This window comes from Collimonas sp. OK307, assembly GCF_900113705.1.
Lineage (GTDB): Bacteria > Pseudomonadota > Gammaproteobacteria > Burkholderiales > Burkholderiaceae_D > Collimonas.
In genome coordinates this window covers 1-57,234 of sequence record NZ_FOQI01000003.1, presented here as the reverse complement: position 1 = coordinate 57,234, position 57,234 = coordinate 1, and the positions used below count along the sequence as shown (strand labels likewise).

The 57,234-nt window shown below is 56.2% G+C and carries 56 protein-coding genes and 1 other RNA gene; 40 read left to right on the top strand and 17 right to left on the bottom strand.

Features of this window, described 5'->3' with window-relative positions; all coding sequences use genetic code 11:
* The first annotated feature begins 369 nt into the window (after positions 1–369).
* The 14 genes from BM205_RS05900 to BM205_RS05835 all read left to right on the top strand — a co-directional run bounded on the left by BM205_RS05900 (position 370) and on the right by BM205_RS05835 (position 14,361).
* The gene (locus tag BM205_RS05900; RefSeq protein ID WP_092413474.1) at positions 370–975 is read left to right on the top strand and encodes a MotA/TolQ/ExbB proton channel family protein; all 606 of its coding nucleotides are present in this window, start codon (positions 370–372) and stop codon (positions 973–975) included.
* The gene (locus BM205_RS05895) at positions 975–1,427 is read left to right on the top strand and encodes an ExbD/TolR family protein (RefSeq protein ID WP_092413472.1); all 453 of its coding nucleotides are present in this window, start codon (positions 975–977) and stop codon (positions 1,425–1,427) included. Before BM205_RS05900 ends, BM205_RS05895 begins: the two co-directional genes overlap by 1 nt.
* Positions 1,414–2,466, top strand: coding sequence for a tetraacyldisaccharide 4'-kinase (lpxK, locus tag BM205_RS05890; RefSeq protein WP_254783762.1), 1,053 nt, complete (start codon positions 1,414–1,416; stop codon positions 2,464–2,466). Before BM205_RS05895 ends, lpxK begins: the two co-directional genes overlap by 14 nt.
* Positions 2,447–2,641: a Trm112 family protein gene (locus tag BM205_RS05885; RefSeq protein ID WP_092413468.1), complete on the top strand. Its 195-nt coding sequence runs from the start codon at positions 2,447–2,449 to the stop codon at positions 2,639–2,641. The genes lpxK and BM205_RS05885 overlap by 20 nt, the downstream gene beginning before the upstream one ends.
* Before the next feature lie 30 nt (positions 2,642–2,671).
* Positions 2,672–3,439, top strand: coding sequence for a 3-deoxy-manno-octulosonate cytidylyltransferase (kdsB, locus tag BM205_RS05880; protein WP_092413788.1), 768 nt, complete (start codon positions 2,672–2,674; stop codon positions 3,437–3,439).
* A gap of 232 nt (positions 3,440–3,671) precedes the next feature.
* Complete coding sequence (gene adk / locus BM205_RS05875) at positions 3,672–4,328, top strand: adenylate kinase (RefSeq protein ID WP_092413466.1); 657 nt, start codon at positions 3,672–3,674, stop codon at positions 4,326–4,328.
* 260 nt (positions 4,329–4,588) lie between these two features.
* Positions 4,589–7,066, top strand: coding sequence for a sodium-translocating pyrophosphatase (locus BM205_RS05870; protein WP_092413464.1), 2,478 nt, complete (start codon positions 4,589–4,591; stop codon positions 7,064–7,066).
* 129 nt (positions 7,067–7,195) lie between these two features.
* A complete protein-coding gene (locus BM205_RS05865; protein WP_092413462.1) occupies positions 7,196–8,404 on the top strand; it encodes a patatin-like phospholipase family protein in 1,209 nt (402 codons plus the stop codon).
* A 112-nt stretch (positions 8,405–8,516) separates the two neighbouring features.
* Positions 8,517–8,951: a guanyl-specific ribonuclease gene (locus tag BM205_RS05860; RefSeq protein WP_175511178.1), complete on the top strand. Its 435-nt coding sequence runs from the start codon at positions 8,517–8,519 to the stop codon at positions 8,949–8,951.
* Between the two features lie 73 nt (positions 8,952–9,024).
* Positions 9,025–9,423 carry a barstar family protein gene (locus tag BM205_RS05855; RefSeq protein WP_092413460.1) on the top strand — a complete coding sequence of 133 codons (399 nt, stop codon included), beginning with the start codon at positions 9,025–9,027 and terminating at the stop codon, positions 9,421–9,423.
* A 182-nt stretch (positions 9,424–9,605) separates the two neighbouring features.
* A complete protein-coding gene (gene purN / locus BM205_RS05850) occupies positions 9,606–10,220 on the top strand; it encodes a phosphoribosylglycinamide formyltransferase (RefSeq protein WP_092413459.1) in 615 nt (204 codons plus the stop codon).
* Between the two features lie 93 nt (positions 10,221–10,313).
* On the top strand, positions 10,314–11,567 hold the full coding sequence (locus BM205_RS05845) for an RsmB/NOP family class I SAM-dependent RNA methyltransferase (protein WP_092413457.1): 1,254 nt from the start codon (positions 10,314–10,316) through the stop codon (positions 11,565–11,567).
* A gap of 65 nt (positions 11,568–11,632) precedes the next feature.
* Positions 11,633–13,033, top strand: coding sequence for a mechanosensitive ion channel family protein (locus BM205_RS05840; protein ID WP_092413456.1), 1,401 nt, complete (start codon positions 11,633–11,635; stop codon positions 13,031–13,033).
* 134 nt (positions 13,034–13,167) lie between these two features.
* Complete coding sequence (locus BM205_RS05835; protein WP_371326461.1) at positions 13,168–14,361, top strand: DesA family fatty acid desaturase; 1,194 nt, start codon at positions 13,168–13,170, stop codon at positions 14,359–14,361.
* A gap of 123 nt (positions 14,362–14,484) precedes the next feature.
* Here BM205_RS05835 and BM205_RS05830 read toward each other — a convergent pair whose 3' ends face one another.
* Positions 14,485–15,342, bottom strand: a complete 858-nt coding sequence (locus BM205_RS05830) for a LysR family transcriptional regulator (protein ID WP_092413452.1) — start codon at positions 15,340–15,342, stop codon at positions 14,485–14,487.
* Between the two features lie 91 nt (positions 15,343–15,433).
* Between BM205_RS05830 and BM205_RS05825 the strand changes: the two genes are divergently transcribed.
* Complete coding sequence (locus BM205_RS05825; RefSeq protein WP_254783761.1) at positions 15,434–16,420, top strand: quinone oxidoreductase family protein; 987 nt, start codon at positions 15,434–15,436, stop codon at positions 16,418–16,420.
* A 91-nt stretch (positions 16,421–16,511) separates the two neighbouring features.
* On the opposite strand, the gene rpmG is transcribed toward BM205_RS05825, so the two are convergent.
* The 3 genes from rpmG to radC all read right to left on the bottom strand — a co-directional run bounded on the left by rpmG (position 16,512) and on the right by radC (position 17,791).
* Positions 16,512–16,679: a 50S ribosomal protein L33 gene (rpmG, locus tag BM205_RS05820; RefSeq protein WP_009667251.1), complete on the bottom strand. Its 168-nt coding sequence runs from the start codon at positions 16,677–16,679 to the stop codon at positions 16,512–16,514.
* A 22-nt stretch (positions 16,680–16,701) separates the two neighbouring features.
* Positions 16,702–16,938, bottom strand: coding sequence for a 50S ribosomal protein L28 (rpmB, locus tag BM205_RS05815; protein ID WP_014005219.1), 237 nt, complete (start codon positions 16,936–16,938; stop codon positions 16,702–16,704).
* 178 nt (positions 16,939–17,116) lie between these two features.
* A complete protein-coding gene (radC, locus tag BM205_RS05810; protein WP_092413450.1) occupies positions 17,117–17,791 on the bottom strand; it encodes a RadC family protein in 675 nt (224 codons plus the stop codon).
* Between the two features lie 142 nt (positions 17,792–17,933).
* Between radC and BM205_RS05805 the strand changes: the two genes are divergently transcribed.
* From BM205_RS05805 to BM205_RS05780, 6 genes are all read left to right on the top strand, one after another.
* Positions 17,934–18,389 carry an FKBP-type peptidyl-prolyl cis-trans isomerase gene (locus BM205_RS05805; RefSeq protein WP_092413448.1) on the top strand — a complete coding sequence of 152 codons (456 nt, stop codon included), beginning with the start codon at positions 17,934–17,936 and terminating at the stop codon, positions 18,387–18,389.
* A 44-nt stretch (positions 18,390–18,433) separates the two neighbouring features.
* The gene (gene ispH / locus BM205_RS05800; RefSeq protein ID WP_092413446.1) at positions 18,434–19,366 is read left to right on the top strand and encodes a 4-hydroxy-3-methylbut-2-enyl diphosphate reductase; all 933 of its coding nucleotides are present in this window, start codon (positions 18,434–18,436) and stop codon (positions 19,364–19,366) included.
* 668 nt (positions 19,367–20,034) lie between these two features.
* On the top strand, positions 20,035–20,964 hold the full coding sequence (locus tag BM205_RS05795; RefSeq protein WP_092413444.1) for a branched-chain amino acid ABC transporter permease: 930 nt from the start codon (positions 20,035–20,037) through the stop codon (positions 20,962–20,964).
* Between the two features lie 14 nt (positions 20,965–20,978).
* The gene (locus tag BM205_RS05790) at positions 20,979–22,193 is read left to right on the top strand and encodes an ABC transporter permease subunit (protein ID WP_092413442.1); all 1,215 of its coding nucleotides are present in this window, start codon (positions 20,979–20,981) and stop codon (positions 22,191–22,193) included.
* 9 nt (positions 22,194–22,202) lie between these two features.
* Positions 22,203–22,973, top strand: a complete 771-nt coding sequence (locus BM205_RS05785) for an ABC transporter ATP-binding protein (RefSeq protein WP_092413440.1) — start codon at positions 22,203–22,205, stop codon at positions 22,971–22,973.
* Positions 22,973–23,695, top strand: a complete 723-nt coding sequence (locus BM205_RS05780) for an ABC transporter ATP-binding protein (RefSeq protein ID WP_092413439.1) — start codon at positions 22,973–22,975, stop codon at positions 23,693–23,695. Before BM205_RS05785 ends, BM205_RS05780 begins: the two co-directional genes overlap by 1 nt.
* Before the next feature lie 107 nt (positions 23,696–23,802).
* Here the strand turns inward: BM205_RS05780 and BM205_RS05775 are convergent, their stop codons facing one another.
* Positions 23,803–24,849 (bottom strand): transglycosylase SLT domain-containing protein, encoded by a 1,047-nt coding sequence (locus BM205_RS05775; RefSeq protein ID WP_371326460.1) that lies wholly within the window; start codon positions 24,847–24,849, stop codon positions 23,803–23,805.
* A 492-nt stretch (positions 24,850–25,341) separates the two neighbouring features.
* On the opposite strand from BM205_RS05775, the gene ubiD reads away from it, so the two are divergent.
* Positions 25,342–26,826 (top strand): 4-hydroxy-3-polyprenylbenzoate decarboxylase, encoded by a 1,485-nt coding sequence (gene ubiD, locus BM205_RS05770; protein ID WP_092413437.1) that lies wholly within the window; start codon positions 25,342–25,344, stop codon positions 26,824–26,826.
* Between the two features lie 114 nt (positions 26,827–26,940).
* Positions 26,941–27,039: signal recognition particle sRNA small type (gene ffs, locus BM205_RS05765), an RNA gene on the top strand.
* 99 nt (positions 27,040–27,138) lie between these two features.
* Here ffs and BM205_RS05760 read toward each other — a convergent pair.
* The 6 genes from BM205_RS05760 to BM205_RS05735 all read right to left on the bottom strand — a co-directional run bounded on the left by BM205_RS05760 (position 27,139) and on the right by BM205_RS05735 (position 36,867).
* Positions 27,139–28,536, bottom strand: a complete 1,398-nt coding sequence (locus BM205_RS05760) for a heavy metal sensor histidine kinase (protein WP_092413435.1) — start codon at positions 28,534–28,536, stop codon at positions 27,139–27,141.
* Positions 28,533–29,246, bottom strand: a complete 714-nt coding sequence (locus tag BM205_RS05755) for a heavy metal response regulator transcription factor (RefSeq protein WP_092413433.1) — start codon at positions 29,244–29,246, stop codon at positions 28,533–28,535. The genes BM205_RS05760 and BM205_RS05755 overlap by 4 nt, the downstream gene beginning before the upstream one ends.
* A 114-nt stretch (positions 29,247–29,360) precedes the next feature.
* Complete coding sequence (locus BM205_RS05750; protein WP_092413431.1) at positions 29,361–32,546, bottom strand: efflux RND transporter permease subunit; 3,186 nt, start codon at positions 32,544–32,546, stop codon at positions 29,361–29,363.
* Complete coding sequence (locus tag BM205_RS05745; RefSeq protein WP_092413429.1) at positions 32,543–33,751, bottom strand: efflux RND transporter periplasmic adaptor subunit; 1,209 nt, start codon at positions 33,749–33,751, stop codon at positions 32,543–32,545. The genes BM205_RS05750 and BM205_RS05745 overlap by 4 nt, the downstream gene beginning before the upstream one ends.
* Positions 33,752–33,768: 17 nt before the next feature.
* A complete protein-coding gene (locus tag BM205_RS05740; RefSeq protein WP_092413427.1) occupies positions 33,769–35,286 on the bottom strand; it encodes an efflux transporter outer membrane subunit in 1,518 nt (505 codons plus the stop codon).
* Positions 35,287–35,454: 168 nt separating this feature from the next.
* Complete coding sequence (locus BM205_RS05735) at positions 35,455–36,867, bottom strand: MFS transporter (RefSeq protein ID WP_092413425.1); 1,413 nt, start codon at positions 36,865–36,867, stop codon at positions 35,455–35,457.
* A gap of 142 nt (positions 36,868–37,009) precedes the next feature.
* On the opposite strand from BM205_RS05735, the gene BM205_RS05730 reads away from it, so the two are divergent.
* From BM205_RS05730 to ftsB, 5 genes are all read left to right on the top strand, one after another.
* Positions 37,010–37,189 carry a hypothetical protein gene (locus tag BM205_RS05730; RefSeq protein WP_139227218.1) on the top strand — a complete coding sequence of 60 codons (180 nt, stop codon included), beginning with the start codon at positions 37,010–37,012 and terminating at the stop codon, positions 37,187–37,189.
* Positions 37,182–38,837, top strand: coding sequence for a CTP synthase (locus BM205_RS05725; RefSeq protein WP_092413421.1), 1,656 nt, complete (start codon positions 37,182–37,184; stop codon positions 38,835–38,837). Before BM205_RS05730 ends, BM205_RS05725 begins: the two co-directional genes overlap by 8 nt.
* Positions 38,838–38,846: 9 nt before the next feature.
* Positions 38,847–39,701: a 3-deoxy-8-phosphooctulonate synthase gene (gene kdsA, locus BM205_RS05720; RefSeq protein ID WP_092413419.1), complete on the top strand. Its 855-nt coding sequence runs from the start codon at positions 38,847–38,849 to the stop codon at positions 39,699–39,701.
* Positions 39,702–39,832: 131 nt separating this feature from the next.
* Positions 39,833–41,116, top strand: a complete 1,284-nt coding sequence (gene eno, locus BM205_RS05715) for a phosphopyruvate hydratase (RefSeq protein ID WP_092413417.1) — start codon at positions 39,833–39,835, stop codon at positions 41,114–41,116.
* Positions 41,117–41,213: 97 nt separating this feature from the next.
* On the top strand, positions 41,214–41,594 hold the full coding sequence (gene ftsB, locus BM205_RS05710) for a cell division protein FtsB (RefSeq protein WP_092413415.1): 381 nt from the start codon (positions 41,214–41,216) through the stop codon (positions 41,592–41,594).
* 45 nt (positions 41,595–41,639) lie between these two features.
* Here the strand turns inward: ftsB and hslO are convergent, their stop codons facing one another.
* Positions 41,640–42,608: an Hsp33 family molecular chaperone HslO gene (gene hslO, locus BM205_RS05705; protein WP_092413413.1), complete on the bottom strand. Its 969-nt coding sequence runs from the start codon at positions 42,606–42,608 to the stop codon at positions 41,640–41,642.
* Positions 42,609–42,672: 64 nt separating this feature from the next.
* Positions 42,673–43,197 (bottom strand): gamma carbonic anhydrase family protein, encoded by a 525-nt coding sequence (locus BM205_RS05700; protein ID WP_092413411.1) that lies wholly within the window; start codon positions 43,195–43,197, stop codon positions 42,673–42,675.
* A gap of 124 nt (positions 43,198–43,321) precedes the next feature.
* Between BM205_RS05700 and BM205_RS05695 the strand changes: the two genes are divergently transcribed.
* The gene (locus tag BM205_RS05695; RefSeq protein WP_092413409.1) at positions 43,322–44,173 is read left to right on the top strand and encodes a ferritin-like domain-containing protein; all 852 of its coding nucleotides are present in this window, start codon (positions 43,322–43,324) and stop codon (positions 44,171–44,173) included.
* 33 nt (positions 44,174–44,206) lie between these two features.
* On the opposite strand, the gene BM205_RS05690 is transcribed toward BM205_RS05695, so the two are convergent.
* The 4 genes from BM205_RS05690 to BM205_RS05675 are packed head-to-tail and all read right to left on the bottom strand — an operon-like array spanning position 44,207 to position 46,459.
* Entirely contained in the window at positions 44,207–44,755 is a 549-nt protein-coding gene (locus BM205_RS05690; RefSeq protein WP_092413407.1) for an RDD family protein, read from the bottom strand.
* 5 nt (positions 44,756–44,760) lie between these two features.
* On the bottom strand, positions 44,761–45,489 hold the full coding sequence (locus BM205_RS05685; protein WP_092413405.1) for a DUF3106 domain-containing protein: 729 nt from the start codon (positions 45,487–45,489) through the stop codon (positions 44,761–44,763).
* Entirely contained in the window at positions 45,486–45,893 is a 408-nt protein-coding gene (locus BM205_RS05680; protein ID WP_092413404.1) for a DUF3619 family protein, read from the bottom strand. Before BM205_RS05680 ends, BM205_RS05685 begins: the two co-directional genes overlap by 4 nt.
* On the bottom strand, positions 45,890–46,459 hold the full coding sequence (locus BM205_RS05675; protein WP_092413402.1) for an RNA polymerase sigma factor: 570 nt from the start codon (positions 46,457–46,459) through the stop codon (positions 45,890–45,892). The genes BM205_RS05680 and BM205_RS05675 overlap by 4 nt, the downstream gene beginning before the upstream one ends.
* A 606-nt stretch (positions 46,460–47,065) precedes the next feature.
* On the opposite strand from BM205_RS05675, the gene BM205_RS05670 reads away from it, so the two are divergent.
* The 11 genes from BM205_RS05670 to BM205_RS05620 form a co-directional block, all read left to right on the top strand.
* Positions 47,066–48,793, top strand: coding sequence for an acetolactate synthase 3 catalytic subunit (locus BM205_RS05670; RefSeq protein ID WP_092413400.1), 1,728 nt, complete (start codon positions 47,066–47,068; stop codon positions 48,791–48,793).
* A 2-nt stretch (positions 48,794–48,795) separates the two neighbouring features.
* Positions 48,796–49,287 (top strand): acetolactate synthase small subunit, encoded by a 492-nt coding sequence (gene ilvN / locus BM205_RS05665; RefSeq protein ID WP_014005248.1) that lies wholly within the window; start codon positions 48,796–48,798, stop codon positions 49,285–49,287.
* Between the two features lie 75 nt (positions 49,288–49,362).
* Positions 49,363–50,379, top strand: coding sequence for a ketol-acid reductoisomerase (ilvC, locus tag BM205_RS05660; protein ID WP_038491226.1), 1,017 nt, complete (start codon positions 49,363–49,365; stop codon positions 50,377–50,379).
* Between the two features lie 150 nt (positions 50,380–50,529).
* Positions 50,530–51,489 (top strand): ion transporter, encoded by a 960-nt coding sequence (locus BM205_RS05655; protein WP_092413398.1) that lies wholly within the window; start codon positions 50,530–50,532, stop codon positions 51,487–51,489.
* 167 nt (positions 51,490–51,656) lie between these two features.
* Positions 51,657–52,415, top strand: a complete 759-nt coding sequence (locus BM205_RS05650; protein ID WP_092413396.1) for an SIMPL domain-containing protein — start codon at positions 51,657–51,659, stop codon at positions 52,413–52,415.
* Complete coding sequence (locus tag BM205_RS05645; RefSeq protein ID WP_092413394.1) at positions 52,412–52,609, top strand: hypothetical protein; 198 nt, start codon at positions 52,412–52,414, stop codon at positions 52,607–52,609. Before BM205_RS05650 ends, BM205_RS05645 begins: the two co-directional genes overlap by 4 nt.
* 374 nt (positions 52,610–52,983) lie before the next feature.
* Entirely contained in the window at positions 52,984–53,628 is a 645-nt protein-coding gene (locus tag BM205_RS05640) for a phosphatidylserine decarboxylase (protein ID WP_092413392.1), read from the top strand.
* 49 nt (positions 53,629–53,677) lie between these two features.
* On the top strand, positions 53,678–54,550 hold the full coding sequence (pssA, locus tag BM205_RS05635; protein WP_092413390.1) for a CDP-diacylglycerol--serine O-phosphatidyltransferase: 873 nt from the start codon (positions 53,678–53,680) through the stop codon (positions 54,548–54,550).
* A gap of 113 nt (positions 54,551–54,663) precedes the next feature.
* Entirely contained in the window at positions 54,664–55,143 is a 480-nt protein-coding gene (gene lysM, locus BM205_RS05630) for a peptidoglycan-binding protein LysM (RefSeq protein WP_092413388.1), read from the top strand.
* 134 nt (positions 55,144–55,277) lie between these two features.
* Entirely contained in the window at positions 55,278–56,828 is a 1,551-nt protein-coding gene (locus BM205_RS05625; RefSeq protein WP_092413784.1) for a 2-isopropylmalate synthase, read from the top strand.
* Between the two features lie 116 nt (positions 56,829–56,944).
* Positions 56,945–57,234, top strand: a 290-nt coding sequence (locus BM205_RS05620; RefSeq protein WP_139227217.1) for a transposase, incomplete at its 3' end; no start/stop codon positions are given.

Here is a 57,234-nt window from a genome sequence, read left to right as displayed (position 1 = left end):
GGTGTTTCCAATCAAGGACTTCGTGTGATTCAAGTGTGCTTGTACACAAAGTTATCCCCAAAATCTGTGGAGAACTTTGGCCTCCTGTCGCCGGCATAGCCTGCACGTTTTTGATGCAGTACGAAAAAATCCTTTGAAATCATGGGCTTCACAACTGAGTTAAGTAGTTGTCCACAATCTTGTTCACATAATATGTGTGGAACTCCGCATCGCATTTGCTTGCAGTGAAATCAACGGTAAAAAATTTCCATCGCGCAACGCTGCTCGCGCTTGCTCACAAGCCTTCAACAAGTTACATTCTGCATCCATGCTGATGAACCCTCATCCGTATTTGTCGATATTGAATGCGATTTCACCAAGGAGTTTCTTTTGTTTGCCATTATTCAAGCTGCGGGCTGGCCGATCTGGTTTTTGTTAATTGCCTCCGTCATTGCCACCGCATTGATTATCGAACGTCTGGTTTACCTACGCCGGCCGCGCATTTTGCCGCCGCAGTTATTGCAAGAAGTGATACGGGTTTATCACAACGGCAAGATCAATAATGAAGTTCTTACCAATCTGGAAACCAATTCGCCGCTGGGACGGGTGCTGGCTGCCGGCCTGCGTAACGTCGACGCACCGCGCGACCTGATGAAAGAGTCGATTGAAGAAGCAGGCCAGGCCACTGCACATGAATTGGAGCGTTTCCTGACCACGCTCGGTACCATTGCGTCGCTGGCGCCGTTGATGGGTTTGTTCGGCACTGTGGTCGGCATGATCGAAATTTTTGGCGCAACCAATGGCGCCGGTGCCGATCCAGCACAACTGGGGCACGGCATTTCCGTTTCCTTGTACAACACCGGTTTCGGCCTGGCGATTGCCATGCCTGCATTGATTTTCTATCGCCATTTCCGGGCGCTGGTGGATAGCTTCGTCGTCGATATGGAGCAGCAGGCTGTAAAATTTGTCGATACTGTTCACGGCGCGCGCAAATAATGAATTTTCGTAAAGGCAAGGGTCGCGAAGATCCCGAAATCAATCTGATTCCGTTTATCGATGTGCTGCTGGTGATCGTGATTTTCCTGATGGTCACCACCAGTTACAGCAAATTCACAGCGTTGCAAATTACCTTGCCGACTGCCGATGCCGACAAGGCCATGGTGCAGCCGCTGGAAATCAACGTGGCGGTCAATCCGCAGGGCCAGTACGCAGTCAACAATGTGCGGGTGTCATCGAAAGATGCAGCGTCATTGGCGCTGGATCTGAAGAATGCCGCACAGGCCGGTGGTGAGTCCGGCCAGGGAAAAGGCAACCCGGGCGACCCGGTGGTAATCATCAATGCTGACGCCATGGCGACCCACCAGACCGTGATCAATGTACTGGAAGCTGCGCGTCTGGCCGGTTTCGACAAGATCACGTTTGCTGCGCAGACTAGTGGCCACAAATAAATCTTCGCTTGAATCGACGCTGAGCGCGGCCTGGCAACGGCGCGGCCTGCTGGCATGTCTGTTGTGGCCGTTGTCACTCTTGTTCGGCCTGGTGGCGACACTGCGGCGCCGTTTGTATGCAGCCGGCTGGCAAGCCAGTACCCGCTTGCCGGTACCGGTGATAGTGGTCGGCAATATTTTTGTCGGCGGCACCGGCAAGACACCGCTGACGATCTGGCTGGTGCGAGCGTTGCGGGAAGCGGGCTATGTGCCTGGCGTGATTTCGCGCGGTTATGCGGCGCAGTCCGGCGCCGGACAATCCGCTGTACGCCATGTGAGCGGAACATCGCTGGCGGCCGAAGTGGGCGACGAGCCTTTGTTGATTGCCGGCCGCGCGCAGTGTCCGGTGGTGGTGGGCCGCGATCGGGTGGCAGCCGCCGAGGCCTTGTTGCAGGCGCACCCCGAGGTCAATCTGATTCTGTCGGACGATGGATTGCAACATTATCGACTGCAACGAGATATCGAAATCGTTCTGTTCGATGCGCGCGGTGTCGGCAACGGCTGGCTGCTGCCGGCCGGGCCGTTGCGTGAGCCGCCTTCCCGCCGGCGTGATTTTACCGTGGTGAATGCGGCCACCATTCCAGCATCGATGCCGGCTTCGACCGTCCGCATGCAGTTGGTTGGCGAGCAAGCGGTGCAGCTCGGCGATGCGAACCAGGTGAGGGCGCTGGCCAGCTTGCGGGACCCTGCATTGCGGATTACCGCCGCTGCCGGCATCGGCAATCCGCAACGGTTTTTTTCGATGCTGACTGAGGCCGGATTAGCATTTGAGACACTGGCCTTGCCCGATCATCATGATTTTTCCGACAACCCATTTGCGGCGCTGCAGGCAGAGCTCATCCTGATTACGGAAAAGGATGCAGTAAAATGTCGGCAAATAGAGACGATCAGGAACGATCCGAGGATCTGGGTCGTTCCAGTGACGGCGCAGATTGACGCCGCGCTGTCTCATCAAATACATCAAATTCTGGAGAAACTCCGTGGACACCCAACTGCTTGACATCCTGGTTTGCCCTATCTGCAAAGGGCCGCTGCATTACGACAAGAAAGCTCAGGAACTGATTTGCAACGCCGACAAGCTGGCCTATCCGATTCGCGATGGCATCCCTATCATGTGGGCCGATCAGGCACGTGACCTGACCAGTCCGGCTGCGGATGCGGCGCCGGCAGCATAGGCGGCGCATATTGTGGATATTGTAGATATTGTGAATCCGACCAGACCTTTCACCGTCATCATTCCGGCGCGGCTGGCGTCAACTCGGCTGCCGAATAAACCGCTGGCCGATATCGGCGGCAAACCGATGATCGTGCGCACCGCCGAGCGTGCTGCGCAATCGGGAGCTGCACAGGTGATCGTGGCTACCGATCATGCGGAAATCCTGGCGGTGTGCGCCCGGCACGGCATCGCCGCGCGGCTGACACGCGCCGATCATCCGTCAGGCACCGACCGCATCGCCGAAGTGGCGGCAGCGTTGGGACTGGCCGCCGATGCGGTGGTGGTCAACGTCCAAGGCGACGAACCCATGATCGATCCGGCGCTGATCGCAGCTACCGCGGCGCAGATCACCGGCGAAGTGCCGATGGCGACCGCGGCGCATGCGATAGACTCTGCGGCCGACGCCTTTAATCCGAATGTGGTCAAGGTGGTCTTGAACCAGGCCGGGCGCGCCCTGTATTTTTCACGGGCGACAATTCCCTGGCATAGGGACGGTTTTGCCCAGTCAAGAGAAGACTTGCCGGCTGCCTACTTGCCGTTGCGGCATATCGGCCTGTATGCATACAGCAATGGTTTTTTGCAAACCTATCCGACCCTGGCGGTGTCGCCGCTGGAACAGATAGAAGCGCTGGAGCAATTGCGCGTGCTTTGGCATGGCTACCCGATTGCGGTGCATATCGCGCCGGCGGCGCCCGCGGTAGGCGTCGATACGCCAGAGGATCTGGAGCGGGTGAGGCGTTTTTTTAGTACAGAATAAAATGCAAAGAAAATGCAAAAGCGTCACGCAAATGTTGGAAAATTAGCGTTGAACCAACAGAAATAGTGTCGCAGGCTGGCTGTTTGGTAAAATTGTATGGTAAGTTTCATGCAAAGATAGCGTGATATAAATAAAATCACATGCAAAATTAATTGCAAAAGCATATCGGGAGACGGTGCTGCACACTGCGCGCCATCGCCACAATCAATTCAAACTCACCTTAGGAATTAACATGCGCCTCATCCTTTTAGGAGCGCCTGGTGCCGGTAAAGGCACGCAAGCGACTTTCATTAAAGAGAAATTCAACATCCCGCAGATTTCCACCGGCGACATGTTGCGCGCAGCAGTCAAGGCTGGCACTCCGCTCGGCATCGAGGCTAAGAAGGTAATGGATGCAGGCGGCCTGGTATCGGACGACATCATCATCGGCCTGGTCAAAGACCGGTTGACGCAGGCGGATTGCGCCAATGGTTATTTGTTTGACGGCTTTCCACGTACCATTCCGCAGGCAGACGCCATGAAGGAAGCCGGCGTGATGATCGATTACGTGCTGGAAATTGACGTTCCTGACAGCGCCATTGTCGAACGCATGAGCGGTCGCCGCGTGCATTTGTCGTCAGGCCGTACTTATCATGCCAAGTACAATCCGCCAAAAGTGGAAGGCAAGGACGACATCACCGGTGAAGACCTGATCCAGCGCGACGATGACAAGGAAGAAACCGTCAAGAAGCGTCTGTCGGTATATCACGAGCAGACTGAAGTGCTGGTCAATTACTACGGCGACTGGGCCAAAGCCGGCTTGCCAGGCGCGCCCAAGTATCGCAAGATCGCCGGCGTCGGTCCGGTCGAGCAAATACGCGATAGCGCGTTTGCGGCGCTGGAAGCATAAAAAAAAGCGGACCTCGGTCCGCTTTTTCTTTTTGTTAATGAAAATTTAGCCAGCAAACTAATTTAGAATTCATCAGAAGAAACAACTAAGCAGCAAACCAGCCCGGATACTTCTCCAAGAATAAAAAAGGGCAGCGAAAAGAAATGCATTACGCAGTATTGGCCGGTACTCCACCCATTTGGGAACCATGGATGCAGGTGAAATGGTGTAGTTGTCTTACTTTGTCGTGCAGCCGTACCAAAAAAACTGGAGGAGTAAACATGGCATCAAGTCTATGGTTTGCCGTCGCTTGCGGCATCATTGCCGTCATCTATGGGCTAGTCTCGCGCAGCTGGATATTGAAGCAGGACCCCGGGAACGCACGCATGCAGGAAATTGCTGCCGCGATCCAGCAGGGGGCTGCTGCCTATCTGGCGCGCCAGTACCGCACCATTGCCATCGTCGGCGTGGTGCTGTTCATTATTATTGCGATACTGCCTGGACTTGGTTTGATCACCGCCGCCGGCTTCCTGATCGGTGCCGTGCTGTCAGGGGCTTGCGGCTTCATCGGCATGAATGTCTCGGTGCGCGCTAATGTACGCACCGCACAGGCTGCGACCAAAGGCATGGGGCCGGCGCTTGATGTCGCGTTCCGTGGCGGAGCGATCACCGGCATGCTGGTGGTTGGCCTGGGCCTGCTGGGCGTGACCTTGTTCTTTTTGTGGCTGCTGGCGTTCGCCGGGCCTTCTGGGCTATCGCTGCACGATATCATCCGGCCTCTGATCGGACTGGCCTTCGGCGCTTCCCTGATTTCCATTTTTGCGCGTCTCGGCGGCGGTATCTTTACCAAGGGCGCCGACGTCGGCGCCGATCTGGTGGGTAAAGTGGAAGCCGGCATCCCCGAAGACGATCCGCGCAATCCTGCAGTGATCGCCGATAACGTCGGCGACAACGTCGGCGATTGCGCCGGTATGGCGGCTGACTTGTTTGAAACCTACGTGGTGACCCTGATCGCCACCATGTTATTGGGTTCTTTGTTGATCCATGGCGCCGAATTGCAGGCGGTGTTGTATCCGCTGGCCTTGGGCGGGGTATCGATCCTGGCCTCTATCGTCGGCTGTTCCATGGTCAAGGCCAAGCCTGGCAAGAAAATCATGTCGGCGCTGTATACAGGGCTATGGTGGGCAGCGATCCTGAGCCTGATCGGGTTTGTCGTGGTCACCTGGCTGATCTTGCCGGCGCCGATGCGGGTGCCGATGATGGGTTCGGCCCTGATCGGTATCATCCTGACCGGCTTGATGGTGTATATCACCGAGTACTACACCGGCACCGATTTCAAACCGGTGCGCCACATCGCGCAAGCCTCGACCACCGGCCACGGCACCAATATCATCGCCGGCCTGGGCGTCTCCATGAAATCGACCGCGTATCCGGTGCTGGCGGTATGTGTCGCCATCCTGGCTTCCTACTGGCTGGGTGGCCTGTACGGCATTGCGATTGCCGCTACTGCCATGCTGTCGATGGCTGGCATCATTGTCGCGCTGGATGCCTACGGTCCGATTACCGATAATGCCGGCGGCATTGCCGAGATGTCGGGTTTGCCAGATTCGGTGCGGGCGATTACCGATCCGCTGGACGCAGTCGGCAACACCACCAAGGCAGTCACCAAGGGTTACGCCATCGGCTCGGCCGGTTTGGCGGCGCTGGTCTTGTTTGCCGATTACACTCACGCGCTGGATTCGGTAGGGAAGAGCACCGTATTCGATTTGTCCAATCCACTGGTGATTGTCGGCTTGTTCATCGGCGGCTTGATCCCCTACCTGTTCGGCGCCATGGCGATGGAGGCGGTCGGCCGGGCGGCGGGTGCGGTGGTGGTTGAAGTGCGCCGTCAGTTCCGCGACATCAAAGGCATCATGGACGGTACCGGCAAGCCCGAGTATGACAAGGCGGTCGACATGCTGACTTCTTCGGCCATCAAGGAAATGATCATCCCGTCGCTCTTGCCGGTAGTAGTGCCGATTCTGGTCGGCCTGATATTGGGACCGGCAGCCCTCGGCGGTTTATTGATGGGAACCATCGTGACCGGTTTGTTCGTCGCTATCTCGATGACCACCGGCGGCGGCGCCTGGGACAATGCCAAGAAATATATCGAGGATGGCAACCACGGTGGCAAGGGTTCGGAAGCGCATAAGGCTGCAGTAACCGGCGATACTGTCGGCGATCCTTATAAAGATACCGCCGGCCCTGCGGTCAATCCGCTGATCAAGATCATCAATATCGTGGCCCTGTTGCTGGTGCCGTTGCTGCCGGCTTCAGGCATGCAGCAAGGCGCGCTGACAGGACAGGAAGTCGTGTTGGTGCCGGTGCCGGTAGTTGCACCGGCAATTGTGGTGGCGCCCGCAGCGGTCACGGCCGACGCCAGTGCTGCTACAGCGGCTGCGGCCGCGTCGCCCGCAGCTGTAGTCTATTTTGAATCAGGAAAGGTAGAAGCTCCGGCCGGTACCGCTGAAAAACTGGCGGCCGTCGTCGATGCGGCCAAAGCCAAGGCCGATGCCAAAGTGGTGGTCAGCGGCTTCCACGACACCACCGGCGATACGTCTAAGAACGAGGAGATTTCGAAGGAACGCGCCAAAAGCGTAAAAGCGATCCTGCTGATCGCTGGTGTAGCCGAAGACGCCATCGTGCTGGAGAAACCGCAGGTAACAACCGGCAGCGGCGATAACGCGCAGGCGCGGCGGGTTGAAGTCAGCGTTCACTAGCACTGAGCTTGGACAACTGATGTCGCGAAGTAGCAGGTGCACGACGTATGCACTTGCTACTTCGTTTTACGCAAGTATTAATAAGCGAACCTCCACACAAATTTCCTCTCCCTGTTAATCTTCATAGCCATGGAGACAAAACAGAAAACGGGCCTCATCTTGACCGGCGGCGGTGCGCGCGCGGCGTACCAGGTTGGCGTGATGGATGCAGTAGCGTCCATCTTGCGCGAGCAGGGCTGGGCGCCGGAGCAAAATCCTTTCGATATCATTTGCGGCACTTCCGCAGGCGCCATCAATGCGACGGCGCTGGCTTGCCGGGTCGAGAATTTCGGCCTTGGCGTGCAAAAACTGATGGATGTCTGGGAACACTTCACGGTGGAGCAGGTGTATCGCGCCGATTCCCTGGGTGTGCTGCGGTCCGGTGCGCGCTGGTTGTCCTTGCTGTCTTTTGGCTGGCTGCTGCGTAAATGGCATGCGCACCCGCCCAACTCCTTGCTCGACAATACTCCGCTGATCACCTTGCTGCACCGGCTGCTGGACCTGGAGAAACTGGATGCGGCGCTGGCCAACGGCAGCTTGCAGGCGCTGGCGATCACCGCTTCCTCTTATAGCGGCGGCCAGCACATCACCTTTTACCAGAGCGCGATCGAAATCCAGGGTTGGACCCGCAGCCAGCGGCGGGCGGTCCGGGATCAGATCGGCGTTGGTCATTTGCTGGCGTCGTCAGCGATTCCATTCATCTTCCCGGCAATTCCGATTTACTGCGATGGCCGTCGCGAATATTTCGGCGACGGTTCGATGCGCCAGCTGGCGCCGATTTCTCCGGCGATCCACCTTGGCGCCAGCAAAGTGATGGTGGTTGGCGCGGGGCGTCGCAAGGAGGCGCCGGCCGATGCACCCATGCTTGCACGTTATCCCAGCCTGGCGCAAATTGCCAGCCACGCCTTGTCCAGCATCTTCCTGGATGGGCTGGCGGTGGATATCGAGCGCCTGGAACGTATCAATCACACACTTTCTTTCCTGACGGAGGAGCAACGCCAGCGCACACCGCTGAAACCGGTGGAGATGCTGATTATTTCGCCTTCGGAACAAATTGATGATATTGCATCAAAGCATTTTTCAAGTTTACCCTTGCCAATCCGCACCTTGCTCGGCGGTCTGGGGGCGACCGATGTGCGTGGCGGCGGCCTTGCGTCTTATCTGTTGTTTGAATCCGGCTATACGCGTGAGCTGATCCGCATGGGCCAGAAAGATACGCTGGCGCGGCGCGATGAGGTGGCTGATTTTTTCGGTCCGGCCCCAGCTTCCGCTCTAGAGGCGGCCGGACAGAACTTGTGACTGGTCAATATTGTCAAATATTGCAACACTTGAAGCCGGGGCAAGGATACGAGTTGATTCGTTTTCATCAACACGTTACCCTACGGTATCAGAACCATAAAATATTGAATTTATGAAAAGCCAGGCAACCCGGCACCATTTCCTTGGTCTAAGTTCCGATTTCGTCGCCGCCATGCTGCGTAACGGGATGTTGTTGCTGCTTGGTTTGCTGTTGTCATTTCAGGTTTTTGCCCGGGAATCGTTCCGGGAGACCTCGCCGCAGGACGTGATTTCGGTAAATCAATTGCCGCGGGAAGCGCAAACGACACTGATATTAATTAAGCAAGGCGGACCGTTTCCGTATGCCAAAGATGGCGTGACATTTGGCAATTATGAAGGGATGCTGCCCAAGCAACGGCGTGGGTATTATCATGAATTTACGGTAAAGACCCCGTATGCCCGCAATCGTGGCGCGCGCCGGATCATTGCTGGCGGCAATCCCCAGACTTCCGGGGAATATTATTACACTGATAATCACTATCAGACTTTCAGACGCATTCAGGAGTGACCGAGAGGGGTGAATGAGACGAGTGTGTGAGATACAACAACAATCCATCATCATTGCTCTAGCTGAGGGAAAAATGAGTTTGTTTAAAACCGTACCGCCAAATGTAGTGCAGTCCATCCGCGCCTTCCGTGTGACCGATCTGCAGGCGGAGGCGAACCGTCTCGGGCAGCATTTCCTGTATGCCTATTGCGCCGAGGCAACGACTAAACAACAAGTACTGGCGAATATCGCCCATGCCTTTCATTTTCCCAGGCATTTCGGCAAGAATTTCGACGCACTGGCCGATTGCCTGACCGATCTCGCCCACAAAGCCGGCCCGCAGCCAGGTTTCATCGTGGTCATTGAACAATTGCCGAATACACCCAAGTTCGACAAGGAGGCACGGGAAACCCTGCTCGACGTATTCCGCGACAGCGCCGATTTCTGGGCCGACAAGAAAGTAGCGTTCCGCGTTTTTTACTCATTCCAATAGCAGCAGCTGCAATGTCGGCCAACCTGGCAGGACAGGGCACTGGCTTAATTGTTTTAGCTGTTTTTTTATTGTTGTAAAGCGAGCCGATTTTCCGATTCTCCCGGGCAAATCCTTACGATATTGTCTGTAAATATGATAATTAGCCGCCCTGTTTGCTCAAAAACAGCAGTGCAACGGGTACAATGCGCGCCATGAGAAGCATTGTTATCCTGATTTCCGGGCGTGGCAGCAATATGCAAGCCATCGTCCGCGCCGCTCAAACCGAACAATGGCCTGCCAGAATCGCCGCGATTGTCAGCAACAAGGCCGATGCCGAAGGTTTGAAATTTGCTGCTGCTCAAGGTATTCCCACGGCAGTAGTAGCGAATAAAGACTATCCTGATCGAGAACAGTTCGACGCCGCCCTACGCGTCGTTGTCGATGGATTTTCCCCTGATCTGGTAGTGCTGGCGGGTTTCATGCGTATTTTGACGGCGCCGTTCGTAGAGCATTATGCCGGCCGCATGTTGAATATCCATCCCTCGCTGCTGCCGAGTTTTCCGGGAATGGCAACCCACAGGCAAGCGCTGGAAGCCGGTGTCAAGGTGCATGGCGTCACCGTCCATTTCGTCACGGCGAAGCTGGATCACGGCCCGATCGTAGCGCAGGCAGTGGTGCCGGTGCTGGAAAACGATACCGAACAGTCGCTAGAGCAGCGAGTGCTGATTGAAGAGCATCAACTATATCCACGTGCAGTGCGCTGGTTTGTCGAAAATCGATTAAGTATCGAAGACGGACGAGTCCGTAATAGTGCATAAGCGTGCCGGCTAGCGCAAACGCCAAGACGATCGTTTGCTCTGGCCAGCCCGGGCACGATCAACAGTTTAAAAGAATTTTATGAAAGATTTACTATGAGATTGCCTCCCGCGATCATTGGTCACACCGAAGAAGTCCTGCGCGAAATCCTACGTTTTACCGGTCCGGCCGACGGCACTTTGTCGCGCTACTTCCGTGACCATCCAAAGCTGGGTTCGCGTGAACGCGGCGTGGTGGCTGAAGCGGTATATGGCTTGTTGCGTAACAAAGCCATCTACACCAGCTTTGCCGAATCCGGCAACGGCCCGACCATGCGCCGCATGACCCTGCTGGGCCTGGCCGATGCGGTCAGCATCGAATCCCTGGGTGGTTTGTCGGATGAAGAAACCGAATGGCTGAAACGCGTTGCCGAAATCAACCGCGACCTGATGCCGCCGCTGATGCGTTCCAACTTGCCGCAATGGTTGTTCGACAAACTGGTGGCGCGTGACGGCGAAGCCGCCACGCTGGAGCTGGCGCATGCGATGAATCAACCGGCGCCGCTGGATCTGCGCGTGAATTCGCTCAAGGCCAATCGCGACGAAGTCGTCACCACTTTGGCTGAAGCGCCGATCTTGTGCGTGCCGACGCCTTATGCGCCGCTTGGTTTGCGCGTCATCAAGAAACCGACTTTGCAAAACCTGCCGCTGTTCAAGAGCGGTGCGATCGAAGTGCAGGATGAAGGCAGCCAGTTGCTGGCGCAAATCGTCGGCGCCAAGCGCGGCGAGATGGTGGTCGATTTCTGTGCCGGCGCCGGCGGCAAGACGCTGGCCCTGGGCGCGACCATGCGCAATACCGGTCGCTTGTATGCCTTCGACGTTTCCGAGAAGCGCCTGGCAAAACTCAAGCCGCGTATGGCACGTAGTGGTTTGTCGAATATTCATCCGGTGTTGATCGCGCATGAGAATGACGGCAAGGTGAAGCGCCTGGCCGGCAAGATCGATCGCGTACTGGTCGATGCACCATGCAGCGGCCTCGGCACCTTGCGCCGTAATCCGGACGTCAAATGGCGGCAGACACCGGAAGCGATTGGCGAAATGAATGTCAAGCAAATCGCGATTCTCTCCAGCGCCGCGCGCCTGGTGAAATCCGGCGGCCGCCTGGTGTACGGTACCTGCAGTTTGCTGGACGAAGAAAACGAAGCGATTGCTGCGCAGTTCCTGGCCAGCCACGAAGATTTTTCGCTGGTGCCGATGAAAGATGTGTTGGCCGAGCAGAAAATTGCGCTGGAGATGGGCGACTATCTCAAATTGCTGCCGCACAAGCATCAGACTGACGGCTTCTTTGCCGCAGTATTTGTACGTAAATAATTTTGCGTAAATAAGCAGGCGGCATGCCCACGTGACCGTCGGGACGTTACGCTTTATTCAAAACGATGCCAGATATCCTCAATGACCTGTTGAACGACTTGCTGAGCAACCTGCGGGCGCCGGGTTTGCTGGCGCAAGTCGGTTTGCTGGTGGTATGTATCGGTCTGGGCTGGTTGCTGGCTCGGCTGCTGCGCCGTACTTTCAATCTTAATCCGGCCCAGCCGCCGGCGATGCAGATCGGGCTTGTCAGTTTCGTCAAGGTCTTGACGCCCGTCATCACCTTGCTGCTGCTGGTGCTGGTCAAAATGGCCCTGCAAAAATGGCATCAGCCGGTGAATCTCATGCGGCTGATGATTCCGCTGGTGGCTTCGCTGGCGCTGATGCGTTTCGTGTTCTATGTCTTGCGCCGGATTTTCGCGCGCAATAGCGGCGTCGGTACTTTCCTCCTGTTATTTGAAAAGAGTTTCGGCGCGCTGGTCTGGATCGGCTTGCTGCTGTATATCACGGGCTGGTGGCCGGATCTGGTCGATTACCTGGATAGCACGGTGCTGCCGATCGGCCGCTATAAGGTTTCGCTACTGGCAATCATGCAAGCGCTGGTCTCGGTACTGGTGACGCTGGTGATTGCATTGTGGGCCGGCGCCACGCTGGAAGAGCGCCTGATGCGGGTCAATACCATGCATTCCTCGATCCGCACGGTGGTAGCGCGGATGGCGCGTGCCTTCCTGATCCTGGTGGCGGTATTGGTCAGTTTGTCGCTGGTCGGCATCGATCTGACTGTGTTGTCGGTCTTCGGCGGCGCACTGGGTGTAGCGCTGGGTCTTGGTTTACAGAAGATCGCCAGCAGTTATGTATCAGGTTTCGTGATTTTGCTGGAACGCAGCCTGGCGATCGGCGATATGGTCGGTGTCAGTACCTTTTATGGCAAGGTGGTCCAGATCAATAGCCGCTATACCGTGTTGCAAGGGCTGGACGGGATCGATACGGTGGTGCCGAATGAAATCTTCATGATCAATTCGGTGCAAAACTATTCGCTGACCAACCGGATCCTGCGTTTGTCGACACAGGTGATGATTGAACATCAGGACGATGTCGAAAGTGTATTGTTGTTGTTAGAGCAAGCCGTGGTCGAGGTTAACCGCGTTTCGCAGGAAACCTTGCCGCAAGCTTTGCTGCTGAAGATAGGCCCGGATGGGCTAGAGCTAGAGGTCGGATTCTGGATCACGGATCCGGAGAACGGACGCCTGAATGTGTTGTCTGATGTTAACCGGGCAATCTGGCGGGTATTGCAAGCCCGTCAAATCAAGATTGCTCAGGTGAAACGAGATATCAGGGTAGTGCAAGCCACTGCAGACGAAGGTGGCGATAATGTGATGTTGCAAAATGGCAACTTCAAGGCCGATACGCAACACGGTTTGCAATTAGATGGCCAACAAGATGCGCCAAAATCTCGAAAGAGCGAATAATAAGGGTACAATTGCACTCGAAATTCGGGTAACTGTTCGGTAACTACCCGTCAACGTGCTGGTATCTTACTCACATTTCACCCGTATCTCACCGTAAAAAAGTAGTAGCATCATCTACACATGGAGTACACATAGTGTTCAATGCAATTCTCGATTTTCTGTCGAATGGCGTAACAGGCGCAAGCGCCTGGCAAGTGGTCGTGTTCACGCTGGTCGTGACGCACATCACGATCGCTGCAGTGACTATTTTCCTGCATCGCGGCCAGGCCCATCGCGCCTTGGAACTGCACGCCATTCCAAGTCATTTTTTCCGTTTCTGGCTGTGGCTGACGACAGGCATGGTCACCAAGGAATGGGCGGCTATCCATCGCAAGCATCACGCAAAATGCGATACCGAGGAAGATCCGCATAGCCCGGTTACCCGCGGCATCAAGAAAGTATTCTGGGAGGGCGCGGAGCTGTATCGCGCAGAATCGAAGAACCTGGAAACCATGGAAAAATTCGGCCATGGCACACCGGACGACTGGATCGAAAGAAATGTCTATACCAAACGCAGCGCCTGGGGCATTGTGTTGATGCTGTTTATTAACGTCATGCTGTTCGGTGTGATTGGCGTCAGCGTCTGGGCTGTGCAAATGGTCTGGATCCCGATTACCGCCGCCGGCATCATCAACGGCATCGGCCACTATTGGGGCTACCGCAACTACGACTGTAACGATGCAGCTACCAACATCATTCCGTTCGGTATCATCATTGGCGGCGAAGAGCTGCACAACAACCACCACACATTCGGCACCTCGGCGAAATTGTCGTCGAAGTGGTACGAATTCGACATCGGCTGGATGTATATCCGGATTCTGGAAATCTGCGGCCTGGCCAAGGTCAAGAAAGTGGCGCCTGCGCCGAAATTCAATCACACCAAGCTGGTGCCGGATCTGGATACGCTGCAATCGGTGATCGCGAACCGTTACGATGTCATGGCAAAGTATGCAAAATCGTTGAAGAGCGCCTGGCACGAAGAACGCAGCCATTTGACCGACAAGGCCAAGCTGGGATCGGGTTTCCTGAAGTCGTCGAAGAAGTTGTTGCAGCGTGAGCCGACCAAGCTGGAAGCGCCGCAAAAGCAGCAACTGACAGAGTTGTTCCTGCATAGTAAAGCGCTGCAGACCATGCACGAGATGCGGGTTGAGCTGGGTGCAATCTGGGAGCGTTCGCATTTCACACGCGATCAGTTGCTGCATCAATTGCAGGACTGGTGCGCACGTGCTGAAGCTTCCGGCATCAAGTCGCTGCAGGATTTCTCGCTGCGTTTGCGTAGTTATTCCTGAGGCAGGATAGAAGGCAGGTCGCTTGTGTAAGCAAATTATTGCATTCACAGGCGCTTATCCTTATCAAGAAAACGGTCCATGTAAAATGGGCCGTTTTTTTTGCCTGGCGAGTTGTTTCAAGATTTATTTAAAGGCTTTCCCGAATTCTTCCTGGATAGATTTGACGACGGCGCGTATGGCGGCCGAGCCTTTCAGGTCGGCATGCCAGACCAGCCACGCATCTCGCGTCACCGGCGGCTGATCCGGTATTGCCGGAGCCAGGGTCGAATCATTTTCCGCCATGAACGTTGGCAGCATTGCCACGCCGCCGCCTTCACGTGCCAGTGCGTGCTGGATATCGAGAGTTGTCGCCCGAAAGCGTAGGGATTCACCAGCCATTTGCCGGATCAGGGCAGCTTGCTGCGATGCGGCGTTCATGCTCTCGACATAGCCAATGTAGGCCCAATCCTCCGATGGCGTCTGGTTGAGATATGCCGGGCTGGCATACAGGCGAAATGTAAGCTCAGCAAGCTTTGCGATAATAAAATCGCCATCGGTGGGCCGGCTGAGGCGGATGGCTATGTCGGCCTCCCGGCGTTCCAGCGAGACCTGGCGTGTTTCGCCCAAAATGCAGATTTGGAGGGCGGGGTGTTGCTTGCGCAGGGCGACAAGTGGTCGCGCCAGCATCGCCGCGGCTAAGGCTGGCGGCGCGCTGATGGTGACATTTCCTGCGACTTCCGAGCGTGCGCCGTCGGCTGCGCGGTTAATCGCCTGCGCGTCCCTCTCCATATGCTCGACCAAGGCTGCAATGCGCTCGCCATCCGCCGTCAATGACAGCCTGCGGCCACGTCGGTCTACCAGCCTGAGGTTCAATTCTGCTTCGAGCGCGGCAATGCGGCGCGCTATGGTCGCATGTTCGACATGGAGCTGGCGCGCAGCGCCGGATAAAGTGCTTGCCTGCGCCAATGCGGCAAAATGCCGAAGATTTTCCCAATCAGTCATTGTTAAAATTTTCCCATAAGATGATAAATATTAGGGAATTTTCAAACAAAGTGCAATCAATCAGAATAAGTCCAACTTAATGGAGGACAAGATGAATAAAATCGATCAAATGGTCAGAATGGCGGGTGTGGGTGGCACAGATCAACTCGAAGTTGTTACCTGCGAGCCGCCGCAGTTGCCAGGTCCCGGCGAAGTGCGTATCCGGCATGAGGCAATTGGAGTCAACTTCGTCGACATATATCACCGCACTGGCCTTTATCCGCTGGCAGCGATGCCAGCGGTCCTTGGCGTCGAAGGTGCCGGCGTGATCGACGCGGTCGGAGAGGGGGTCGAACATCTCGCTATCGGCGACCGTATCGCTTATGCCGGTGCACCGGTCGGTGCTTATGCTGCAACGCGTCTGCTGCCGCAGGCAAAGGCGATTCTTTTGCCTGATAGCATCAGCTCGGGCCTGGCCGCCGCCTCAATGCTGCGAGGGCTGACGGCACATATGCTGCTTACCCGCACTTACCAGGTCAGCGCAGGCAGCACAATTCTCGTCCATGCTGCTGCCGGCGGCCTCGGTGCGCTGCTGGTGCGTTGGGCCAAGCACCTTGGTGCGACAGTGATCGGCACGGTCGGATCAGCCGAAAAAGCACAAATTGCCAAGACATATGGCGCTGATCATGTCATCGTAGGGCGCGATGCCGATATCGTAGCCGAGGTTGCCGCCATGACCGGCGGCAAAGGCGTCGATTTCGCGATCGACGGTATCGGCGGCGAGATGCTCCTGAAGACACTTGCATGTGTGCGGCCATTCGGTACGGTCGCAAGCATAGGGCAAGCGGCTGGCCCTATAGCGCCGATCAATGTTGGAGAGTTAGGGCCTCGCCGTTCGCTGTCGCTGGCGCGCCCAAGCATCATGGCTTACCTGGCGGATCCGCATACTTATTCAGTGGCATCCGCGGCACTCATCGCCATGATGCAAGCCGGGGTCGTAGCTGAAATTGGCGGTGAATATCCGCTGGCCGAGGCTGCCAGGGCACAAGCCGATCTTGAGGCGGGCCGCACCACCGGCAGCTTGCTGCTGATTCCGTGACGGCCGGTCAAAGACCTTAACCGGAAAGGCCAGACGTAAAAAAGCCCCGCGAGACTGATGTCTTGCGGGGCTTCTTTGAAAGCAGGATCAATTACTTGATCTTGGTTTCTTTGTATTCAACATGCTTACGAACCTTCGGGTCGAACTTCATGATCGACATTTTTTCCGGGGTTGTACGCTTGTTTTTCGTAGTTGTGTAGAAATGACCTGTACCTGCGGTCGATTCCAGCTTGATTTTGTCGCGGCCTGATTTCGCCATGATTCTTCCTTTATTCTGCTAGTTAGACTTTTTCGCCACGAGCGCGCAAATCGGTCAACACGGCATCAATGCCGATTTTGTCGATTACGCGCAGACCGGCGTTGGACAAGCGCAGGGAGACCCAGCGATTTTCAGACTCAACGAAAATGCGGCGATTTTGCAAGTTAGGCAAAAAGCGACGTTTCGTCTTGTTGTTTGCATGGGAAACGTTGTTGCCGACCATCGGCCCCTTCCCGGTGACTTGGCAGACACGTGCCATGTTTTTACTCCTAAAAGATTTCCGAAACTGGAAAAAAGGTGAGTATATATAAAAAAATGAGATTTTTCAATGACTTGCGAAAAACAATTGTGTCTTCTGCGCTTTCGCAGATTTAACAATTCAAGGTGGAAGGGTTATCGAGCGCTTATTGAGTACTTATTAACACTTATTGAGCAGTTTACAGCTGGCCATGCTCCGCAAACGAGTGCACCTGCGTTCCGGCTACGATGAAGTGGTCCAGCACCCTGACGTCGATCAGGCCCAGCGCCTGCTTTAAAGTATCGGTTAATTTACGATCGGCGGTGCTTGGCTCCAGTGTCCCCGAAGGGTGATTATGCGCCAGCATGACGCTGGCGGCATTGTGCGCCAATGCCGCCTTGACCACCTCCCGCGGATAAACGCTGGCATGGGTCAGGGTGCCGCGGAATAATTCTTCAGCGCAGATCAGGCGGTTTTTGACATCCAGGAACAGCACCAGAAACGATTCATAGGGTTTGTTGGTCAACAGCAGCTGCAGATATTGTTTGACGGCGGCCGGGGCGTCGAAACTGCTGCCGGCTTGCAGTTCTTCCACCAGTGAGCGCCTGCCCAGTTCCAGTATGGCTTGCAACTGGGCGAATTTGGCCGGCCCGAGGCCGTTGATAGTGCAGAAATCGCTGAGCGGAGCGGAAAACAGGCGATTCAGCGAGCCGAAATGGGTGGTCATCTCACGCCCCAGGTCAACCGCGCTTTTGCCGGCAGCGCCGACTCTGAGAAAGATCGCCAGCAATTCTGCATCGGACAATGCTTGCGAGCCGAACTTAATCAGGCGTTCGCGTGGTCTTTGGTCTGCCGGCCAGTCGGTAATTGCCATGATGTAATCGGGATTAGGTGTGCCCAGGCGTACTTAGGTGCGCTTAGGTGTGTAGCCAGCGAAGTCTTATGGCTCAAGGTGGCTTACAATATCATCTTCCGCCAAGTAGTTATTTTTTTGTTAATGGTACTTTTGCTTAATCATGCCTAATTCGTCTCTCCCCGTCGTTACCGAAGCCTCTTATCTGACCTTGCACTACCGCCTCGCCTCGCAAGACGGCACAGATATTGTCAGCACCTTCAAGGAGTCGCCAGCCACGCTGCAGTTTGGCATGGGCCAGCTGGCGCCGTTTCTGGAAACCTGTTTGCTGGGTTTGCCGGAAGGTAGCCAGCAAACCTTTGACCTGGCGCCGGAACAAGCTTTCGGCCCGCGCAATCCCGAACTGATCCAGCGCGTTTCGCGCGCTACGTTGCGTCAGAACTCTCAACTGGGGGAGGAGTATCGTATAGGTGACCTGGTGGACTTTGCGGCTCCGGGCGGTGGCCGCTTTGCCGGGGTACTGCGTGAGATAGATGAGCAGGGTGCTTTATTTGATTTCAATCATCCTCTGGCAGGGCAGACGCTCAAGTTTGAAGTGAAAATCATCGGAATATTGTAAACGGCGTGTAATCCGCCTGTAGTGTGCGGTTAGAGGAAATGAACATGGATAAAGAGATTTTATTGGCGCAACCGCGCGGCTTCTGCGCCGGGGTCGACCGCGCGATTGAAATTGTCGAGCGCGCGCTGGAGCAATTCGGCGCACCGATTTATGTACGTCACGAGATTGTCCACAACGCATACGTGGTGGCTGACCTGCGCAATAAAGGCGCCATTTTCATCGAAGAATTGGCGGATGTCCCGGCCGGTAATACCGTGATTTTTTCCGCGCACGGTGTCTCCAAGGCGGTGCAGGAAGAAGCCGAAGTGCGTGGCTTGAAAGTATTCGACGCCACTTGTCCGCTGGTGACCAAGGTGCACATGGAAGTCGCCAAGATGCGTCGCGAGGGTCGTGAAATTGTCATGATCGGGCACGAGGGCCACCCTGAAGTCGAGGGCACCATGGGACAGACCGAGGGCGGCATGCATCTGGTTGAGACCGTGGCCGATGTCGACAAGCTGCACGTGGCGAATCCCGAGATGCTGGCCTATGTGTCGCAGACCACCTTGTCGGTCGACGACACGGCCGACGTGATCGCCGCCCTGAAGCAAAAATTTCCGACGATTACCGAACCGAAGAAGGGCGACATCTGTTACGCCACCACCAACCGCCAGCAGGCCGTCAAGTTCATGGCGCCGCAGGTTGACGTGGTGATCGTGGTCGGCAGCCCGAACAGTTCGAATTCCAACCGTTTGCGCGAAGTGGCCGAGAAAAAAGGCACCGTCGCCTATATGGTGGATAACGCCGAGCAGATTGACCAAGCCTGGCTGCAGGGCAAAAACCGCATCGGCGTCACCGCCGGCGCGTCGGCGCCGGAGATACTGGTGCAAGCCGTGATAGACCGTTTGAAGGCCTATGGCGCCAAGAACGTGCGGACGCTGGACGGCGCCGAAGAGAATGTCACTTTCCCTATGCCAAAGGGGCTGGCGCGGGTCTGACCTGAAAAGTGGCACAAATGGTACAAATGACTTAAATCGATTAACAAACCACCCGCCAATGAGCATCTGTCGATGCTGATTGGCAATGCTGTTTTGCGTCAATTTTACGTTTGTCTCAATTCTGATTGATATCTGCCAAAGCTTCTTCGACAAAGTCGCTCAAGGCGGCTTCCTGCCCCATTCTGGCGCGAAATTATATTTCGAAGAAGCTCTATTTTTCCATCGATAGTTTTCTGTTTTCCTAGCTATTATTGCGGCGCTGCGGTTTGATTGTAAAACCCTGTGCGAACTGCGGGCAGAAGGGTAATATTGCAGTACTGTCAGAGTTGTTTATCGCTCAACGTTAGCGATGACACGCACAGTCATGGTGCATTGCCGTCGATGCAATGCACTTAAGATAAAAAAACGTTTTTATAGAAGACGTATAGAAGACGTATAGGAGACAAACAAGTATGTGTATCCAGTTCACTTTACTTATTCAGGCTATTCACGCATGGCCAAATTACCTTTCCAGCTTTCGTCTAGAGGAGCAGAAGGGCGTCTCCCAACGGCACTAGGATTTATCCAGAGTGCCGTTTTTGTATCGGGAATGATTTTTGCTGTGCTACCTATGGTCGCAATAGTGTTCTGACCGATTTGAACCAAAACACACATAGAACAAGGAAATTATGGATATCTTTATCCAACAAGTTATCAACGGCTTGGTGCTGGGAAGCATGTATGCGTTGATTGCCCTCGGTTATACGATGGTATACGGCGTGTTGAACCTGATTAACTTCGCCCACGGCGACATCTTGATGATCGGCGCCATGGTTGGCCTGTCGATCCTCAAGCTGCTGCAACATGTGGCGCCGGATCTGCCCGGGATCGTTCAGCTGGCGATTGCCATCATCGGCGCTATCCCGGTCTGCGTTATCGTCAGCCTGATCATCGAGCGGGTCGCCTACCGGCCGCTGCGCAATGCGCCGCGACTGGCGCCGCTGATCACCGCGATCGGCGTTTCCATCCTGTTGCAGACGTTTGCCATGATGATCTGGGGCCGCAGCCCGCTGCCGGTGCCGCAAGTCATGCCGTCTGATCCGGTGCATATCTTCGGCGCATTGATCTCGCCGACGCAGATCATGCTGCTGGTCCTGGCCGCCGCGTCGATGTTCGGCCTGGTGATGCTGGTTGAAAAAACCAAGATGGGCCGCGCCATGCGCGCTACCGCCGAGAATCCGCGGGTCGCCGGTTTGATGGGGGTCGATTCCAACCGCGTCATCGTCATGACCTTCGCCATCGGTGCTGCGCTGGCTGCGGTTGCCGGCGTGATGTGGGGTGCGAACTATTCTTCCGCGCAGTTCGCCATGGGTTTCGTGCCCGGCTTGAAAGCATTCTCCGCCGCGGTGCTAGGCGGTATCGGCAATATCTACGGCGCCATGCTGGGCGGTATCCTGCTGGGCCTGATCGAGAGTCTGGGCGCTGGCTATATCGGCGATTTGACTGGCAATTTCTTCGGTAGTAACTACCAGGATATCTTTGCCTTCATCGTGCTGATTATCGTACTGACGCTGCGGCCATCCGGCATCATGGGCGAACGTGTCGCCGATCGCGCTTAATCCGGGGAGGACACATGGCTAATTTTTTCGATACTAAAAAGAACCCGACCAAGGCTTACACCAGCTTGGTCGCCCTCGCTATCCTGTTCATGATTTTCCCGTTTATTGCCGCCAATTTCGGTAATTCCTGGGTCCGCATCATGGATTTTGCGCTGCTCTACATCATGCTGGCGCTAGGTCTGAACATCGTGGTCGGTTTCGCCGGCCTGCTCGATCTGGGCTACATCGCGTTCTATGCGATCGGCGCCTACATGACCGGCTTGCTGGCATCGCCGCAGTTTGCTTCGGTGCTGGAATCGTTCGTCAATACCTATCCGGCCATCGGCAATTTCCTGGTGATGATCTGCGGCCCGGAAATTACCCAGAACGGCATCCACCTGTCGTTGTGGGTGATCGTGCCGCTGGGAGCGGCTTTGGCAGGGATGTTCGGCGCCATTCTCGGTGCTCCGACACTCAAGCTGCGCGGCGACTACCTTGCTATCGTGACACTCGGTTTCGGTGAAATCATCCGGATTTTCATGAATAACCTGAATGCCCCGGTCAACATCACCAACGGTCCGCAAGGTATCAACCTGATCGATCCGATCCGCATCTTCGGCGTCTCGCTGGCAGGGGAGCGCGGTTCCAATGCGACGGTCCAGCTGGGCAGTTTCAGCCTGCCATCGGTGAATGCCTACTACTTCCTGTTCCTGATCCTGTGCATTGCGATCATCACTATTTCGATCCGCTTGCAGAACTCGCGCCTCGGCCGTGCCTGGGTGGCGATACGTGAAGATGAAATCGCCGCCAAGGCAATGGGCATCAATACCCGTAACATGAAGCTGCTGGCGTTCACCATGGGCGCTTCGTTCGGTGGCGTCGCCGGCGCCATGTTTGCCTCGTTCCAGGGTTTCGTCTCTCCCGAATCGTTCTCGTTGACCGAGTCGATCGCGGTCCTGGCGATGGTGGTGCTGGGCGGCATGGGACATATCCCGGGGGTGGTGCTGGGCGGCATATTGCTGGCGGCATTGCCTGAGGTGCTGCGGCATACCGTGGAGCCGATGCAAATGGCCATTTTCGGCAAGGTCCTGATCGATGCCGAAGTGCTGCGCCAGTTGTTGTACGGCCTGGCGATGGTAGTGATCATGCTGACCCGTCCAGCCGGCTTGTGGCCTGCGCCTAAGCACGAGGACCGGCCGGATGCCGATATCGATAAACCTACGCTGGCCACCGGCGTGGTAGAGGCTTAAGGAGATCACATGAGCGCACAAACTATTTTAAATATCTCCGGCGTCAATAAAAGATTCGGCGGCTTGCAGGCACTGGCGGAAGTGAATATCAAAATCCTGAAGGGCCAGATCTATGGCCTGATCGGGCCGAACGGTGCCGGCAAGACGACTTTCTTCAATGTCATCACTGGTCTCTACCAGGCCGATACCGGCTCCTTCGAGCTGGCTGGCAAGCCATACTCGCCTTCGGCGCCGCATGAAGTCGCCAAGGCCGGGATTGCCCGTACTTTCCAGAACATCCGCCTGTTTGGCGAGATGACCGTGCTGGAAAACGTCATGGTGGGTTGCCATGTGCGAACCCATCAGGGTTTGTTCGGTGCCGTGTTCCGCCACAAGGCTGCCCGCCTGGAAGAGGTGGCTATCCGCAAGCGTTCGCAAGAACTGCTGGATTTCGTCGGTATCGGCCGTTTTGGCGAGCGTACTGCCCGGCATTTGTCCTACGGCGATCAACGCCGCCTGGAAATCGCCCGGGCGCTGGCTACCGATCCGCAATTGCTGGCGTTGGACGAGCCGGCAGCCGGCATGAACGCCACCGAAAAACTGGCGCTGCGCGAGCTGCTGGTGAAAATCAAGAATGAAGGAAAGACCATTTTGCTGATCGAACATGATGTCAAGCTGATGATGGGCCTGTGCGACCGCCTTACCGTGCTGGACTACGGCAAACCGATTGCCGAAGGATTGCCTGCCGAAATCCAGAAGAACCCTGCTGTGATCGAAGCTTATCTGGGAGGTGGTCACTAATGGCAACCAATGTCCTGAAAGTCAATAACCTGAAAGTTGCCTACGGCGGCATCCAGGCGGTCAAGGGCATCAGCCTAGACGTCAACGAAGGTGAACTGGTGACGCTGATCGGCGCCAACGGCGCCGGCAAGACCACCACGCTGAAAGCCATCACCGGTACTTTGCCGCAATGTAAAGTCGAAGGCGAGATGCATTACCTGGGGCAGCATACCAAGGGCCATACCTCGTTTAGCCTGGTCAAGCAAAAGCTAGCCATGGTGCCGGAAGGGCGCGGTGTGTTCACACGCATGAGCATCCAGGAAAATTTGCTGATGGGCGCTTATACGCGTGAAGACAAGGCCGGTATTGCGGCTGACATCGACAAGTGGTTTGGCGTATTTCCGCGCTTGAAAGAGCGTGCTGCGCAAATGGCCGGCACCTTGTCGGGCGGTGAGCAGCAGATGCTGGCGATGGCGCGCGCATTGATGAGTCATCCAAAACTGTTGCTGCTGGATGAGCCGTCGATGGGTTTGTCGCCGATCATGGTGGAAAAGATCTTCGAGGTGATCCGTAACGTTTCCGCGCAAGGGATCACGATCCTGCTGGTCGAGCAGAACGCCAAGCTGGCTCTGGAAGCGGCGCATCGCGCCTATGTGATGGATTCGGGGCTGGTGACGATGAGCGGAAAAGCCAGCGACATGCTGGACGATCCTAAGGTCAAGGCTGCTTATCTGGGCGAGTAATCGAAACCCGAGGCCGGGGGAAACCACCCCGGCCAGTCAGCAGGTATAAGCAGGGATAAAAAAAAGAGCCACCGGCTCTTTTTTTTTATATCTGGCAGATTCAACGGTCAGGTCATTGGCAACGCATTGAGCTGATTGTCTGATTGCTGGATGCGATGTTCGTTAGCGCCCGGCGTATTGACAGCGGCTTCGGCCGGTACCTGGCCAGCGTTGATTGGCGAAACTGCCTGTATCTGACGTGGTTTCGGTGTCGCGATTGGTGCAGACGAGCCAGTCGACGGTACGTTCTTGCCGATGGCGACGTCTTGCAGGCGGCGATATTCAGCCAGTACCTTGTAGCCATAACCACCGTCAGTGGCAAAAGCTGCGGCGCCGACATATCGTTTCAAGCCGGCTTCAACTGAACCGCCCTGGGCAACATAATCTCTCAGGATCATGGAGCCGACTTTGATGTTGGCAGTCGGATTCAGGGCCGCCTTGATGCCACCCAGATTTTCAAACTTGTCTTCGTGGACCTTCGACATGACTTGCATCAGGCCTTGTGCTCCCACCGGGCTTTCGGCAAACGGATTCAGGCCGGATTCAATCGCCATCACAGCCAGGATCAACAGCGGGTCAAGCTTGGTTTCCCGTGCTGTCTTGTAGGCTGTCGTCACAAACATGTTGGTGGCGTCGCCCGCTACGCGATAGCGCTTGGACAACCAGTTGGTGACCCATTGCTGCTGACGCGAGCTGTCAACCGGCTTGATGGCTTTGTTCAACATCCCATCCATGTGCAGCACGTGACGGTTGTCGGCTGCCGGTGCAGGTACGGTCAGGGCCGCCACTTTAGGTGCTGCAGGCGCGGCATTGGCCTGGCCCGAAAGTTCTGGCGCCGGTGCAGCTTGCACTTGCGGCGCAACGTTTTGCGCGGTGCTGCTGGCAAACACTGGCAGATTCTGGAGCTTGTTTGCCAAATCCGGCTTTACCATCATTGTGGTGAAACCGATGATGGCCAGCAAGCCGCTGAACAAAACGGTGATGCGGGTGGTGGCGATGAAACCGCCGACGGTGTCGCGCGCAAAAAACACGCGGTGAACGAACTGGCTGCTGAATTTCTTTGCATAGTCGAGCCTAGCCCAACTAGGTAGTGCTCTGGTAGATCTTGCTAACAATTGAACCTCCTGAATCGTCGCGGCGCAAGCAGGCTCCCTGGTAAAGCTGGAGCAAATGTACTGAATGCTGCGTGCACCGTAATCAATATCGCAAGGCATCGCATTTGGTCTGCGGTGTGCCAATACGTCGTTGCTGTTTGCGCTTAAGTAGCTTGGATCTATCGGCCGCAGTAGAGCGCGCCGGCTACGGGCAAACAGCTTGTTCGGGGGAGAAGGCTGACGCCTTTTGAAAACACTCCTTAAAATGTCATTTGGGACCCCGATCCCGTGAGAATTGCGAGCCGACAAAAAATCGCTTTTTGGGCGACGCGGCTTCTACAAGCTGGGCGCATTGTAGGGGGCGGTTTATATCAAGTCAATACTATAAAAATCAATATCAATAACTTTTATGTATAACGATTATACCGGTTTACCGCCGCAAGCCAATAAAATCAAGCACTTGGCCGAAAAGGCTTAATTATCAAATTAACATTCATAAACATTGTAAAACCCATGAAATATTCAGATTTACGTGATTTTATTGTCAAATTAGAACAGATTGGTGAGCTAAAACGCGTTTCGACGCCGATTTCGACCTATTTGGAGATGACGGAAATCTGCGATCGCACTTTGCGGGCAGCCGGACCAGCGCTTCTTTTTGAAAATGTGGTCGGGCATTCGATACCTGTGCTAGCTAATTTATTCGGAACGCCGCGGCGCGTTGCGCTTGGCATGGGAGCCGACGACGTCAGCGAATTGCGGCGCATCGGCCACGTGCTGGCAATGCTGAAAGAACCGGAGCCGCCCAAGGGTTTTAAAGACATCCTCGGCCTCGGCACCCTGGTTAAATCGTTGTGGGACATGGCGCCCAAGGAGCACCGTTCGGCGCCATGCCAGGATATCGTGTGGGAAGGTAACGACGTCGACCTGGCCAGGCTGCCGATCCAGCATTGCTGGCCGGGTGATGTGGCGCCGCTGATTACCTGGGGCCTGGTGATTACCAAAGGGCCGCACAAGAAGCGCCAGAATCTCGGCATCTATCGCCAGCAGGTGCTGGGCCGTAACAAGGTCATCATGCGTTGGCTGGCGCATCGCGGCGGCGCACTGGATTTCCGCGAGCATGCGATCGCAACCGGTAACAAGCCGTATCCGGTGGCGGTAGCGCTGGGCGCCGATCCCGCTACTATATTAGGCGCCGTGACGCCGGTGCCGGATAGTTTATCCGAGTATCAGTTTGCCGGCTTGCTGCGCGGCAGCCGCACCGAACTGGTCAAAGCCATCGGCAGCGAGTTGCGGGTGCCGGCTTCGGCCGAGATCGTGCTGGAAGGGCACATCAATCCCGACCCGTCGCATCCATCCGGTTATGAAATGGCGCTGGAAGGACCGTATGGCGACCACACCGGCTATTACAATGAGCAGGACTGGTTTCCGGTGTTCACCATCGATCGCATCACGATGCGCAAGGCGCCGATCTATCACTCTACGTATACAGGCAAGCCGCCGGATGAGCCGGCGGTACTCGGCGTGGCGTTGAACGAGGTATTCATTCCCTTGCTGCAAAAGCAGTTCCCTGAAATTACCGATTTCTATTTGCCGCCCGAAGGCTGCAGTTACCGCATGGCGGTGGTGCAAATGAAGAAGGCGTATGCCGGTCATGCAAAGCGTGTGATGTTTGGCGTCTGGAGCTTTCTGCGCCAGTTCATGTATACCAAGTTCATCGTGGTGGTCGACGAGGACGTCGACATCCGTGACTGGAACGAAGTCATCTGGGCGATCACCACCAGGGTCGATCCGATCCGCGACACTACCCTGGTTGATAACACTCCCATCGACTATCTCGATTTCGCTTCGCCTGTCAGCGGCCTGGGCAGCAAGATGGGGATCGACGCCACCAATAAATGGCCAGGTGAAACCAGCCGCGAGTGGGGGCGGACCATCAGCATGACGGATGAGGTAAAGGCGCGCGTGGATCAGATCTGGGAAGAGTTGGGTTTGTGAGGTGACGCTTGTAAAGCGGGGTTTGTCGACAAGGTTGCAGGAAGTGCGGCAGAAACTGGCAGCAGGGATGAAAAAACGCTGCCAGCAATGCCGCAATGCGGTACAATTCACCCCGGCGGGCCCCTGCGCATTGTGGCGTGGTCAACCTGGTCAGGTCGGGAACGAAGCAGCCACAGCCATTTCCTGCAAGTGCCGCAGACAAGGCTCGCCTCTATCCTTTGTGTTACTCTTTGCATTACTCTCGCATCACATCTTCGCAACACCACCTTTTATCCCTCAAGCGTTACCATCTATACAAGCCTGCAGGCTATTTCAGGGCGTGACCGCGTCGCCCGCAGGAATGCTGAAGCCTATCGTCGTCATGCCGTCGACGCTGTTGGCAAACACACCACCGCCATGCATCTTGGCAATCGCCTTGACGATTGCCAGCCCCAAGCCGTGGCCGTGCAGCTGGTTTTGATTGGTGTCGTTGCGGGCAGCATCGACCCGATAGAAGCGATCGAACAGGCGAGGCAAATGATTCTCGGCGATCGGTTTGCCGGGATTCGATACAGCAATCTGGATCGCCGTAGGCTGTTGCGTGATCTTGACCGCAATTGCGGCGCCGCGGTCGGAATGCTGAATCGCGTTATGTAGCAGATTGCTCATGGCACGCTTGAACAGCGAGGTTTCGATGGAGGCCTCGGCGTTGATATCGCCATCCACCGTGACCGCCATTTTCAAATCATCCAGAACGAATTCAAAGAACTCCACGGTTTTGTCGATTTCCTGCGCGATCGAGGTGCGCACCAGGCTGGTGGCGGCTTCACCCTGGTCGGCGCGGGCCAGGAACAGCATGTCGTTGATGATCGAACGCAAACGTTCCAGTTCCTCCAGGTTCGACTGCAGCACTTCCTCGAATTGCGGCGCGGTGCGTTGCCGTGACAATGCCACCTGGGTTTCGCCGATCAGGTTTGCGAGAGGTGTGCGCAGTTCATGCGCGACGTCGGCGTTGAAGGCCTCAAGCTGGTTGTAGGCGCCTTCCATACGTTCCAGCGCGCCGTTGAAGGCAATCGTCAAATCCGACAATTCGCCGGGCAGCTGTGAAATTTGCAAACGCTGCGATAACGTCTTGGGCCCGAGCGATTGGGCGGCGCCAGACAGTTGCTTCAGCGGCCGCAGGCCGACTTGCGCGATCCAGTAACCCAGCAGCATGACCAGCAGCACACCCAGCAGAGACAGGCCGACCAATGCCGTCATGAAGGCATGCAGGGTATGCATGTAAGGTGCGGCATCGACCGCTACGATCAAGCGCACCGCAGGCCGGTCCTGGAATGGCTCGATCGTGCCGGTCATGGTATGCAGTGGATACTCGCGGCCACGCAGCGTCATGACGCCCATGCCATTCGGATTGCGGTCCAGCTGTTCGATTTCAGCTAGTCCTTTGCCGTATTGAAAACGCACATCGTCACCCAGCACCCAGTAACGGATGCTGCCGTCAGCTGGCGACAGGGTATCCAGCTTGGCCTGGACTCGCGGCCATCGCGCCGGGTCGCCGTTGTGACCGATCATGTAGCTAGTGTCCAGATAGCGCGTGTTGAGCTCATCTTGCTGATGACGCGCCAGTTCACGCCGCAGCACGCCATACAGCGCGCTGCCGATCAGGGAAAAAATCAGCAGCGCAGCCAAGGCAAACATTGCTACCAGGCGGACGGTGATCGAACGCTTCATTCGCTACTTTCCCGGGTGCGCGGTTCCTGCGATTCCGGCGCTTCCCGCGGTTCCAGAACATAACCCATGCCCCGTATCGTATGCAGCAACTTGGGGCTGAACGGTGTATCGATCTTGGCGCGCAAGCGCTTGATGGCGACTTCGACGACGTTGGTGTTGCTATCGAAATTCATATCCCAAACCAGCTCGGCGATGGCCGTCTTGGACAGGATTTCACCCTGGCGCCGCGCCAGTACCGCGAGCAGGGAAAACTCCTTGGCGGTGAGGTCGATACGGACATTGGCGCGATAGGCTTTGCGGCTGATCAGGTCGATCTGCAGATCGGCGATGCGTAATTGCGCCGGCTCCAAAGCGCGGCCGCGCCGTGTCAGCGCTTGCAGGCGCGCCAGCAATTCGAGAAACGAAAACGGCTTGACCAGATAATCGTCGGCGCCGCCTTGCAGGCCCTTGATGCGATCTTCCACCCGGTCACGCGCAGTCAGCATGATGACCGGGGTTTGCTTGATTTCGCGGAGGGCGTGTAATACCGCAAAACCGTCTATGCCGGGCAGCATGACGTCGAGCACGATGACGTCGTAGTCATGCTGCAAAGCCAGGTGCTGGCCGTCGACGCCGTTGTGAGCGACATCGACAGCGCAACCCTGTTCAGTCAGCCCCTTGCAAAGGTAGTCGGCCGTCTTCTGTTCATCTTCGACGATCAGGATTTTCATGTGCTGCCTGTCTCCTGGCTAGTCTCCTGCATATCACCGGGAACAGATCGATATGCAGGAAGACGTTTTGTTATTTCATTTCGGTACATCATTTTGACGCATTATTTTGACGAATTACTTTGAATCTATCACGCTTGCCGTCCCGACATCCGCAGCAATACCGGCTTTATTTGCCTTGCGTGCCTGCCGCGCTTCCTTGCGGCTCATGTACCAGTAGTGGGCACGGTCCAGGTATAGATAGACCACCGGCGTCGTGAACAAGGTCAGCGCCTGCGACAGCACCAGGCCGCCCACCATCGCATAACCCAGCGGACGCCGCAATTCCGAGCCGGCGCCGTGGCCCAGCATCAGCGGCAAACCGCTCAGCAGCGCGCACATGGTAGTCATCATGATCGGCCGGAAACGCAGCAGGCAAGCCTGGTAAATCGCTTCTTCCGGTTTCATGCCTTTCTCGCGTTCCGCCGTCAGCGCAAAGTCGATCATCATGATGCCGTTTTTCTTGACGATGCCGATCAGCAGGATGATGCCGATCAGTGCAATCACACTGAGATCATAACCGCCCATCATCAAAATCAGCAGGGCGCCGACGCCGGCCGAAGGCAAGGTCGACAAGATCGTCAGCGGGTGGATATAACTTTCATACAGCAAACCGAGCACGATATACACCGCGACCAGCGCAGCTGCAATCAGATAGGGTTGCGACGACAGCGAATCGCCAAACGCCTTGGCAGTACCTTGGAAAGCACCTGTCAATGTCTCAGGCACACCCATCTCGTGCTGCGCTTTCTGGATCGCGTCGACAGCTTCGCCGAGCGCCACATTCGGCGCCAGGTTAAAGGAAATCGTCACCGCCGGGAACTGTCCCTGATGGCTGATCGCCAGATACGAGGTTTTGTTGGTGTCGATGGTAACAAAGGTCGACAGTGGTACTTGTTGTCCGGTGATCGGCGAGGTCAGGTAAATCTTGCTGAACAGCTCGGGATCTTGCTGCAGCTTGGGCGTCACTTCCAGGATCACGTGATAGCTGTTGATCTGCGTGAAATATTGAGCGACCTGGCGCTGGCCGATGGCGTCGTAGATGGTCGAGTCGATCAGCGCCGGTGAAATCCCGAAGCTGGAAGCGCGCGCCCGGTCGATCGTCAGGTTGGCCGCCGCCGCCGCGTTTTGCTGGTCGGAAGCGAGGTCGGTCAATTGCGGCAATTGACGGAAACGGTTCAGCAGCTTCGGCGCCCAGATGTTCAGTTCATCCAGGTTCGAGTCGGTCACCGTGTACTGATATTGGGTGCGCGACAAACGGCCGCCGACGTTGATGTCCTGGCCCGCTTGCAGGAACAGGTTGACCCCTTGCACTTTGGCCAGTTGCGGCCGCAAGCGTGCAATCACTTCGTCGGCGCTGGCGGTGCGTCCTTCATCTTTTGGTTTCAGGCTGATGAAAAAATTACCCGTGTTGAATGTGCTGAAGCCGCCGCTCATGCCGAAACCGGTGACATCAGGATCCTTGCGAACTACATCGGCCAGCGCCAGCATGCGTTTGTTCATCGAAGAAAACGACGAATCCTGTGCCGATTCGGCAAAGCCGTAAACGAAGCCGGTATCTTGCTGCGGAAAGAAGCCTTTCGGGATCACGATGAACAACACCACGGTTGCCGCCACGGTGGCGAAAAACACCATCAGGGTAATGAACTGATGGCGCAGCACGACATGGAGGCCGCGCTTGTAGCCATTGAGCATGGCATCGAAGCCGCGTTCGAACATCTGATACATGCGGCCATGCGATTCGGCGCTATGCGGCTTCAGGAAGCGTGAGCACAGCATCGGCGTCAGTGTCAGCGAAATGACGACCGATACCGCAATCGTCAAGGTCACAGTGATAGCAAATTCGCGGAACAGGCGGCCGACGATGCCGCCCATCAGCAGCAGCGGAATAAACACGGCAACCAGCGAAACCGAGATCGAAATAATCGTAAAGGCGATTTCTCCCGCCCCCTTGTAGGCGGCCTCCATCGGCGACATGCCTTCTTCGACATAGCGATAGATGTTTTCCAGCATCACGATCGCATCGTCGACCACGAAGCCGACCGCGATGGTCAGCGCCATCAGCGACAAATTATCGAGGCTGAAACCGAGCAGATACATGACAGCGGCAGTGCCGAGCAGCGCCAACGGCACGGTCACGCTCGGGATCAAGGTAGCCGGGATGTTACGCAAGAACAGGAAGATCACCAGCACCACCAGTGCGATGGTCAGCACCAGCGTAAATTCCACATCCAGCACCGAGGCGCGAATGGTTTGGGTGCGATCGATCAAGGTATTGACGTGCACCGTCGGCGGAATCGCCGCTTGCAGGCGCGGCAGGGCAGCCTTGATACGGTCCACGGTTTCGATTACGTTGGCACCAGGTTGCTTGGTCACCGCCAACACGATCGAACGGCCGTTGGTAATCGTGTTGGCGGCCGGTGCAGCTGCGCCGGCGAAGGCCCAGCCTGCAACCTTGAGGTTTTCTGCGGCGTCAATCGCGACGCCGATGTCGCGCACCCGGATCGGGGCGCCGTTCTTGTAAGCCAATACCATGTCGTTCCATGGTTCTGCGCTCAGCAGCTGATCGTTAGTGTAGACAGTGAAGCTTTGCTTGGCGCCGTCTACCGTGCCTTTCGGCTGATTGACAGTCAGGCTGGCGATAACGCCGCGAATATCTTCCAGGCTGATGCCGATTGCCGCCAGTTTGGTCGGATCTACCTGGATCCGTACCGAAGGCTTTTGCACGCCGCCGATGTTAACCAGGCCAACGCCCGGAATCTGCGAAATCTGCTGCGCCAGAATATTATCGGCATAGTCATTCACCTGGATCAGCGGCAACGCGTCCGATTGCACTGACAGCACCAGGATCGGCGAATCGGCCGGGTTCACTTTGCGGAACGTCGGCGGACTCGGCAGATTAGCCGGCAGCTGGCCGCTGGCAGCGGTGATCGCGGCCTGCACATCCAGCGCGGCAGCGTCGATGCTACGGTTGAGGTCGAACTGCAAAGTGATTTGCGTAGAGCCGAGCGTGCTGGTCGAGGTCATCTGCGACAGGCCGGCAATCAGGGAGAATTGCCGTTCCAGCGGCTGCGCCACGCTCGATGCCATGGTTTCCGGATTACCGCCGGGCAGGTTGGCGGAAACCTGGATCGTGGGGAAGTCGACTTGCGGCAACGGCGCCACCGGCAGCAGCGGCCACACTGCAGCGCCAATCAGGAAGATCGCAATAGCGAGCAGCGTGGTGCCGATCGGGCGTTTAATGAAGTTCGCGGAGATGCTCAATTGCTTGCCCCTTTGGCGGCTGGTGCCGGTGCAGGTGCGGGGGCGGGTGCAGTACTACTGGCGGCAACGCCGGCTTCAGCAACCTTGATGCCGGGCTTCAGCTTGTACTGGCCATCGACCACCACCCGTTGCCCCGGATTCAACCCCTTGTCGATCACGGCCACGTTGTCCTGGATATTGACCAGTTGAATCGGCTGATTCTTTACCGTGTCGTCGGCATCGACGACGTAGACGTAGGTGCCGTCCTGGCTGCGTTGTACTGCCGCTGCAGGAATCGTCAACGCCTGTTTGCGATCGCCCAGCACCAGCCGTACATTGACATACTGGCCCGGCCACAACACATGCGAAGGATTCTGGAAAATGCCTTTCAGTTGCACCGTGCCGGTGCTGGTGTCGATCTGGTTATTCAGTAACGCCAGATTGCCCTGGGCCAGCATGGTGGTGCTGTTACGCGGGAAGGTTTGCACGCTCAACGGTTTCTGGCTGGCATGCAAGGCCGTGTTGATGTTCTGGAAGGTTTCTTCCGGCAGCGTAAACACGACTGCAATCGGGTCGATTTGGTTGATCACCACCAGGCCATTGACATCGGCGGCGTGGACGATATTGCCAGGATCTACCAATCGCGCACCGACCCGGCCGCTGATCGGCGCCAGGATGCGGGTAAAGCTGAGTTGCACTTTGGCGAAGTTGATCTGCGCTTCGTCGGCTTGCACCGCGGCTTGCAATTGCGTCACTTGCGCGCGCGTGGCATCCAGCGTCTGTTGTGTCGCGGCGTCTTGTTGCACCAGCGTGGTGTAGCGTTGCAGATCGAGCCTGGAATTTGCCAGTTGCGCCTGGTCCTTGGCCTTTTGCGCTACGGCCTGGTCCAGCTGCGCCTGCAAGGTGCGCGGGTCGATTTGCGCCAGCAACTGGCCGGCCTTCACGTCCTGGCCTTCGACAAAACCGACCTTGTCCAGCTGGCCGTCGATACGCGCCTTGACAGTGACGCTGGCATTCGAGGTGACGGTGCCGACTCCCGTCAGGTAGATCGGCATATCTTGCTGCTTGACGGCTGCGGTGGTGACCGATACGGCGGTGGCTGCGACGGGCGGCGCAGAGGCGGCGCCGGCCTTGTGAACGATGCCCCAGCCGGCAGCGCCGATCAGGACCAGTATCGCGGCGGTAATCAGCAGCGTTGAACGTGGTTTGGAAAGTGTGGTGGTCATGTTGTCTGCTCGGAGAATTAGTTGGTCGTATTGTTTTGTGCCTGCTGTGCCTGTTGTGCGGCGTGTGTCTGGCTTGGGCGCTCGGCGCCGCTCACCTGGCTGGCGTCCCAGCCGCCGCCAACGGCCTTGATCAACGCCACGCTCGCCAGCAACTGGCGTCCCAGCAGTTGCACCAAAGTGCGTTCATTGCTGAGGGAAAGCGTTTGCGCCGTGACCACGGTCAAATAAGTCGCAGTGCCGGCGCGATACTGGCTGAGCGCCAGCCGTTCTGCCAGCTGCGAGGCTTGCACCGCCTGGTTCTGTGCGATCGCCTCTTGATCCAGGACGTTCAGCGTGGCCAGGTTGTCTTCGACTTCCTGGAAGCCGCCCAGTACGGTTTGCTTGTACTGCGCTACCGCGACGTCGTACGCGGCAATTGCCTCAGCGCTGTGCGCGCGCCGCAAGCCGCCATCGAAAATGGTTTCAGCCAGCGCCGCGCCGAGCGACCAGACCCGGCTTGGCGTGTTGAACCATTGCGCCAGGCTGGCGCTGTTGAAGCCGCCGCTCGCGTTCAGCGTCAATGCCGGGAAAAAGGCTGCCTTGGCGACACCGATGTTGGCGTTGGCAACTGCAACGTGACGCTCCGCGCTGGCGATATCGGGCCGGCGTTCCAGCAGATCCGAAGGCAGGCCGGTTGGAACCGGCGGCAAGCCTGCCTGCATCTTGCTGAGCATTTGGGTGTCGGCCGGTAGTGCAGCCAAATTGAATCCCGAAGGCGCCTTGCCTGTCAGGATGGCAATCGCGTGTTCCAGCTGGCTGCGCTGGGCCTGCAAGTCGATGGCTTGCGCCTCGGCGGTTTTCAACTGGCTTTCTGCCAGCGCAACGTCCGAGCGCAGGGCGACTCCGGCGGCGTACTGGCTCTTGGTCAGTTGCAGCGAACGGGTATAGGCGGCAGTGGTGCGCGCATACAAATCTTTCAGCAGGTCGGTGATTCGCAGTTGCAGATAGTCTTGGGTCAAGGTTGCCTGGATGCTGAGGCGAGCGGCGGCCAGGTCGGCGGCGCTGGCCTGGGTGCCAGCGTCGCCGGCTTCCACCGAACGCCGCACGCTACCCCAGACATCCGGCTCCCAGCTGCCTTGCACACCAGCGGTGTAGCCATTACTGAGCTTGATGCCGTTAGTGTTGCTGCGGGCGCGGTCGACGCCGGCGTTGACGCCGATCGTCGGCCAGAAACCGGCACGTGCCGCATCGGCGGCAGCGCGTGCCTGGCGATACTGGGCTTCCGCCTGGCGAATATTCTGGTTGGCCTGGTTGGCTTGCTGTATCAAGCCGTTCAGGGTGGCGTCGCCATACACTTCCCACCAGTTGCTGCTATCGATCGGCTGCGGCTGTGCCTGTTTCCACGGGCCGCTCTCTTTATAGCTGGCAGGCACATCCATCGACGGCCGTACATAGTCGGGACCGACTGCGCATGCTGTCAGTGAAAGCGCGACCGCGGCAGCCATGATGCTGGTTGCAAGCGAGCGTTGGGGTTTTGAAGAGAAGGAGAAATTCATGAGTCTGCTTGGTCTGACGTTCGGAACATCGGATGGAGTGTCCGAGCGGCGAGCAAGCAGCAGTTGCAATAATCGCAACAGTCGCAACAATCGCAGCATCGGGCAATATTCAGGAATACTTTAAGACTTGCTGCGGTACCTGATGCTGTCGCAAATATGACAATTCTGTCAGTTTCGTCCGTGCCGGATGCGTAACGCGCTGATGACGGTCGCAAGCAAGGTTGCTGCTGCCGCCAGCCATAGCGACAAGTGGACCGCGCTGGCGTCGATATGCGCGGTGTCGGGGGAAGCCTGGGCGATGCTGGTTGCCGCCAGCACCACGGCGACCAGCGCTGCGCCCAACGATTGGCCGAAGGTACGGGCAATTGCCAGTACGCCGGATGCGGTGCCGCTGCGCGCACGTGGAGCGTTGCTCAGCATTTCGCGATTGTTGGGACTCTGGAAAAAGCCGAAACCCAACCCGCACACAAAGGCGCGCCACAAGATATCCGGCACCGAAGCGTGTTCGCCGAGGCAGGCTAGCAATACCAAACCTAGCGTCAGCACCAGCAAGCCGCAAGTTGACAGCAACGATGCCGAATAACGGTCGGCCAGGCGGCCGGCGATCGGCGCCGTGATCGCAATCGCCACCGGCCAGGGGGTAAACAAGGCGGCTGACAGCAGCGGCGTGAAACCGTAGGCGCCTTGAAACAGGAAAGGTAATGCAATAAAGGCAATCCCCTGGCCGACAAAAGAACAGAGCGAAGTCGCTACTGCCATAGAAAACCGTTGTGATGCAAAAATATCAAGTGGCAGCAACGGTGCGGCGTAACGTCGTTGTCTGATGATAAATAAAACAACTGAAATCAGGGTGATGGCGAAGAGCAGCCCTTCTTTGCCCCAGCTATCGTGGCGCGCCAGGCCGTCGACGGCCATGACGAAGGTACCCAGGGCCAGTGCCGAGAGCACGGCGCCGACGGTGTCGAATTTGCCGCCGCGTCCCGGATCGCGCGGCAACACGCGCCACGCCATCAGCAGCGTGATGATGCCGATCGGGACATTGACGGCAAATAGCCATGGCCAGCTCAATACCGACAGCATCAGGCCGCCAATCGCCGGTCCGGCAGCAGTAGAGGAGGCCACCACCAGGGCGTTGACGCCTAATGCCGCTCCCAGCAGGCGGGTAGGGAATATGTTGCGGTAGAGCGCGGGGCCGATACACATGGCGGCTGCGCCTCCCAGGCCTTGTAAAAGCCGCATGCCGTTCAGCACCGCCAGCGAGGATGACAGTGCGCAGCCCAGTGAGGCCAGGGTGAATACCAGGATGCCGCTCATATATACACGGCGAAAGCCGAGCACTTCGCCCAGCGAAGCGAAAGCGACCATGGTCATGGCGCCGGCGAGGATGTAGGCGTTGGCTATCCATACGGCGGCGGCCGCATCGACCTGCAGGCTGCGGGCAATCATGGGCAGCGCAACATTGACGATAGAGCCGTCCAGCACGGTCATGCTGGTGCCAAGAATCATGACGATAATCGCCACCCGGCGCGTTGCTCCGGGCAGGCCGTCATCCTCGGGGAGGTCGCCGAAGAGCTTGCTCATGGATATGAATCAGTTCGAGGCAGCGCGGCTTTGGCGCAACACTTGATCGGAATAATTGGGGAGGCAGGCACAGGCAGCATTATTATGCGCAATAAGATCATGGAAGCATTGACAGGCTGTGGCGGAAGCCGCGAATTATCACATGAAGAACAATTTCACGCAGGCATCAGCTTGGCGATTGCTGTGGGTGCTACCGTGGGTGTTCGTGGGCCTGGCAACAAAAGCCGCGATTTTTAGGAACACCGGCGGCTGTCGCGACGGCTGTTTGATGTATAATTCGAATTTCCCGCATGTGCCGTTCGGCACCTTCCGTAATGACTAAGTTTGTATTTGTTACCGGTGGCGTTGTCTCATCCCTTGGTAAAGGGATTGCAGCCGCCTCTCTCGCCGCGATATTAGAATCGCGCGGCCTTAAAGTCACCCTTCTTAAACTCGATCCGTACATCAACGTCGATCCAGGCACCATGAGCCCGTTCCAGCACGGCGAAGTGTTTGTGACCGACGATGGCGCAGAGACCGATCTCGACCTCGGCCACTATGAGCGCTTCATTACGGCCAAGATGAAGAAGGTGAATAATTTCACTACCGGCCAGATCTACGAATCCGTGATCCGCAAGGAACGCCGGGGCGAGTACCTCGGCAAGACGGTACAGGTCATTCCGCATATCACCAATGAAATCCAGGATTACATCTATCGCGGCGCCGAAGGTTTCGACGTGGCGCTGGTGGAAATCGGCGGTACTGTCGGTGATATCGAATCCTTGCCCTTCCTTGAAGCAGCGCGTCAGCTGAGCCTGCGTGCCGGCCGCAATGCGGCCGCTTTCGTCCATCTGACCCTGGTGCCATATCTGGTATCGGCCGGTGAACTGAAGACCAAGCCTACCCAGCATAGTGTGCAGAAACTGCGCGAAATCGGTATTTCGCCAGATGCATTGCTGTGCCGTGCCGACCGTCCGATTCCTGACGACGAACGGGCCAAGATTTCCTTGTTCTCGAACGTCCAGGAAGATGCCGTGATTTCGGTGTGGGACGCTGACACTATCTACAAGATCCCGCAAATGCTGCACGACCAGGGGCTGGATGCGATCGTCTGCGAAAAGCTGGGCCTGTCGCCTAAGCCTGCCGACCTTTCGGTCTGGACCAAGCTGGTGCATGCGCTGGAAAACCCAACCTACGAAGTCACTATCGGCATGGTCGGAAAATATGTCGACCTGACCGAATCGTACAAGTCGCTGACAGAAGCGTTGCGCCACGCCGGTATCCATACCGGCAGCCGGGTCAACATCGAATACCTGGATTCTGAAGAAATCGAAGTCAACGGTACCGGTGCACTGGCCAAGTACGATGCGGTTCTGGTACCAGGCGGCTTCGGCAAGCGTGGCGTCGAAGGCAAGATCGCAGCAGCCCGTTTCGCCCGTGAAAGCAAGATTCCGTATTTGGGCATCTGCCTCGGCATGCAGGTTGCATTGATTGAGTATGCACGTGGCAAGGCCGGCCTGCCGCTCGCTAATTCGACTGAATTCGATGCGCAAACCGATCAGCCGGTAGTGGCCTTGATCACCGAGTGGCAAAATCACGATGGCAAGGTAGAGTTGCGCGATGTCAACTCCGATCTGGGCGGCACCATGCGCCTGGGCGCGCAAACCTGCGATGTCAAACCGGGTACGCTGGCCGCTGAAATCTACGGTCCGACAGTGACCGAACGCCATCGTCATCGTTACGAAGCCAACAACCATTACCTGGACCGTATCGAAGCGGCCGGTCTGGTGGTGTCGGCCCGTACGCCGACCGAAGGCCTGTGCGAAATCATGGAACTGCCGCGCAACGGCGATAACGCCCACCCTTGGTACGTTGGTGTCCAATATCACCCGGAATTCAAATCGACTCCGCGCGATGGACATCCGCTGTTTATTTCGTTCATCAAGGCTGCGTTGGCGCACAAGCAAGCTAATACTGCAACCGCAGCGTAAGGAAAGAACATGAAACTTTGTGGCTTTGATGTCGGTCTGGATCAACCGTTTTTCCTGATCGCCGGCCCGTGCGTTATCGAATCGCGCCAGATGGCGCTCGATACCGCCGGACAATTGAAAGAGATCGCCAGCGCGCTGGGTATCAACTTCATTTACAAATCGTCTTTCGACAAGGCGAATCGTTCTTCCGGCACTTCTTTCCGCGGCCTCGGCATGGAAAAAGGGCTGGAGATCCTGGCTGAAGTCAAAGCGCAAATCGGCGTGCCGGTGCTGACCGATATCCATGAAATCTATGAAATCAAGCCGGTAGCGGCGGTGGTCGATGTCTTGCAGACACCGGCTTTCCTCTGTCGCCAGACCGATTTCATCAATGCTTGCGCGCAATCAGGCAAGCCGGTGAATATCAAGAAAGGCCAGTTCCTGGCTCCGCACGACATGATCAATGTCATCGCCAAGGCGCGTGCCGCTGCCCGTGAAGCCGGCCTGCCGGAAGATAATTTCATGGCATGCGAACGAGGTGCATCGTTCGGTTACAACAACCTGGTATCCGATATGCGCTCGCTGGCGATCATGCGCGAAACCGGTTGCCCGGTAGTGTTCGATGCTACCCACTCGGTGCAATTGCCGGGCGGGCAAGGCAGCACTTCGGGCGGTCAACGTGAATTCGTACCGGTATTGGCGCGGGCTGCGATTGCGGTCGGTGTTGCCGGTGTGTTCATGGAAACCCATCCGAATCCTGCAGAAGCTAAATCCGACGGACCGAATGCGGTGCCGCTGGGACGTATGAAAGAATTGTTGTCGACCATGATTGACCTGGATCGGGTCGTCAAAAAGAATGGCTTTATCGAAAGCAATTTCGGTTGATTGCTTGGGGCCGGGCTCGCTAGATTCGTTTGACTATATCGCTTCCGCTATACACACAAGTGGCAGCGCCAGCAGTCTGACCCCGTAAATGGTTTTAATATCGCGCATATTTTTATTTGATAGGGAAATACATGAGTGCAATCGTTGACATCATTGGCCGCGAAATTATTGATTCGCGCGGTAATCCGACAGTCGAATGCGACGTCTTGCTGGAATCCGGCGTCATGGGGCGTGCAGCAGTTCCGTCCGGCGCTTCCACCGGCTCACGCGAAGCGATCGAACTGCGCGACGGCGACAAGAGCCGTTACGGCGGCAAGGGCGTGTTGAAGGCTTGTGAGCATATCAATACTGAAATTTCCGAAGCAATCATGGGCCTGGACGCCAGCGAACAAGCGTTCCTGGACCGCACCCTGATCGATCTCGACGGCACTGAAAACAAGAGCCGCCTGGGCGCCAACGCGATGCTGGCAGTATCGATGGCAGTTGCCAAAGCGGCAGCAGAAGAAGCCGGTTTGCCTTTGTACCGTTATTTCGGCGGCAGCGGTGCGATGCAAATGCCTGTGCCGATGATGAACGTCATCAACGGTGGCGAGCATGCTGACAATAACCTGGATATCCAGGAATTCATGATCATCCCGGTCGGCGCACCAAGCTTCCGCGAAGCGCTGCGTTACGGCGCCGAAGTATTCCACGCGCTGAAGAAAATCTTGCACGACAAGGGCCTGGCAACTTCGGTTGGCGACGAAGGCGGTTTTGCACCATCGCTGGCTAGCCACGAAGATGCGCTGAAACTGATCATCCAGGCAATCGAAGCCGCAGGCTACGAGCCAGGCACCCAGATCGCCTTGGGCCTGGATTGCGCCGCCAGCGAATTCTACAAAGACGGCAGCTATGTTCTGGCCGGCGAAAACATGACCCTGACCGGCGCGCAATTCACCGGTTTGCTGGCATCGTGGTGCGACAAGTACCCGATCATCAGCATCGAAGACGGCATGGCCGAAAACGACTGGGACGGCTGGAAGCTGTTGACAGAAACACTGGGCAAGAAAATCCAGCTGGTTGGCGACGACCTGTTTGTCACCAATACCAAGATCCTGAAGGAAGGTATCGATAAAGATATCGCCAACTCGATCCTGATCAAGATCAACCAGATCGGTACCTTGACCGAAACTTTCGCTGCGATTGAAATGGCCAAGCGCGCCGGCTACACCGCAGTGATCTCGCACCGTTCGGGCGAGACTGAAGATTCGACCATTGCCGACATCGCGGTAGGTATGAACGCCTTGCAGATCAAGACCGGCTCGCTGTCGCGTTCGGATCGCATGGCTAAGTACAATCAACTGCTGCGCATTGAAGAAGATCTGGGCGACATCGCCAGCTATCCCGGCCGTGGCGCGTTTTATAATTTGAAGTAACTGCGTCTGAAGTAATGTAAGTTGCGAGTAGGGTGGGCAGGTGTGCCCACCCTACGTTTGACTAGATTAGATAAGACGGTAGACCCAACTCCAAACGATGCGCCTGATTGCCATTTTCCTGACCGCTTTGCTGATACTGGTCCAGTACCCACTGTGGCTAGGCAAGGGCGGCTGGCTGCGCGTGTGGGACATGGATCAGCAAGTGCATGCTGCCCATGACAAGGTCGACGAACTGAAAGCCCGCAATGCCAAGCTGGATTCAGAAGTACATGATTTGAAAGAAGGTACCGGTGCGGTCGAAGAACGGGCGCGTACCGAGCTGGGCATGATCAAGCAAAACGAGATCTTCATACAGATTCTCGATCCGAACGGCAATCCGGCAGATGCGCCGGCTCCGCCAAATGCGGCATTAGCGGCGATAGAAAAGACAGTCGCAGTCGCTGTACCAACCGAAACGAACAAGAAATCAGAGCCCTGATTTCCTGCGTCTTTAGTATCACTTATGTCACTTATATCGCTGCGTTTAATGCTTGCTGCTGCCCGTAGGCAGCAACGCTTCAACCGGCGCCGCGCTGGCAAACAGGTGCGCGCAGTCGACTTTGTCGAATTCATAATGTTTGCCGCAGAAATCGCAATCCACCGCCAGCTTGCCTAAATCGGCGAGGGCTTCCTCGATCTCCGGCTGACCCAGCATTTTCAACATGTTGCCGACTTTCTCGCGCGAGCAATTGCATTGGAAGCTAGGTTGCTGCGGTTCGAAAACACGGATGGTTTCTTCCCAGAACAGGCGGCGCAGCAGCGTCTGGATGTCGGTTGCCAGCATTTCTTCAGGACGTAAAGTACCGCCCAGCGCCAGGAAGCGATTCCATGTTTCCAGGTCATCGCTGACTGGCACGTCGATGCCGCCGTGATTCGGCAATTTCTGCAGCAGCAAACCGCGTGCAACTTTGCTGTCAGCTGCCAGCCACAGCCTGGTATCGAGCTGTTCCGAGCGCAGCATATAGTTTTCGATGACAGTGGCGACACTCTCGCCATCCAGCGGTACTATGCCTTGATAAGCTTTTTGGCCGGGCATTTTATCCTGCGGGTCCAGCGTGATTGCAAAACGCCCCTGGCCATTCAGGTTAAGCAGCTGAGACATGGTGGCGTCGGGGTCGATCACTGCATCGGGAGCGAGCTTTGCCGTGGCGCGCATCCGCAATTGCGAATCGCATTCAACCACCAGCAGCCGGATCGGGCCGTCGCCATAAATTTGCATGACGATGACGCCATTGAATTTCAAATTGGCGGAGAGCAGCGCTGCCGCAGCCATCATCTCACCCAGCAAAGTCGTGACTGGCGCCGGATACTGGTGGTGTGCCAGCGTTTGCTGCCAGGTGGCAGACAGCTGCACCAGTTCGCCACGCACGGCAGCATTCTCAACCATGAATTTCTGAAGAGAGTCGCTATCGCCGTGTATTTCGCCGGCATCCATCATTTTTGTTACGTCCATATTTTTTTTCCGCTAATTTGTTGCTGCTAATTTTTTACCGATTTATTGCTTGATTGGCAACCGCTTATCCGATTTGCTTCAGGCCCGTTTTGTACTCCAGCCCGCGTGCTATGTAGTGCGTCGCATTGCCGGCCAGCGCGGCAATATCTTGCTCGCTCAGGGTTCGTACTGCCTTGGCCGGCGAGCCGATAATCAGCGAGTTGTCCGGGAATTCCTTGCCTTCGGTGACCAGCGCACCGGCGCCGACCAGGCAATTCTTGCCGATCTTGGCGCCATTCAGGATGACGGCCTGGATTCCGATCAATGCGCCATCGCCAATAGTGCATCCGTGCAACATTGCCTGGTGGCCAACGGTGACGTTCTTGCCTAGTGTCAGCGGAAAACCCATGTCGGTGTGCAGTGTGCTGCTTTCCTGCACGTTACTGCCCTGGCCGACCGTAATCAATTCATTGTCGCCACGGATCGTGACGCCGAACCAGATGCTGGCGTCGGCTTCGATCCTGACCTTGCCGATCAGATTGGCCGACGGCGCTATATATGCTGAAGGGTCGATGTCGGGGGCATGTTCGCCCAATTGGTAGATGGCCATAAATCTCCGTAGAATGCTGGTTGCCGGGCATGCCGGATGCCCTTTTGCTGGATGCTTATTTAATGTTTGTAGATATGTCCGAAGTGCGATTTTTCAACAGTAGCGTCATTTTACCGCTGTCAACATGAACCATTCTCCCTTTCTCGCAAAGCCAGGCGAGCCAGACGAACTTGAGTTGCGTGCCGCAGCCCTGCATTGGCTCTGCGAGGCAAATGTCGCAGCCAAGGTTGCCGGGGTCGATGCGATGGCAGTAAGCTGGAAAAATGTCGAAATGATACTGGACAGGCAACGCAGCTTAAGCGCAACCTTAAGCATACCCGGGCGCCCGCAACTGCCGGCGCTGGTCCCGCCGCGCGAAGTCAAGCATCGATCCATGGCTTCGGTGGAAGGGCGTGCCGCCATGATTCATGCGCTGGCGCACATCGAATTCAATGCCATCAACCTGGCGCTGGACGCTATCTGGCGTTTCACCGGGATGCCGGAAGATTATTACGTCGACTGGCTGCGTGTCGCCAGGGAAGAAGCTTATCACTTCAGCTTGTTGGCAAGTCACTTGCAGGCGCTGGGGTTTGCCTATGGCGATTTTTCGGCACACAACAGTTTGTGGGAACTGACTGAGAAAACCAGCCATGACATCCTGGCCAGGATGGCGCTGGTGCCGCGCATGATGGAAGCGCGCGGCCTGGACGCCTCACCGCGCACCCGCGCCAAGCTGGCGCAGGCCGGCGACGAGGATGCGGCGGCAATCATCGACATTATCCTGCGCGACGAGATCGGCCATGTGGCGATCGGCAACCGCTGGTATGGCTGGCTGTGCGAGGCGCGCCAGTTGGAGCCGCTGGCAACCTTTGCCGCCTTGGCGCTGCAGTACAAGGCGCCGATACTGCGCGGGCCGTTCAATCTGGAAGCGAGGAGGGCTGCTGGATTTTCCGAGCCGGAATTACTTGCCTTGCTAGCAGAAACAAAGCCGCTCTAAGCGAGTGCCCACCCTATATCGGCTTTGGATAGTTTAGTGATACCACTTGTGTTTGCCGGCGGGTTTCACGATTTCCGCCATATTCACCAGCATGGTGCCGGCGATACGGTCATGCAGGAATTGCCGTTGCGGATCGAGATAGATAGTCATGGCCCAAAGCACGAAATTCGCCGCCGGGATCAACACCAGCATCCATGCATGCGCGCCCAGCGCCCAGGACAGCGCCAGTCCGGGCAGGAACCAGCACCAGCTGAGCAGGAAGCGAAGGGCGGCACGGCCGGCCCTGACCGCACTGCCGTCGCGGTTGACCAGCTGGATGCGCCAGGTTTTCATGGCCAGCGTTTGCCCGCCATGACTCCAGCACCAGACGAAATACAGGGTGAGTACGATAAATAGCCAGGCTTGTTGCCCGTGACGCAGGTAAAGCGCGTTGCGCTGCTGCAGCAAGGTGGAAAAAATCCATCCCGAAATAAACAGGATGCCAAACAGCAGCATGGCTTCATACATGATGCTGCCGAAGCGGCGTTTCAGCGATGGCGTCTGCTGTTGGCGGGCAAGCTGGTCGGTTGCGGCAGGATTCAAAATGTTTATTTCGTGGCTGGCGCCGGCGCTACCGGCGCAGTCGCTGGTCCCGAAGCGGGCGCCGGTGTGACTACCGCAGTCTGGTCCTGGCTCGCAGGGGCTGCCAGCTTGGCTGGCGCTGCCGGTTTGGATTTGTTGAGCGTGGCAGGCGGCAAGGTAGTTACCCGTTTGTGGCGCGGCGTTGCCTGTTCCGCCAGCTCTGCCTTTTGTTGCTCCGACAATTGCTGATACTGCTGCCAGCGCAGCGCTCTTTGCTCGGTATCGAGCTTGTTGGCACGAGCGTAATTTTCACGGGCGATACGGCGCTGCTCGGGAGTCAATGTTACCCAGCCGCGCATCCTGGCCTGCAATCTTTCCTGCTCGGCCGGCGTCATGCTGGCGTAGCGGCCGCTGATTTCCAGCCACTTCTTCCTGGTAGCCGGTTTTAATTTATCCCAGTCGGGGGCGAGCGGCTCCAGGACATGTTTCTGGACGGCGCTCAGTTCACTCCAGGTAGGAGCGGCGCTATCGACCACCTTGGTCATTTTAGGCGGGTTGGCAGGGACTTCCTTGAAGCTGGCGGCAGTCGGGCGGCCGGCGGCCTGGGTCGGCGCAACCGGGCCGAGTACTGCCAGTACGGCGCCACCGGTCACCAGCAACGCACATGCGGCGCCGATGAAACGCTTGCGGCGGCTGCCTAGCAGGTTGATGGATAGCTTGCGGGCGCTCGGATTGGAGGAAGAGTTTGACGTCATTGTTCTTGCTGCTGGGCGAGGTAGGCGCTAAAACCGCGGTCCAGGTAGGCCGATGGCGGCAATTCGTCCGATAACATGGCGGCATCGATGTCGGCGGCGGCAGTAATCCGATGTTGCTGTTCGTATTGATACAAACCGGACAGCAGCACCACGCCAACCAGAATCGGCGCAGCGACGCCGATCCGCATCAGCCAGGACAGGCGGTCGCCGAAGAAACTGCCGGCGTGGCCAGCCAATACACCTTGACGCGCCAACACGCGGGTCGGTGCATCTTGTTTCTTGCGCGCCATCGCCGCCTTGCGGGCAGCAGCCAGACGGTCAGCGGTAGGAGCTGGCAAATTGTCCAGGTTTTCATTCAGTGCGTGCCGCACCTTGAAGGCGAAATTGATTTCTTTAGTGTTCATAAGCTGATTCCTTTGGCCTTGAGCGATAGCGCCAGAGTGTGCGTTGCGCGAGAGCAGTGCGTTTTTACGCTGCCTTCCGAGCATCCCATTGCGGCCGCGGTCTCGGCAACATCCATGTCCTCCCAATAACGCATCAGGAAGGCTTCTCGTTGACGCGCTGGGAGTTTCTGTACTTCCTCATCGATCATATTGAGAATTTGCTCACGTTCCAGCTTGTTGGCGCTGGATTCGGTCGCTTGCGAATCTTCATCCGACTCGAAGGTTTCCAGGACGTCGTAATCCTCGTCATTGGCATTGTTGTGCCCCATGCTGGAAAACAGGCTGACCCAGGTATTGCGTACCTTTTCCCTGCGGAAATAGTCATGGATGGTGTTTTGCAGGATGCGCTGGAACAGCATCGGCAGTTCGGCCGCCGGTTTGTCGCCGTATTTTTCCGCCAGTTTGATCATGGCGTCCTGAACGATGTCCAAGGCGGATTCGTCCTTGCGGACGGCGTACACCGCCTGCTTGAAAGCCCGGCGTTCTACGTTTTCAAGGAAATCGGAAAGTTCTTTATCTGTGGCCATGCTTCGCGGCGAATTGGGTCATACACTACCTACTGCTAATTCAAGATTCTGTTGCGAGTTGGAATACGATCATACCTGGGGCGGACCCCGGTGTTGACTCGTCTACGCTTGCCGCCCTTGGCCTGCGTCCGGATATGTAATGGCTTCTAACTGCCTGCAATTAATTTCCAGACTGGCCGAATCCTAGCAAAAAAGGGGCGGGTTGTGGGCAAATCTACAGCAAAAGACATGATTTAACTTGGATTTCATGTAATTTGGCTTGACCGGAATGAAACTACGCATTATGGTAGCTATCCACTTCAGAATCCTGAAGTGCAAGCCTTTTCGCTGTCGACCCAAGATGTTGCTCAGTAGAAAGGCATGCTTTACATTTGTAAGCTGTTTGCTCCAACCCGTGCCACAAGCGCGAGAAACAGGCAGCGGTGGAATCAGAATTTTCGGCCGAACGAGTAGCGTTTAGCGCCATTTTGAATCGTATCTACGGCTACGCAACGGAATGACGTGATCGCACAAAAAAGGGACGCCGTGGCACTGGTACGCTGCGCCATTTCGTCAGGAAAGAGCATCCGATCAATTTCCAATGGACCTTGAAAGGATCTAGTCATCATGAACAAAGATACAAATTTGCCTATTACCGGCGCCGAAATTCTCGTGCGCTGCCTGGCAGAAGAGGGTGTCGAACACGTGTTCGGTTATCCCGGTGGCGCAGTGCTGTACATCTACGACGCCATTTTCCAGCAAGAAAAATTCCAGCATATCCTGGTACGTCATGAGCAAGCTGCGATTCACGCAGCCGATGCCTATTCCCGCAGTTCGAACAAGGTTGGCGTGGCTATTGTCACGTCCGGTCCTGGTGTCACCAATGCGGTGACCGGCCTGGCCACGGCCTATATGGACTCGATCCCGATGGTGGTGATTTCGGGTCAGGTGCCGTCTTATGCGATCGGCGAAGATGCGTTCCAGGAGTGCGACACGGTTGGTATTACACGCCCGTGCGTCAAGCACAACTTCCTGGTCAAGGATGTCAAGGATTTGGCATCGACCATCAAGAAGGCGTTCTTTATCGCCAGTACCGGCCGTCCCGGCCCGGTGTTGGTGGATATCCCTAAAGACATCACCATGCACCGCCACGTTTTCGACTATCCGAAGGAAGTCGAAATGCGTTCCTACAAGCCGGTCGACAAGGGTCATTCCGGCCAGATCCGCAAGGCGGTGCAATTATTACTGACAGCCGAACGGCCGATGATCTATGCCGGCGGCGGCGTGATCCTGGCGAATGCTTCGCCTGAGCTGAACAAGCTGGTGGATCGCCTGGGTTACCCATGCACCACCACCTTGATGGGTCTCGGCGGTTACAAGTCGTCCAGCGACAAGTTTGTCGGCATGCCTGGCATGCACGGCACTTACGAAGCCAACATGGCGATGCAGAACAGCGATGTGCTGATCGCGATCGGGGCTCGGTTTGACGATCGCGTGATCGGCAATCCGAAAAATTTCACCTCGGTCTCGCGCAAGATCATCCATATCGACATCGATCCGTCGTCGATTTCCAAGCGCGTCAAGGTTGATATTCCTATCGTCGGCAACGTCAAGGACGTGCTGCAAGAACTGCTGGCGCAACTGGATGCTGCCGAAACGCGGCCAAATGCTCCGGCCCTGTCCAACTGGTGGAAGCAGATCAACGAATGGCGCGGCCGCGACTGCCTCAAGTTTACCGATTCGAAAGAAGTGATCAAGCCGCAGTCCGTGATTCAAAAGGTCTGGCAGATCACCGACGGCGATGCATTCATCACCTCCGATGTCGGCCAGCACCAGATGTGGGCGGCGCAGTATTACGGCTTCGACAAGCCGCGCCGCTGGATCAATTCCGGCGGCCTCGGCACCATGGGTGTCGGCTTGCCGTATGCGATGGGTGTGCAGATGGCCAATCCGGGTTCGACCGTGGCCTGTATCACCGGCGAAGCATCGATCCAGATGTGCATCCAGGAACTGGCTACCTGCAAGCAATATCACCTGACGCCGAAGATCATCCTGCTCAATAACCGTTTCCTCGGCATGGTCCGTCAATGGCAGCAGATCGATTACGGTTCGCGCTATTCCGAGTCCTACATGGATTCGCTGCCGGACTTCACCAAACTGGCCGAGTCGTTCGGTCACGTCGGCATGAAGATTGAAAATCCGGCCGATGTGGACGGTGCACTGAAAGAGGCGTTCGGCATGAAGGATCGCCTGGTATTCATGAATTTCATTACGGATCAAACCGAAAACGTCTGGCCTATGGTCAAGGCGGGCAAGGGCTTGACTGAAATGCTGCTCGGTTCGGAGGATCTGTAATCATGCGACATATCGTTTCTGTATTGCTGGAAAATGAAGCGGGCGCCTTGTCGCGCGTGGTCGGTCTGTTTTCGGCCCGTGGCTACAATATCGAGACATTGACGGTCGCACCGACCGAAGATGCGACCTTGTCACGCATGACCATCGTGACAAGCGGTTCGGATGACGTGATCGAACAGATCACCAAGCACCTGAACCGTCTGATTGAAGTCGTCAAAGTGGTCGACCTGACCGAAGGCGCGCATATCGAACGCGAGCTGATGCTGATCAAGGTGCGCGCGGTCGGCAAGGAACGTGAAGAGATGAAACGCACCGCGGATATTTTCCGTGGCCGCATCATCGACGTCACCGACAAGTCCTATACCCTGGAACTGACAGGCAACAAGGGCAAGCTGGACGCATTCATCGATTCGATCGATCGTGCAGCGATTCTGGAAACTGTCCGTACGGGCGGTTCCGGCATCGGTCGCGGCGAACGCATTCTCAAAGTCTAAGCAAACAATAAGACGGCGCGCTGAAATGTTCAGCGCAATGAACTTAAACATCAAATTACATATATAGGATTAAAAATGAAAGTTTTCTACGACAAAGACAGCGACCTCTCCCTGATCAAAGGCAAGAACGTTGCCATCATCGGTTACGGTTCCCAGGGCCATGCGCACGCGCAAAATCTGAACGATTCCGGTGTCAAGGTGACAGTCGGCCTGCGTAAAGGCGGCGCATCGTGGGACAAGGCGAAGAACGCCGGCCTGAACGTGGCTGAAGTCAACGATGCAGTGAAAGCAGCCGACGTCATCATGATCTTGCTGCCAGATGAAAACATTGCTCAAGTCTACGCAGAAAACGTCGCACCGTTCGCCAAGCAAGGCGCAACGCTGGCGTTTGCCCACGGTTTCAACGTGCATTACGGCCAAGTCGTGCCACGTGCCGACCTCGACGTCATCATGATCGCGCCAAAAGCGCCAGGCCACACAGTCCGTGCGACCTACACTCAAGGTGGCGGCGTGCCGCACCTGATCGCCGTTTATCAAGACAAATCCGGTAGCGCCCGCGATATCGCCTTGTCGTACGCAACCGCCAATGGCGGCGGCCGTGCCGGCATCATCGAAACCAACTTCCGCGAAGAAACTGAAACCGACTTGTTCGGCGAGCAAGCTGTTTTGTGCGGCGGTGCAGTTGAACTGATCAAGGCTGGTTTTGAAACTCTGGTCGAAGCCGGCTACGCGCCGGAAATGGCTTACTTCGAATGCTTGCACGAACTGAAGCTGATCGTTGACCTGATCTATGAAGGCGGCATCGCCAACATGAACTACTCGATCTCCAACAACGCTGAATACGGCGAATATGTCACCGGCCCGCGGATCGTTACAGAAGCTACCAAGGACGCGATGCGTCAGTGCCTGAAGGACATCCAGACCGGTGAATATGCGAAGAGCTTCATCCTGGAAAACAAGGCTGGCGCGCCAACCCTGATTTCCCGTCGCCGTATCACTGCAGAGCACCAAATCGAGCAAGTTGGTGAGCAACTGCGCGGCATGATGCCTTGGATCAAAAAGAACAAGATGGTTGACCAGTCGAAGAACTAATCGGATTTCGATTATCTTCTATCAAAAAGGACGGCATTGCCGTCCTTTTTTCATTTCAAATGCCCACGCGTTATCGATTGACCTGCATCCCTACTTTGTTTAGATTGTGACATCGCCAATCATGGCGACTTTCTTTATTCGTTAGGCAACATGGCAACTAAATCAATCGGTAGTAAATTCGGCAAGCCCGATCGAGGATGGCGGGAGCGTCTTTACACGATTATTTTCGAAGCCGACACCGATGCAGGACGCCGCTTCGATACAGCCTTGCTGATCATCATCGTGCTGAGCGTGGCGACCGTGATTGTCGACAGCGTCGGCACCGTGCGTGCCCGCGATTTCCTCATATTGAATGCGCTTGAGTGGCTGTTCACGGCCTTGTTCACTATCGAGTATGTGGTGCGCCTGTTGTGCGTCAAGCGGCCCTTGCGCTACGCCACCAGCCTGTTCGGCATCATCGACCTGTTATCGATCCTGCCGACCTACCTGGCGATCCTGCTGCCGGAACTCCATTTCCTGATCGACGTGCGTCTGTTACGCATGTTGCGTGTATTCCGCGTCATGAAGCTGCCGCGCTATTTCGACGAGTCGCAGGTTTTGTTGCAGGCGCTGCGTAACAGCCGCCACAAGATCATGGTGTTCCTCGGCGTGGTGCTGATCATGAGCGTGATCCTGGGCACCATCATGTACGTGATCGAAGGGCCGGAAAACGGCTTCACCAGTATTCCGATCGGCATGTACTGGTCGATAGTGACGCTCACCACCACCGGCTACGGCGACATCCATCCGAAAACGCCGATGGGCCAGCTGATCACCTCCTGTGCGATGCTGCTCGGCTACGGCATCATCGCCTTGCCGACCGGGATCGTCGGCGTCGAACTGGCGATGACCATGATGAAGGGCACGCCCACCACCCGTACCTGCACCAATTGCCTTACCGAAGGACATGAGGCGGACTCGCTGTTCTGCAAACACTGCGGCGAACAGTTGCCGCCGTATCAGTATGATGAGGCAGCAGCAGGCACTTCTGCAGCGGCCACACCAGGCAACCTGACGGAAATCAAGGCGCGCATGGGGCGCAATACGCATCGCGACCCGCCAAAAAAATAGAATCGCGAGGATTCCGGCCGGTTTTTTTGTAACCTTGCGTTTGATGCTGACCACAGGCAATATTGTCGTCGAACTAATTTGACACAAACTAATCGAAGGGTGCTCTGTAATTAATCATCTTTGGGGCGCACTTCCGGTAGCGCTCCATTTTTTTCCTGGAGAAGAATATGTCGCGATCACGCAAACTGATGTTGTCATCATTGTTGGCTGCAACCGGGTTTGCAGCCCATGCTGCGCCGGTGCCGACCAGCGGTACCCTGGTGGTAGTTCCCGCCTATGGAGAAGTCAAGCATGCCAACGACCAGGTAAGGATCACTTTCAACGTCGAAGAGCAGGATAAAGACAAGGCGGCAGCAGCTTCCCGCGTCAATCTGAAGATGAAGCAGGGCACCGATATCCTGAAGCGCCAGGATCCGCAAGCGATCCTGCAAACGCGCGGTTATTACACCTATCCGGTATATCCTGAAGACCAGCCGCAGCCGCGCGGCAATGCCAACAAGCCGCGCCAGCCAACCGGTTGGCGCGTTGGCCAGTATCTGGACGCCACCACGACTAACCTGAACAATTTGCCGAAAACGGTAGCTGCGGTGCAAAGCGTGTTGGGTCTCAACGGTTTGTATTTCGGCTTGAGCGATGCCACCAGCAAAAAACTGGATGACCAGCGAATCGCCGCCACCTACCAGAACCTGACCGAGCGGATTGCTTCTATCGCCCGTGCAATGGGTCGCAATGTATCGGATGCCGTGATCGACACAGTAGATTTCGAGGGTTCCGGCAACTATGCCCAGGATTCTGCGCCGGCGCCAAGAGCGATGATGATGAAGGCGGCGTCGATGAGCGACGCGGCTCAGGTCGAGGAGCCTAGTTTCGAGCCGGGCGAAACCACATTGAACATGCGCGTGGTTGGTAAAGTCCGCTTCAAATGAGCCGCCTCGCCGTATTTAGCCTTATCGCGGGTGCTGCGCTGATGTTGGTGCTGGCGGGCTGCAAGCCGTCGGCGCCCCCGCCGCAAATTTTCAAAACCCAGACCGATGCACTGGAAAAGGCAAAAGGGGTAGAGCAGCAGCTGCAGCAAGCTCAGGACAGGGCTAAAGCGGCAGAGGAAGAGCAGCAGAAATAACAGTAGAAATAAGAGACAGCTGAGGCGATCGCCTCAGCTTCTTGTGATATCTTCCTATTTTGTTATTTTATTGAAAACACACCCCTGAATATATCTGAATATATTTACCCAGATCAATAAAATCGAGCGAAAAGCTTGGTCTTTTTATACAATGCCAAGGCGCTGTTTCTTTCGATGAACATCCAGATCCACTGATATCATGCAGGCGGTCTCATATCACCGACTTACCCGGCGACTGGCAGAACTGGCTTTGCGCCCCGAATAAGCGCCATGTGAGCGGCGACTAAGCAATAAAGCAGCAGGTTACATTTATTTCCCGCTCGACTAGAATAGCCACGCTTTCAAATTTCCATCATTTACCAAGATAATCCGGAGTGCAGTTGAATAACTATCCCCATCCTATTATTGCCCGCGAGGGTTGGCCCTTTTTGGGCATCGCCTTTGCAGTTGCGCTGCTGATCACGTTTTTCTCTTTTGCATGGTCGCTGCCATTCTGGATTATTGCATTGTTCGTATTGCAATTCTTTCGCGATCCGGCCCGTGTGATCCCGCAAAATCCGGCTGCAGTACTGTCGCCGGCCGATGGCCGCATCGTGGTGGTTGAAAAAACCATGGATCCCTACGCCAATCGTGAAGCCTTGAAGATCAGCGTTTTCATGAACGTATTCAATGTCCACTCGAATCGTGCGCCGGTCGACGGCAAGATTGAGAAAGTACAGTATTTTCCCGGCAAATTCGTCAATGCGGATCTGGACAAGGCATCGATCGAGAATGAGCGCAACGCCCTGGTCATTACTGCCGCCAACGGCCAGACCGTGACTTGCGTCCAGGTAGCCGGCCTGATTGCGCGCCGCATCCTGTGCTACGTCAAGGTGGCTGATGTGCTGGCGCGTGGTCAACGCTACGGCTTTATCCGCTTTGGTTCACGCGTCGACGTGTATCTGCCGCTGACGGCGACACCTAAGGTTGCAGTAGGCGACAAGGTATCCGCCACAGAGACTATCCTGGCCGAATTTTAAGTAATGCTGAGTGTTGTTAGTATTTTGAGTCGATTGAAACGGAACTTACATGGCCACATTCAAGCGTCGTAAAGCGAAGAGTAACGGCGGACAGTTCCCCAAGGCGCTGCGCCCGAACAAGAACGCCGAGCGCAACGCGTATCTCGATGACGACGATGCGCACCCGCCAGTCCGGCGCCGGCGCGGCATTTATCTGCTGCCGAATGCATTCACCACGGCAGCGCTGTTCTGCGGCTTTTACGCGATCGTGATGGCGATGAACCTGCGTTTCGATCAAGCCTCGATTGCCATCTTCGTGGCAATGGTGCTGGATAGCCTGGATGGCCGGGTAGCACGCCTGACCAATACCCAAAGCGAATTTGGCGCCCAGTACGACAGTTTATCAGACATGGTGTCGTTTGGCGCTGCACCGGCGCTGGTGGTGTACGAGTGGTCTTTGCGCGGCATGGGTAAATTGGGCTGGCTGGCGGCCTTTGTGTATTGCGCCGGCGGCGCTTTGCGCCTGGCGCGCTTCAATACCAATATTGCGGTGGTCGACAAGCGGTATTTCCAAGGTTTGCCGAGCCCGGCGGCAGCAGCCCTGGTGGCCGGCTTTGTCTGGCTGATGGACGATCTCGGTTTTCGCGGCGCATCCTTAAGCTGGGCGGCATGGGCGATTACCTTGTACGCCGGTTTGACCATGGTCACCAATGTTCCTTTCTACAGCTTTAAAGATATCAATCTGCGCAAGCCGATGCCGTTCATTGCGGCATTCCTGGTAGTGCTGGCGCTGGTGGCGATTTTCAGCGATCCGTCGAAAGTATTGTTCGGGTTGTTCGTGTTGTACGGCCTGTCGGGTTTCGGCGTGTATTTCTGGCGCTGGTTCAAAGGCGCGCCGGTGAGTATCGTGCAGACGGAACTCGAGCACGACGATAAGGACTAAGGTAATGCCTGTGAAATATTAGTAAGGTTAAATGTTGTTAAACCTCAAATTGCAAGCAGCACGGTAGCAAGGCAAGTGGCATCATCCTTTTTCAACTATTACTGGAGAAAAAAATGGGTTTACTTTCTTTTTTTAAGGACGCTGGCGAAAAGCTCCTGGGACATAAACCAGCGGAAGTTGCTGCTGCTCCTAACGTCGAAGAATTGCAAAATGCTGCGGCGGATGCGATTAAAACCTACGTCGGTACGCAAGGTATCGACACCAGTGGCTTGACGATTGCCTTTGATGCAGCTTCGTCAACGGTTACTGCCAGCGGCGAGGCGCCGGACCAGGCAACCCGGGAAAAAATCATTTTGTGCTGCGGCAACGTCAAAGACGTCGCCGGCGTAAACGATGATCTCACCGTTGCCGAGGCTGCAGACGAATCGCAGTGGTATACCGTGGTCAGCGGCGATAATTTGTCGAAGATTTCCAAACAATACTATGGCGATCCTAATAAATACCAGTCAATTTTCGAAGCCAACCAGCCGATGCTGAAGAGCGTTGACTTGATTTATCCGGGGCAGATGCTGCGCATTCCGCCGTTAGCCTGATCGACTGGTACTGAACATAGCCGCCCGGTTTGCCCCGGGCGGCTTTTTTTACGACCGGCATTTTGTGATTTTTATACCGGAATCTGTCAAAGTCTTTAAAATTGATGGTTTACAAGACCAATCAGGAGCACAGCATGGCCGCCAACTCGCCCGAAAAACTGATCATATTCGACACCACCTTGCGCGATGGCGAACAATCGCCCGGCGCCTCGATGACCAAGGATGAAAAAATCCGTATCGCCAAGCAACTGGAGCGGATGAAAGTGGATGTGATCGAAGCCGGGTTTGCTGCGGCTTCCCCAGGCGATTTCGAGGCGATCAAGGCGATCGCCGGCATCATCAAGGATTCCACTGTCTGTTCCTTGTCACGCGCCAACGACAAGGATATTGCGCGCGCTGCGGAAGCCCTGCAGCCGGCCGAGCGCAAGCGTATCCATACTTTCCTGGCGACTTCGCCGCTGCACATGGAAAAGAAGCTGCGCATGACGCCGGACCAGGTGTTCGAACAGGCCAAGCAGGCGGTGCGCTTTGCCCGCAAATTTACTGATGATGTTGAATTCAGCCCGGAAGATGGTAGCCGCTCGGATATGGATTTCCTGTGCCGGGTACTGGAAGCGGTGATTGCGGAAGGCGCTACCACTATCAACTTCGCCGACACTGTCGGTTACGGTGTGCCGGAACTGTACGGTCAAATGCTGAAGACGCTGCGTGAACGGATTCCGAATTCGGACAAGGCGATCTGGTCGGTTCACTGCCATAACGATCTGGGCATGGCGGTGGCCAATTCACTGGCGGGCGTGATGATTGGCGGTGCGCGCCAGGTTGAATGCACCATTAACGGTTTGGGTGAACGGGCTGGTAATACTGCGTTGGAAGAGATCGTCATGGCGGTCAGGACCCGGCGCGATTACTTTAATCTGGATATCGGTATAGATACTACGCAGATCGTGCCGGCTTCCAAGCTGGTGTCGCAGATTACCGGTTTTGCGGTGCAGCCGAATAAATCGGTGGTTGGCGCTAATGCCTTTGCGCATGCTTCGGGGATTCATCAGGATGGCGTGCTGAAGGCGCGCGATACCTATGAAATCATGCGTGCTGAGGATGTGGGCTGGAGTGCCAACAAGATCGTGCTGGGTAAATTGTCTGGGCGTAATGCGTTCAAGCAGCGGTTGGAGGAGCTTGGCATTGCGTTGGAATCGGAGACGGAAGTTAACGCTGCTTTTGCGCGGTTCAAGGAGTTGGCGGATCGTAAGTCGGAGATTTTCGATGAGGATATTATTGCGCTGGTGTCTGATGAGCAGCAGTCGCATGGTAAGGAGCACTATCGGTTTGTGTCGTTGTCGCAGCATTCGGAGACTGGCGAAAAGCCTAGTGCCAAGGTGGTGTTTTCGATAGACGATAAGGAGTCTACTTGCGAGGCTGAGGGTAATGGGCCGGTGGATGCTATCGTCAATGCGATTGAAACGAAAGTTGCCAGTGGCGCGGAGTTATTGTTGTTCTCGGTGAATGCGATTACTACCGGTACGCAGTCACAGGGTGAGGTAACGATGCGTTTATCGAAAGCCGGTCGCATAGTCAACGGTGTCGGCGCCGATCTGGATATCGTGGTTGCTTCGGCCAAAGCCTATTTGTCAGCCCTCAATAAATTGCATTCCAAGTCCGAAAAGCTAAACCCGCAGCTGTAATAGTTAAATAGGGTCAGAGTCAACTTTCGCAGGCTCTATCGCGAAACTTGACTCTGAGGTAGCCCGGGTTTGATGGACATCCCAAATAGGGGACAATATGTCCTCGAGAGGATCCCATGAAAGCAAAGCTACCTTCCCCGTTACCAACGACTAAGTCTGTCGCCCCTGAACAGCCAAAGCGCGCCACGTTTACAAAGGCCTTCAAGCTTCTGGCTGTCGAGCGCATGCGACAAGGCGAGAAGAGTCCAACTGAACTAGCCCTGGAGTTGGGGATTCGCCGAAATCAGCTCTATAAATGGGCCAAGGCATTGGATGAACGTGGCCAGGCTGCCAGTTTCAATGGCGCTGGCCGGTTGCCGAAAGAACAGGAAAGCGAAGTAGTTCAGCTACGCCGTGAACTAGCGCG

What these genes read in the sequence shown, in the direction of transcription:
- BM205_RS05675 (WP_092413402.1), bottom strand. Translation starts at nt 46,459, where the DNA reads ATGGCCACAGATAAAGAACTTTCCGATTTCCTTGAAAACGTAGAACGC.
- BM205_RS05855 (WP_092413460.1), top strand. Translation starts at nt 9,025, where the DNA reads ATGAGTTTGTTTAAAACCGTACCGCCAAATGTAGTGCAGTCCATCCGC.
- radC (WP_092413450.1), bottom strand. Translation starts at nt 17,791, where the DNA reads ATGGCAATTACCGACTGGCCGGCAGACCAAAGACCACGCGAACGCCTG.
- BM205_RS05860 (WP_175511178.1), top strand. Translation starts at nt 8,517, where the DNA reads ATGAAAAGCCAGGCAACCCGGCACCATTTCCTTGGTCTAAGTTCCGAT.
- BM205_RS05625 (WP_092413784.1), top strand. Translation starts at nt 55,278, where the DNA reads ATGGCCGCCAACTCGCCCGAAAAACTGATCATATTCGACACCACCTTG.
- ubiD (WP_092413437.1), top strand. Translation starts at nt 25,342, where the DNA reads ATGAAATATTCAGATTTACGTGATTTTATTGTCAAATTAGAACAGATT.
- ftsB (WP_092413415.1), top strand. Translation starts at nt 41,214, where the DNA reads ATGCGCCTGATTGCCATTTTCCTGACCGCTTTGCTGATACTGGTCCAG.
- BM205_RS05870 (WP_092413464.1), top strand. Translation starts at nt 4,589, where the DNA reads ATGGCATCAAGTCTATGGTTTGCCGTCGCTTGCGGCATCATTGCCGTC.
- BM205_RS05730 (WP_139227218.1), top strand. Translation starts at nt 37,010, where the DNA reads ATGAAGAACAATTTCACGCAGGCATCAGCTTGGCGATTGCTGTGGGTG.
- ispH (WP_092413446.1), top strand. Translation starts at nt 18,434, where the DNA reads ATGGATAAAGAGATTTTATTGGCGCAACCGCGCGGCTTCTGCGCCGGG.
- BM205_RS05845 (WP_092413457.1), top strand. Translation starts at nt 10,314, where the DNA reads ATGAGATTGCCTCCCGCGATCATTGGTCACACCGAAGAAGTCCTGCGC.
- BM205_RS05865 (WP_092413462.1), top strand. Translation starts at nt 7,196, where the DNA reads ATGGAGACAAAACAGAAAACGGGCCTCATCTTGACCGGCGGCGGTGCG.
- BM205_RS05745 (WP_092413429.1), bottom strand. Translation starts at nt 33,751, where the DNA reads ATGACCACCACACTTTCCAAACCACGTTCAACGCTGCTGATTACCGCC.
- BM205_RS05700 (WP_092413411.1), bottom strand. Translation starts at nt 43,197, where the DNA reads ATGGCCATCTACCAATTGGGCGAACATGCCCCCGACATCGACCCTTCA.
- BM205_RS05755 (WP_092413433.1), bottom strand. Translation starts at nt 29,246, where the DNA reads ATGAAAATCCTGATCGTCGAAGATGAACAGAAGACGGCCGACTACCTT.
- BM205_RS05795 (WP_092413444.1), top strand. Translation starts at nt 20,035, where the DNA reads ATGGATATCTTTATCCAACAAGTTATCAACGGCTTGGTGCTGGGAAGC.
- BM205_RS05685 (WP_092413405.1), bottom strand. Translation starts at nt 45,489, where the DNA reads ATGACGTCAAACTCTTCCTCCAATCCGAGCGCCCGCAAGCTATCCATC.
- rpmB (WP_014005219.1), bottom strand. Translation starts at nt 16,938, where the DNA reads ATGGCACGTGTCTGCCAAGTCACCGGGAAGGGGCCGATGGTCGGCAAC.
- BM205_RS05650 (WP_092413396.1), top strand. Translation starts at nt 51,657, where the DNA reads ATGTCGCGATCACGCAAACTGATGTTGTCATCATTGTTGGCTGCAACC.
- BM205_RS05760 (WP_092413435.1), bottom strand. Translation starts at nt 28,536, where the DNA reads ATGAAGCGTTCGATCACCGTCCGCCTGGTAGCAATGTTTGCCTTGGCT.
- kdsA (WP_092413419.1), top strand. Translation starts at nt 38,847, where the DNA reads ATGAAACTTTGTGGCTTTGATGTCGGTCTGGATCAACCGTTTTTCCTG.
- adk (WP_092413466.1), top strand. Translation starts at nt 3,672, where the DNA reads ATGCGCCTCATCCTTTTAGGAGCGCCTGGTGCCGGTAAAGGCACGCAA.
- BM205_RS05695 (WP_092413409.1), top strand. Translation starts at nt 43,322, where the DNA reads ATGAACCATTCTCCCTTTCTCGCAAAGCCAGGCGAGCCAGACGAACTT.
- BM205_RS05740 (WP_092413427.1), bottom strand. Translation starts at nt 35,286, where the DNA reads ATGAATTTCTCCTTCTCTTCAAAACCCCAACGCTCGCTTGCAACCAGC.
- eno (WP_092413417.1), top strand. Translation starts at nt 39,833, where the DNA reads ATGAGTGCAATCGTTGACATCATTGGCCGCGAAATTATTGATTCGCGC.
- hslO (WP_092413413.1), bottom strand. Translation starts at nt 42,608, where the DNA reads ATGGACGTAACAAAAATGATGGATGCCGGCGAAATACACGGCGATAGC.
- BM205_RS05780 (WP_092413439.1), top strand. Translation starts at nt 22,973, where the DNA reads ATGGCAACCAATGTCCTGAAAGTCAATAACCTGAAAGTTGCCTACGGC.
- BM205_RS05680 (WP_092413404.1), bottom strand. Translation starts at nt 45,893, where the DNA reads ATGAACACTAAAGAAATCAATTTCGCCTTCAAGGTGCGGCACGCACTG.
- lysM (WP_092413388.1), top strand. Translation starts at nt 54,664, where the DNA reads ATGGGTTTACTTTCTTTTTTTAAGGACGCTGGCGAAAAGCTCCTGGGA.
- BM205_RS05655 (WP_092413398.1), top strand. Translation starts at nt 50,530, where the DNA reads ATGGCAACTAAATCAATCGGTAGTAAATTCGGCAAGCCCGATCGAGGA.
- BM205_RS05670 (WP_092413400.1), top strand. Translation starts at nt 47,066, where the DNA reads ATGAACAAAGATACAAATTTGCCTATTACCGGCGCCGAAATTCTCGTG.
- ilvN (WP_014005248.1), top strand. Translation starts at nt 48,796, where the DNA reads ATGCGACATATCGTTTCTGTATTGCTGGAAAATGAAGCGGGCGCCTTG.
- BM205_RS05840 (WP_092413456.1), top strand. Translation starts at nt 11,633, where the DNA reads ATGCCAGATATCCTCAATGACCTGTTGAACGACTTGCTGAGCAACCTG.
- BM205_RS05805 (WP_092413448.1), top strand. Translation starts at nt 17,934, where the DNA reads ATGCCTAATTCGTCTCTCCCCGTCGTTACCGAAGCCTCTTATCTGACC.
- BM205_RS05830 (WP_092413452.1), bottom strand. Translation starts at nt 15,342, where the DNA reads ATGACTGATTGGGAAAATCTTCGGCATTTTGCCGCATTGGCGCAGGCA.
- rpmG (WP_009667251.1), bottom strand. Translation starts at nt 16,679, where the DNA reads ATGGCGAAATCAGGCCGCGACAAAATCAAGCTGGAATCGACCGCAGGT.
- purN (WP_092413459.1), top strand. Translation starts at nt 9,606, where the DNA reads ATGCGCGCCATGAGAAGCATTGTTATCCTGATTTCCGGGCGTGGCAGC.
- BM205_RS05825 (WP_254783761.1), top strand. Translation starts at nt 15,434, where the DNA reads ATGAATAAAATCGATCAAATGGTCAGAATGGCGGGTGTGGGTGGCACA.
- BM205_RS05895 (WP_092413472.1), top strand. Translation starts at nt 975, where the DNA reads ATGAATTTTCGTAAAGGCAAGGGTCGCGAAGATCCCGAAATCAATCTG.
- BM205_RS05735 (WP_092413425.1), bottom strand. Translation starts at nt 36,867, where the DNA reads ATGAGCAAGCTCTTCGGCGACCTCCCCGAGGATGACGGCCTGCCCGGA.
- BM205_RS05645 (WP_092413394.1), top strand. Translation starts at nt 52,412, where the DNA reads ATGAGCCGCCTCGCCGTATTTAGCCTTATCGCGGGTGCTGCGCTGATG.
- BM205_RS05785 (WP_092413440.1), top strand. Translation starts at nt 22,203, where the DNA reads ATGAGCGCACAAACTATTTTAAATATCTCCGGCGTCAATAAAAGATTC.
- ilvC (WP_038491226.1), top strand. Translation starts at nt 49,363, where the DNA reads ATGAAAGTTTTCTACGACAAAGACAGCGACCTCTCCCTGATCAAAGGC.
- pssA (WP_092413390.1), top strand. Translation starts at nt 53,678, where the DNA reads ATGGCCACATTCAAGCGTCGTAAAGCGAAGAGTAACGGCGGACAGTTC.
- BM205_RS05725 (WP_092413421.1), top strand. Translation starts at nt 37,182, where the DNA reads ATGACTAAGTTTGTATTTGTTACCGGTGGCGTTGTCTCATCCCTTGGT.
- BM205_RS05790 (WP_092413442.1), top strand. Translation starts at nt 20,979, where the DNA reads ATGGCTAATTTTTTCGATACTAAAAAGAACCCGACCAAGGCTTACACC.